At 70.2% G+C, this 54,846-nt stretch carries 56 protein-coding genes and 3 tRNA genes (2 of these 59 running past the window's edge); 35 read left to right on the forward strand and 24 right to left on the reverse strand.

Annotated features, from left to right (window positions below):
- The 3 genes from ACFFIC_RS02195 to ACFFIC_RS02205 all read right to left on the reverse strand — a co-directional run.
- Nucleotides 1-21 carry the start of a hypothetical protein gene (locus ACFFIC_RS02195; RefSeq protein ID WP_377048410.1) on the reverse strand. It extends 153 nt beyond the left edge of the window, so the window shows 21 of its 174 coding nt (coding positions 1-21); the start codon lies at nucleotides 19-21; its stop codon lies beyond the left edge, outside the window.
- On the reverse strand, nucleotides 18-500 hold the full coding sequence (locus ACFFIC_RS02200; RefSeq protein WP_377048411.1) for a phage regulatory CII family protein: 483 nt from the start codon (nucleotides 498-500) through the stop codon (nucleotides 18-20). The genes ACFFIC_RS02195 and ACFFIC_RS02200 overlap by 4 nt, the downstream gene beginning before the upstream one ends.
- Nucleotides 501-797: 297 nt before the next feature.
- A complete protein-coding gene (locus ACFFIC_RS02205) occupies nucleotides 798-1,001 on the reverse strand; it encodes a hypothetical protein (RefSeq protein WP_377048412.1) in 204 nt (67 codons plus the stop codon).
- Between the two features lie 89 nt (nucleotides 1,002-1,090).
- Here ACFFIC_RS02205 and ACFFIC_RS02210 point away from each other — a divergent pair, with 89 nt between their 5' ends.
- From ACFFIC_RS02210 to ACFFIC_RS02265, 12 genes are all read left to right on the forward strand, one after another.
- Nucleotides 1,091-1,369: a hypothetical protein gene (locus ACFFIC_RS02210; RefSeq protein ID WP_377048413.1), complete on the forward strand. Its 279-nt coding sequence runs from the start codon at nucleotides 1,091-1,093 to the stop codon at nucleotides 1,367-1,369.
- 144 nt (nucleotides 1,370-1,513) lie between these two features.
- A complete protein-coding gene (locus ACFFIC_RS02215) occupies nucleotides 1,514-1,966 on the forward strand; it encodes a protease-associated domain-containing protein (protein ID WP_377048414.1) in 453 nt (150 codons plus the stop codon).
- A complete protein-coding gene (locus tag ACFFIC_RS02220) occupies nucleotides 1,963-2,193 on the forward strand; it encodes a hypothetical protein (RefSeq protein ID WP_377048415.1) in 231 nt (76 codons plus the stop codon). The genes ACFFIC_RS02215 and ACFFIC_RS02220 overlap by 4 nt, the downstream gene beginning before the upstream one ends.
- Nucleotides 2,194-2,261: 68 nt before the next feature.
- Nucleotides 2,262-2,687, forward strand: coding sequence for a helix-turn-helix domain-containing protein (locus ACFFIC_RS02225; RefSeq protein WP_377048416.1), 426 nt, complete (start codon nucleotides 2,262-2,264; stop codon nucleotides 2,685-2,687).
- A gap of 223 nt (nucleotides 2,688-2,910) precedes the next feature.
- Nucleotides 2,911-3,057: a hypothetical protein gene (locus tag ACFFIC_RS02230; protein WP_377048417.1), complete on the forward strand. Its 147-nt coding sequence runs from the start codon at nucleotides 2,911-2,913 to the stop codon at nucleotides 3,055-3,057.
- Nucleotides 3,058-3,060: 3 nt separating this feature from the next.
- On the forward strand, nucleotides 3,061-3,576 hold the full coding sequence (locus tag ACFFIC_RS02235) for a hypothetical protein (RefSeq protein WP_377048419.1): 516 nt from the start codon (nucleotides 3,061-3,063) through the stop codon (nucleotides 3,574-3,576).
- The gene (locus ACFFIC_RS02240; protein ID WP_377048421.1) at nucleotides 3,576-3,947 is read left to right on the forward strand and encodes a hypothetical protein; all 372 of its coding nucleotides are present in this window, start codon (nucleotides 3,576-3,578) and stop codon (nucleotides 3,945-3,947) included. Before ACFFIC_RS02235 ends, ACFFIC_RS02240 begins: the two co-directional genes overlap by 1 nt.
- Nucleotides 3,944-4,207, forward strand: a complete 264-nt coding sequence (locus tag ACFFIC_RS02245) for a hypothetical protein (RefSeq protein ID WP_377048422.1) — start codon at nucleotides 3,944-3,946, stop codon at nucleotides 4,205-4,207. Before ACFFIC_RS02240 ends, ACFFIC_RS02245 begins: the two co-directional genes overlap by 4 nt.
- Nucleotides 4,204-4,812 (forward strand): hypothetical protein, encoded by a 609-nt coding sequence (locus ACFFIC_RS02250; protein WP_377048423.1) that lies wholly within the window; start codon nucleotides 4,204-4,206, stop codon nucleotides 4,810-4,812. Before ACFFIC_RS02245 ends, ACFFIC_RS02250 begins: the two co-directional genes overlap by 4 nt.
- A gap of 108 nt (nucleotides 4,813-4,920) precedes the next feature.
- Nucleotides 4,921-5,844: a PD-(D/E)XK nuclease-like domain-containing protein gene (locus tag ACFFIC_RS02255; protein WP_377048425.1), complete on the forward strand. Its 924-nt coding sequence runs from the start codon at nucleotides 4,921-4,923 to the stop codon at nucleotides 5,842-5,844.
- The gene (locus tag ACFFIC_RS02260) at nucleotides 5,841-6,839 is read left to right on the forward strand and encodes a hypothetical protein (RefSeq protein WP_377048427.1); all 999 of its coding nucleotides are present in this window, start codon (nucleotides 5,841-5,843) and stop codon (nucleotides 6,837-6,839) included. The genes ACFFIC_RS02255 and ACFFIC_RS02260 overlap by 4 nt, the downstream gene beginning before the upstream one ends.
- A gap of 177 nt (nucleotides 6,840-7,016) precedes the next feature.
- Nucleotides 7,017-8,054, forward strand: coding sequence for a tyrosine-type recombinase/integrase (locus ACFFIC_RS02265; RefSeq protein ID WP_377048428.1), 1,038 nt, complete (start codon nucleotides 7,017-7,019; stop codon nucleotides 8,052-8,054).
- 42 nt (nucleotides 8,055-8,096) lie between these two features.
- On the opposite strand, the gene ACFFIC_RS02270 is transcribed toward ACFFIC_RS02265, so the two are convergent.
- The 8 genes from ACFFIC_RS02270 to ACFFIC_RS02305 all read right to left on the reverse strand — a co-directional run bounded on the left by ACFFIC_RS02270 (nucleotide 8,097) and on the right by ACFFIC_RS02305 (nucleotide 13,828).
- Nucleotides 8,097-8,537 carry a hypothetical protein gene (locus ACFFIC_RS02270; protein ID WP_377048429.1) on the reverse strand — a complete coding sequence of 147 codons (441 nt, stop codon included), beginning with the start codon at nucleotides 8,535-8,537 and terminating at the stop codon, nucleotides 8,097-8,099.
- Nucleotides 8,538-8,688: 151 nt separating this feature from the next.
- Nucleotides 8,689-8,765: transfer RNA gene (locus ACFFIC_RS02275), tRNA-Met, on the reverse strand.
- Between the two features lie 29 nt (nucleotides 8,766-8,794).
- Nucleotides 8,795-9,907: a tRNA 2-thiouridine(34) synthase MnmA gene (mnmA, locus tag ACFFIC_RS02280; protein ID WP_377048430.1), complete on the reverse strand. Its 1,113-nt coding sequence runs from the start codon at nucleotides 9,905-9,907 to the stop codon at nucleotides 8,795-8,797.
- Complete coding sequence (tenA, locus tag ACFFIC_RS02285) at nucleotides 9,904-10,602, reverse strand: thiaminase II (RefSeq protein WP_377048431.1); 699 nt, start codon at nucleotides 10,600-10,602, stop codon at nucleotides 9,904-9,906. The genes mnmA and tenA overlap by 4 nt, the downstream gene beginning before the upstream one ends.
- Nucleotides 10,599-10,925, reverse strand: a complete 327-nt coding sequence (locus ACFFIC_RS02290) for a ferredoxin family 2Fe-2S iron-sulfur cluster binding protein (protein ID WP_377048432.1) — start codon at nucleotides 10,923-10,925, stop codon at nucleotides 10,599-10,601. The genes tenA and ACFFIC_RS02290 overlap by 4 nt, the downstream gene beginning before the upstream one ends.
- A 35-nt stretch (nucleotides 10,926-10,960) precedes the next feature.
- Nucleotides 10,961-12,145: a cysteine desulfurase family protein gene (locus tag ACFFIC_RS02295; protein ID WP_377048433.1), complete on the reverse strand. Its 1,185-nt coding sequence runs from the start codon at nucleotides 12,143-12,145 to the stop codon at nucleotides 10,961-10,963.
- 52 nt (nucleotides 12,146-12,197) lie between these two features.
- Nucleotides 12,198-13,277: a cysteine desulfurase family protein gene (locus ACFFIC_RS02300; RefSeq protein WP_377048434.1), complete on the reverse strand. Its 1,080-nt coding sequence runs from the start codon at nucleotides 13,275-13,277 to the stop codon at nucleotides 12,198-12,200.
- A complete protein-coding gene (locus ACFFIC_RS02305; protein ID WP_377048435.1) occupies nucleotides 13,277-13,828 on the reverse strand; it encodes an Rrf2 family transcriptional regulator in 552 nt (183 codons plus the stop codon). The genes ACFFIC_RS02300 and ACFFIC_RS02305 overlap by 1 nt, the downstream gene beginning before the upstream one ends.
- A 366-nt stretch (nucleotides 13,829-14,194) precedes the next feature.
- On the opposite strand from ACFFIC_RS02305, the gene ACFFIC_RS02310 reads away from it, so the two are divergent.
- Complete coding sequence (locus ACFFIC_RS02310) at nucleotides 14,195-14,863, forward strand: alpha/beta hydrolase (RefSeq protein WP_377048436.1); 669 nt, start codon at nucleotides 14,195-14,197, stop codon at nucleotides 14,861-14,863.
- A 71-nt stretch (nucleotides 14,864-14,934) separates the two neighbouring features.
- Here the strand turns inward: ACFFIC_RS02310 and ACFFIC_RS02315 are convergent, their stop codons facing one another.
- Complete coding sequence (locus ACFFIC_RS02315) at nucleotides 14,935-16,041, reverse strand: anhydro-N-acetylmuramic acid kinase (protein WP_377049252.1); 1,107 nt, start codon at nucleotides 16,039-16,041, stop codon at nucleotides 14,935-14,937.
- A 56-nt stretch (nucleotides 16,042-16,097) separates the two neighbouring features.
- Between ACFFIC_RS02315 and tyrS the strand changes: the two genes are divergently transcribed.
- Nucleotides 16,098-17,369, forward strand: a complete 1,272-nt coding sequence (tyrS, locus tag ACFFIC_RS02320) for a tyrosine--tRNA ligase (protein WP_377048437.1) — start codon at nucleotides 16,098-16,100, stop codon at nucleotides 17,367-17,369.
- 18 nt (nucleotides 17,370-17,387) lie between these two features.
- Here tyrS and ACFFIC_RS02325 read toward each other — a convergent pair whose 3' ends face one another.
- Together ACFFIC_RS02325 and ACFFIC_RS02330 are read right to left on the reverse strand one after the other, a co-directional pair.
- Entirely contained in the window at nucleotides 17,388-18,410 is a 1,023-nt protein-coding gene (locus ACFFIC_RS02325) for an SAM-dependent methyltransferase (protein WP_377048438.1), read from the reverse strand.
- Between the two features lie 138 nt (nucleotides 18,411-18,548).
- A tRNA-Val gene (locus tag ACFFIC_RS02330) sits at nucleotides 18,549-18,623 on the reverse strand.
- Between the two features lie 202 nt (nucleotides 18,624-18,825).
- On the opposite strand from ACFFIC_RS02330, the gene ACFFIC_RS02335 reads away from it, so the two are divergent.
- From ACFFIC_RS02335 to ACFFIC_RS02360, 6 genes are all read left to right on the forward strand, one after another.
- Entirely contained in the window at nucleotides 18,826-19,692 is an 867-nt protein-coding gene (locus tag ACFFIC_RS02335) for an N-formylglutamate amidohydrolase (protein WP_377048439.1), read from the forward strand.
- Between the two features lie 257 nt (nucleotides 19,693-19,949).
- Entirely contained in the window at nucleotides 19,950-20,723 is a 774-nt protein-coding gene (locus ACFFIC_RS02340) for a lytic transglycosylase domain-containing protein (RefSeq protein WP_377048441.1), read from the forward strand.
- 79 nt (nucleotides 20,724-20,802) lie between these two features.
- Nucleotides 20,803-22,152: a chromate efflux transporter gene (chrA, locus tag ACFFIC_RS02345; RefSeq protein ID WP_377048442.1), complete on the forward strand. Its 1,350-nt coding sequence runs from the start codon at nucleotides 20,803-20,805 to the stop codon at nucleotides 22,150-22,152.
- A 51-nt stretch (nucleotides 22,153-22,203) separates the two neighbouring features.
- On the forward strand, nucleotides 22,204-22,482 hold the full coding sequence (locus ACFFIC_RS02350; protein WP_377048443.1) for a metal/formaldehyde-sensitive transcriptional repressor: 279 nt from the start codon (nucleotides 22,204-22,206) through the stop codon (nucleotides 22,480-22,482).
- Between the two features lie 9 nt (nucleotides 22,483-22,491).
- Entirely contained in the window at nucleotides 22,492-23,682 is a 1,191-nt protein-coding gene (locus tag ACFFIC_RS02355) for a nickel/cobalt efflux transporter (protein WP_377048445.1), read from the forward strand.
- Nucleotides 23,672-24,580 (forward strand): cation diffusion facilitator family transporter, encoded by a 909-nt coding sequence (locus tag ACFFIC_RS02360; RefSeq protein WP_377048446.1) that lies wholly within the window; start codon nucleotides 23,672-23,674, stop codon nucleotides 24,578-24,580. Before ACFFIC_RS02355 ends, ACFFIC_RS02360 begins: the two co-directional genes overlap by 11 nt.
- Nucleotides 24,581-24,588: 8 nt before the next feature.
- Here ACFFIC_RS02360 and ACFFIC_RS02365 read toward each other — a convergent pair whose 3' ends face one another.
- Nucleotides 24,589-26,040, reverse strand: coding sequence for an N-acyl-D-amino-acid deacylase family protein (locus ACFFIC_RS02365; protein ID WP_377048447.1), 1,452 nt, complete (start codon nucleotides 26,038-26,040; stop codon nucleotides 24,589-24,591).
- A gap of 131 nt (nucleotides 26,041-26,171) precedes the next feature.
- Between ACFFIC_RS02365 and ACFFIC_RS02370 the strand changes: the two genes are divergently transcribed.
- Nucleotides 26,172-26,822: an FUSC family protein gene (locus tag ACFFIC_RS02370; RefSeq protein WP_377048448.1), complete on the forward strand. Its 651-nt coding sequence runs from the start codon at nucleotides 26,172-26,174 to the stop codon at nucleotides 26,820-26,822.
- Here ACFFIC_RS02370 and ACFFIC_RS02375 read toward each other — a convergent pair.
- From ACFFIC_RS02375 to ACFFIC_RS02390, 4 genes are read right to left on the reverse strand one after another with little or no spacing between them, the layout of a single operon-like run.
- Nucleotides 26,759-27,256 carry a YaiI/YqxD family protein gene (locus ACFFIC_RS02375; protein WP_456306920.1) on the reverse strand — a complete coding sequence of 166 codons (498 nt, stop codon included), beginning with the start codon at nucleotides 27,254-27,256 and terminating at the stop codon, nucleotides 26,759-26,761. The two genes, ACFFIC_RS02370 and ACFFIC_RS02375, sit on opposite strands and share 64 nt — an antisense overlap.
- Complete coding sequence (locus ACFFIC_RS02380) at nucleotides 27,253-28,872, reverse strand: hydantoinase B/oxoprolinase family protein (RefSeq protein WP_377048450.1); 1,620 nt, start codon at nucleotides 28,870-28,872, stop codon at nucleotides 27,253-27,255. The genes ACFFIC_RS02375 and ACFFIC_RS02380 overlap by 4 nt, the downstream gene beginning before the upstream one ends.
- On the reverse strand, nucleotides 28,869-30,950 hold the full coding sequence (locus ACFFIC_RS02385) for a hydantoinase/oxoprolinase family protein (RefSeq protein ID WP_377048451.1): 2,082 nt from the start codon (nucleotides 30,948-30,950) through the stop codon (nucleotides 28,869-28,871). Before ACFFIC_RS02385 ends, ACFFIC_RS02380 begins: the two co-directional genes overlap by 4 nt.
- Nucleotides 30,951-30,953: 3 nt before the next feature.
- Nucleotides 30,954-31,742, reverse strand: coding sequence for an SDR family oxidoreductase (locus ACFFIC_RS02390; RefSeq protein ID WP_377048452.1), 789 nt, complete (start codon nucleotides 31,740-31,742; stop codon nucleotides 30,954-30,956).
- A 110-nt stretch (nucleotides 31,743-31,852) separates the two neighbouring features.
- Between ACFFIC_RS02390 and ACFFIC_RS02395 the strand changes: the two genes are divergently transcribed.
- From ACFFIC_RS02395 to ACFFIC_RS02435, 9 genes are all read left to right on the forward strand, one after another.
- Nucleotides 31,853-32,821 (forward strand): 2-hydroxyacid dehydrogenase, encoded by a 969-nt coding sequence (locus tag ACFFIC_RS02395; protein WP_377048453.1) that lies wholly within the window; start codon nucleotides 31,853-31,855, stop codon nucleotides 32,819-32,821.
- Between the two features lie 12 nt (nucleotides 32,822-32,833).
- Complete coding sequence (locus ACFFIC_RS02400) at nucleotides 32,834-33,487, forward strand: flavin reductase family protein (RefSeq protein ID WP_377048454.1); 654 nt, start codon at nucleotides 32,834-32,836, stop codon at nucleotides 33,485-33,487.
- Between the two features lie 55 nt (nucleotides 33,488-33,542).
- Complete coding sequence (locus ACFFIC_RS02405) at nucleotides 33,543-34,106, forward strand: nucleoside 2-deoxyribosyltransferase (protein ID WP_377048455.1); 564 nt, start codon at nucleotides 33,543-33,545, stop codon at nucleotides 34,104-34,106.
- Nucleotides 34,107-34,152: 46 nt separating this feature from the next.
- Nucleotides 34,153-34,243, forward strand: a tRNA-Ser gene (locus ACFFIC_RS02410).
- 163 nt (nucleotides 34,244-34,406) lie between these two features.
- Entirely contained in the window at nucleotides 34,407-35,198 is a 792-nt protein-coding gene (locus tag ACFFIC_RS02415; protein WP_377048456.1) for a tyrosine-type recombinase/integrase, read from the forward strand.
- An 18-nt stretch (nucleotides 35,199-35,216) separates the two neighbouring features.
- Nucleotides 35,217-35,615: a tyrosine-type recombinase/integrase gene (locus tag ACFFIC_RS02420; RefSeq protein ID WP_377048457.1), complete on the forward strand. Its 399-nt coding sequence runs from the start codon at nucleotides 35,217-35,219 to the stop codon at nucleotides 35,613-35,615.
- A gap of 252 nt (nucleotides 35,616-35,867) precedes the next feature.
- Complete coding sequence (locus ACFFIC_RS02425; RefSeq protein ID WP_377048458.1) at nucleotides 35,868-37,058, forward strand: hypothetical protein; 1,191 nt, start codon at nucleotides 35,868-35,870, stop codon at nucleotides 37,056-37,058.
- A 307-nt stretch (nucleotides 37,059-37,365) separates the two neighbouring features.
- The gene (locus ACFFIC_RS02430) at nucleotides 37,366-37,638 is read left to right on the forward strand and encodes a hypothetical protein (RefSeq protein ID WP_377048459.1); all 273 of its coding nucleotides are present in this window, start codon (nucleotides 37,366-37,368) and stop codon (nucleotides 37,636-37,638) included.
- Between the two features lie 803 nt (nucleotides 37,639-38,441).
- Nucleotides 38,442-38,609, forward strand: coding sequence for a hypothetical protein (locus tag ACFFIC_RS02435; RefSeq protein WP_377048460.1), 168 nt, complete (start codon nucleotides 38,442-38,444; stop codon nucleotides 38,607-38,609).
- Nucleotides 38,610-39,050: 441 nt separating this feature from the next.
- Here the strand turns inward: ACFFIC_RS02435 and ACFFIC_RS02440 are convergent, their stop codons facing one another.
- A complete protein-coding gene (locus ACFFIC_RS02440; RefSeq protein ID WP_377048461.1) occupies nucleotides 39,051-39,221 on the reverse strand; it encodes a hypothetical protein in 171 nt (56 codons plus the stop codon).
- Between the two features lie 146 nt (nucleotides 39,222-39,367).
- A complete protein-coding gene (locus tag ACFFIC_RS02445; protein WP_377048462.1) occupies nucleotides 39,368-39,637 on the reverse strand; it encodes a putative peptidoglycan-binding domain-containing protein in 270 nt (89 codons plus the stop codon).
- 110 nt (nucleotides 39,638-39,747) lie between these two features.
- On the opposite strand from ACFFIC_RS02445, the gene ACFFIC_RS02450 reads away from it, so the two are divergent.
- The 5 genes from ACFFIC_RS02450 (at nucleotide 39,748) to ACFFIC_RS02470 (ending at nucleotide 52,796) form a co-directional block, all read left to right on the forward strand.
- A complete protein-coding gene (locus ACFFIC_RS02450) occupies nucleotides 39,748-40,524 on the forward strand; it encodes an IclR family transcriptional regulator (protein WP_377048463.1) in 777 nt (258 codons plus the stop codon).
- A gap of 23 nt (nucleotides 40,525-40,547) precedes the next feature.
- A complete protein-coding gene (locus ACFFIC_RS02455; RefSeq protein WP_377048464.1) occupies nucleotides 40,548-41,120 on the forward strand; it encodes a carboxymuconolactone decarboxylase family protein in 573 nt (190 codons plus the stop codon).
- 4 nt (nucleotides 41,121-41,124) lie between these two features.
- A complete protein-coding gene (locus ACFFIC_RS02460) occupies nucleotides 41,125-42,066 on the forward strand; it encodes an SMP-30/gluconolactonase/LRE family protein (protein ID WP_377048465.1) in 942 nt (313 codons plus the stop codon).
- Between the two features lie 29 nt (nucleotides 42,067-42,095).
- A complete protein-coding gene (locus ACFFIC_RS02465; protein WP_377048466.1) occupies nucleotides 42,096-42,896 on the forward strand; it encodes an SDR family NAD(P)-dependent oxidoreductase in 801 nt (266 codons plus the stop codon).
- Nucleotides 42,897-43,142: 246 nt separating this feature from the next.
- Nucleotides 43,143-52,796, forward strand: coding sequence for an SdrD B-like domain-containing protein (locus tag ACFFIC_RS02470; RefSeq protein ID WP_377048467.1), 9,654 nt, complete (start codon nucleotides 43,143-43,145; stop codon nucleotides 52,794-52,796).
- Nucleotides 52,797-52,837: 41 nt separating this feature from the next.
- Here ACFFIC_RS02470 and ACFFIC_RS02475 read toward each other — a convergent pair whose 3' ends face one another.
- The 3 genes from ACFFIC_RS02475 to ACFFIC_RS02485 all read right to left on the reverse strand — a co-directional run.
- The gene (locus tag ACFFIC_RS02475; RefSeq protein ID WP_377048468.1) at nucleotides 52,838-53,227 is read right to left on the reverse strand and encodes a hypothetical protein; all 390 of its coding nucleotides are present in this window, start codon (nucleotides 53,225-53,227) and stop codon (nucleotides 52,838-52,840) included.
- A gap of 198 nt (nucleotides 53,228-53,425) precedes the next feature.
- Complete coding sequence (locus ACFFIC_RS02480) at nucleotides 53,426-54,415, reverse strand: amidohydrolase family protein (protein WP_377048469.1); 990 nt, start codon at nucleotides 54,413-54,415, stop codon at nucleotides 53,426-53,428.
- Between the two features lie 50 nt (nucleotides 54,416-54,465).
- Nucleotides 54,466-54,846, reverse strand: the 3' portion of a protein-coding gene (locus tag ACFFIC_RS02485; RefSeq protein WP_377048470.1) for an ABC transporter ATP-binding protein. 324 nt of this gene lie beyond the right edge of the window; the window shows 381 of its 705 coding nt (coding positions 325-705); its start codon lies beyond the right edge, outside the window; its stop codon occupies nucleotides 54,466-54,468.

A 54,846-nucleotide genomic window follows, 5' to 3' on the forward strand; every position in this document is an offset into this window, starting at 1 on the left:
CGCGCGCGTCTCGCTCGTCATGCCGCACCCCGATCGCCGGCGGGCACCGGTGCCGGGCGCGGATGGCAGTAGCCGAGGGCCGCGTGTGTCACGCGCAGCAGGTCGGAGAGCTTGCGAGCGATCGCCGTGCGCTCGGCCGAGTCCACCTGGCCATCGTTGCCGAGCGCCTGCGCGAACTCCTGGAAGACCGCCCCACTCTCAGCCCCCACCTTGGCCAGGAGCGCCGCCAGCTCGCCCTCGGCCACAGCCTCGACCGGAACGAGGGCGTACCCCTGCAGGCGGGCCATCTCTGCCGTGACGATCGGATCCTTGGTGATGGCCTGCAGCTCGAGGACGACGTCCACCGGCGCGAAGATCTCCGGCATGTTCAGATTGCCGTAGTTCCCGAGCTGGGCGCGCCGGACCCGCGTGCATGCGGCTGCAGCGTCCAAGCCACCCACCCGCTGGCACAACGCCTGGAACAGGGACTTCAGCCCCGCGTATGGATCCGACTTCGTCACGAGTTGGACACCTTCCAAATGACCGGTGCGGCGGAAAGGGAGAGGCTGTCGGCATGCGAAGCGATCGACAGCGGTTGGACGGCGCCGGCCTTCAGACAGGCCAGGGGCGGAAACACGGCCGAGGGATAGCCGGGCGCCCAGGGCTCCATGGCGCCAGGCAGCCGGTCTGGCCGTCGCGTTTCGGCCGCGCTCATTCGGTGAAGACCAGCAAGGTGCTGATGACGAGCCAGATGACGACCCACAGCAGCACGGAGATCGGCAGCCCGTACCGCAACCCCTGGAAGAGTCCCCGCTCGCTCATCGCGGCGCACGCTGCGGAGCCATGGCGCAGAAGGGCCAGTCCTCGGGGAGATTGTAGGCCGCGGCCGCCCGCCGGTGGGTGCTGACCATGAGCAGGCAGCGACGGCGGATGTCGGAGACGACGTCACGGCGGGGATGCCGCGGGCCGATCACCAGTTCCTCGGCCCAGGCCTCCAGGGCGTGCAGGGGGAGAGTGGCCATCTCAGGTCCCCAGCCCGGCGGCCGGAGCGTTGCCGCCCCGACCGCCGTCCCTCACCATGCCAGTCCCCCGACCCGCATGGAGAAGATGGATGGACAAGCCCGAGAGCCTGCGCCGCGACCTGGAGGAGATCAGGGGGCGGGTGGACGCAATCTGCTTCGCCATTGCGAGCTTCGGCAAAAACATCGCCTTGGCCCTAGCGAAGAGCGATCCACAGCTTGCGCTGAAGTACCAGCACGAGCTGGCGAAGACGCTGGAATCCGAGATGCCGGATGTGCTTGCGAGCCTAGAAGCCAAGGGCCAGCACGACCGAGCAGACGGATATGAGATCGCCACGGAGTTCATGGCGTCAGCCATTCGGAACGACTAGGGACGAGCCGCTCACCCATCCATATCTGATCTGGGTATCCGGCGCGCATCAGGCGGCGTCCTGGAGCGACGATATGTTGCCGGACTGGGCGGTGGGCGCCACGCTCCCCAGCCTCGCGGAGTGGTCCGCGGCCGGGAGGAACCGATGCGCCGATCTGCCACCTTTGCGCTTGCAACGCTGCTGCTTGCCACCCCTGCCGCCGGCCAGAGTGGCACCTCTGCCCCCGAGATCTCGCCGGATGTGCTGGAGCGCCAGTTGATGCGGCAGCTCAGTCAGATGGACGACGCTACGCTCATCATCGGAGCCGGTTTCGGCGTCAGCGCACCCCGATGCGGCTGGCGCGATGAGGCCTGGGGTCAGGATGTAACCCGCCTGACCATGAGTGTGCTGACGAACAGCGGCTACAGCACGTCTGACGCCGCCCGGTTCTCCAACGCCGTCGAGCGGCGAACAATGGATGAGGTTGCTCTCGCTGGACGGGAGAAGTTCTGCGCCGATGCGGCCAAGCTGCCCGCCCACGCTGAGAATCTCCGCCTCTGGGACAGCGCGGTAGCGACCCTCCGCGACGTGGATCGTCGCAGGGCGCAGGGGAGATGATGCAGCCATCAAGCGGCCATGCCTTCGCAGCGGCTGCACATCACCGCTTCGATCCGCTCTATTGTGTCTGTGGTGACGTGATCGCCCCGCCGGATACGCCCGATGATCTTCGGGTTTTTCACGGCGACCTCACCAAGCTGTCGCTCCGACAAACCGGCGGCGCGGCAGAATGCCTCGACAGTGCTGAGGAAGTGTTCTCGGGTCGCCATACTGGGCAGTATGGGTAATGATTTACCCGACTACAAGGGAAAACGTTACCCGCGCGTGGCCTCAGCCTTTGGGCGATCAATGCCAGGTGACGAAGACAACGCGACAAGATGAAGAACCGCAGGAGCCCGGGCCGGTCGGTCGGGCTCTTGCACGATTGATTGCCGACGCTGCGAGTATGAGGCAGCTCTCGAAGGATATCGGCCTCAGCGAAAAAGCTGTTCAGCACATCATCAACGGGGTGTCTCAGGACCCGAAGGGCAGCACAGTCCTAGCTTTAGCGAAGCACCTAAAGGTGCCGGTGCAAGCCCTTCTTGATGGCACCGCCAGTCGAGACATGGTCGGCTTTACGTCCGATCCGAACAATCTCAGCCAGGATAGCCTGACACACTTCCTTCTCAGGTCCTGGGAGCAGTTGGCGCAAGAAGACCGTGTCGAAGTCCTCAAGTTTATAAAGTTCCGGCTTTCTCTGGTTCCGAGTGACGAAGCGCCCTCGGGCCGGAAAGAGGTATAGCACCGCACCCTTCGGCTGATTCTCACTCGCCACAACGTCCTCCGATTCCTAGACCCATTGTGAACAAATTGGGAACAGAGTCGCAAGTTGAGAGTTGCCCCCACCGAAGCCGGGTAAACAATTTCCTGAACGGGTAAAGTTTTTCCTTGCCCACACAATCCGTCGGGTAATACTTTACCCCACACCGCAGGGCACCCTGCCCCGGTTGTGAGGGACCAAGCCAGTGCCCCGTCATCCCGCCTGCTACCCGAAAGACGACATTCCAGACGGGGTGCCGATGCCCACGCTGCTGGCCATCCTCTGCGGAGGCGCGCTGATGTTCGCAGTGGCCATGCTCCTTGTGTTCCTGGCTGTCGTGCTGGGGGGCTGAGGCATGCCCTGGATCGACATCCTCCCTACTCCTCGCGGCCTTAGCGGCGGGCGTGATCCCCGCGTAACGGTCGCGCGCCGCAGCTTTAAGAACGGTTCCGCTCGCCTGTGTGTAGGCATAAGCGGCCCTCTACTGGCCGAACTCGGCTGGCCGCAGGTTGGCCAGGCGCGCGTCCAGCATGACCCGGAAACGGGGCGGCTGCGGCTTTCGGCTGACGGCCAGATCAAGATCCGCAAGACAGGCCCGAAGTCCACCGGCGCCTCCATCGACTTCGCTTGGACCGCCAGTCCGGACACGAAGCGCGCCGAGCTGGCGCAGCACACCGTCGAGGATGGCGCGTTGATCGTCACCCTGCCCGATTGGGCTGCCCCGCAGCGCGCGGGCATCGCTGGTGCGCAGGCGGCCGCCGACGCAGCCCGGGCGCGCATGGCCGAACCGCCGGCGAACGGGCGCCCGGCCTACGTCCCAGTGTCAGACCGGGTGAAGGATCCGACGGCGCTGGGCGGGAGGCGCGGCTGATGGTGCTCCGCCTCACCTCCCCCACCCTGCGCGGCGAGGTCATCTCCGGCCCCGATGCCGGTTCGGTCAGCTTCGGCAGCGCTGAGAACTGGCTGCGCTCGCACAGCGCCATGGACACGGTCTGCGCCGCCATCGCCGCAGCGGTGAACGGCCGGCCTTCCAGGTTCAGCGACCGTCGCGGGTCTGTTTGGCGCCTCGACCTCTACGCGCCTGGAAAGCCGGTCGCGCCATTGCCTAAGACGAGCCCGCCGCAGGACCGCTCGAACTACGAGGCCGTGCGCCGAGCTGCCATGGGGATGCCGGGCCTGCCCTTCGCCTCCCACGCAGCGATCAAGGCGGCAGCGGACGCGGTCGAGGGCCGCCGCGCATGAGCGCCCTCCCCCGCTTCCCCGGCGCGACGCTTGCCGAGGACCGCGCCTTCACCGCGGGCGAACTGCCGACCGCCCAGGCCGACGCCAATGCGTCGATCGGCCGCATGCTCGGCCGGATCGCGGACCAGGTGGAGGCCGTCGCATTCGAGCCGACGCACCCGACGCTGAGCTGGGTCGACTACTTCCAGACGGCGCGCGTGGAGAAGGCGCTGCTCGCGGCTGAGCGGGCCTTCAACCAAGCAATGGGGCGCGCGCCATGACCGGCTGCCGTTGGATGTTCGTTCGTGGGTGCCTGCGCTGCATCGACGGAGTCTCGAAGAACGTGCACCGGGACGACTGCCGTGCCGGCAACGTCCCGGTCGCGACGGTGGACCAGCTGATGGGTACCGACTTCACCCAGCCGCTGATCTACGTGCCGCACGGTCCGGCCGGTGGCCCGATCGGCGACCAGTACATCCTGCCTGACATCGTGTGGCTGAACGGGTTCGGCGCGCTGCCCTACTACGACGAGCACACCGGCGAGTGGTTCGGCGGAGACCAGGCACCGATCGTCGGCCCTGTTGCGCTGGCGCCGGAGAAGCCGGTCGAGATCGCGCTGGTGACAGAGAGCGTGTCCACCGAATCGCTGGTGGTCACCCTTCCGCTGCTGCCGCCGCTCGTCTCGGTACCCGAGCCCGGCAGCGCCCTCATCCTGGCCGCAGCACTGCTGTTGCTCACCCCGCTTCAAGCTCGCGGGAAGGGCCGCATGACCTACGCCCAGCGCCTCGGTGTTTACCGAGCCTCGGATGTGGTCGGTGTCGCTGTCCTGGGCGTCGGGCTCGCCGGCCTGCTCGCCATCTGCCTTGCCGCGGTGCTCTGGGGATGAGGGCCGCCGACGTCTTGCGAGCCATCGGCGCGATCCTCGGCGGAGCGGCCGCCTTCGCCAGCGGTACCGCACTGCTGATCGCCACCTTTTACCTGCTGGGAGCCTGAGGTGAGGATCATCGAACCCGGCACGTACCCGGACGTCCCGGCTGCCGCATACCATGCCGACCCCTGCCCCGCCCCCAGCCTGTCCGCCAGCATTGCCCACAAGCTGGAGACCCAGAGCGCCCTGCACGCCTGGGCGGCGCATCCGCGGCTGAACCCGGACCACGACGCCGGCGCGAGCACGGAGGCGCAGGAGGTGGGCACCGCCCTGCACGCCCTCATCATTGAGGGGCGGGACATGATCGACGGGCACCCTTTCCCCGACTGGCGGACAAAGGTCGCACAGGCGGCGCGGGACGCCAGCCGGGCAGCCGGCCGCATCCCTCTCCTGGAGGAGAAGGCAGCCGAGCTGTGGGAGTGCGCCTCATCCGTGCGGAAGAACCTGGCGGTGCACGAGGCCGCGGACGCCTTCACCGACGGCGTGCCGGAGGCGGTGATGGCCTGGCAGGAGGAGACACCCTGGGGCCCGATCTGGTGCCGCTCGAGGGTGGACTGGCTGGGCGCCGCCTTCCTGGATGACCTGAAGACCACCACAGGCAGCGCGCACCCGGACACCTGGTCGAAGAAGCTGCTGCCCGACGGCTACGCCCTGCAGGCGGCCTTCTACCTGCGCGGCGCCCGCGCCCTCGGCCGCCGGCCGCGCGCCTTCCGCTTCATCGTCGCCGAGCAGAAGCCACCCTACGGCGTGACCGTCATGCAGCTCGCGCCCGACCTCATGGCCATCGCCGAGGACGCGGTGGAGCGCGCCATGGAGGCCTGGGCCTGGAGCCTCCGGGAGAACCGGTGGCCGGGGTACCCGACCCGCATCTGCCACGCCGAGGCGCGCAGCTGGGAGCTTGCGGCGCTGGAGGATCGGAAGGTGACCCGCAAGCGCGGCTACATGCACTCGGAAGCCCGGGTGCTCAGAACAGGAGTGCCCTTCGCGTGACGGTATCCTTCCGCCCGGCCCAGACCGGCCAAGCGCCAATCTTCGTTATGATCTCTGGCGGCACCGGCACAGGGAAAAGCTTCTCTGCCTTCCGCTTGGCGCGCGGCATGGTCGGGCCGAATGGCAGGATCTTCGCCCTCGACACTGAGGCAGGCCGGCTCTCAACCCTCGCGAAGTTCCACCGGTTCGACATGCTCCGGATGGAGCCGCCCTTCCGCTGGTCCCGGATCGCGGACTTCGCCGAGGAAGCCGAGGTGCAGGGCGCCGACGCGCTGGTGATCGACAGCGCCTCGATGGGTCACGTCGGCCCGGGCGGTCACCGCGCGTGGGTGGAAGAGGAGGTCGACCGCATGCTCGCGAAAAAGAAGAGGTTCCAGGCGGACCTCGACGTGGAGGACGAGGGCGAGCGGGAGAAGGTGCGCTGGAGCGCGCGGCGAGCGCCGTCCCTTGATCGGCAGGAAGCCCTCTACTCCTTCCTGCAGCGACGGATTCCCATCATCTTCGCCTGCCGCGCGCGGGAGCTGACGGAGAAGCAGGGCGCGGCCATCAAGTCGGTCGGCTGGCAGCCCGTGATTCACGCCGAGCTTCCCTATGAGATGACCACCTCCTTTCTGCTCGACGCGGCAAAGGGTCAGGGGATCATCAGCCACGGCCAGCCCTGCAAGATCGACGCGGACCACCGCGCCATCTTCGGCGAGGGCGCCCAGGTGGACGAGGCCATGGGTGCGGCCTTCATGGAGGTCATGCGCGGCACCGGCGCGGCCCCTGCATTCCAGGCGCTGCGATCCGACGGCATGGCAGTGCCTTTCCGCGACTTTGCTGGCTGGCGCACTTGGTGGGACCGCGCGGTGCGAGAGGCCCCACCCGATGCACTCCGAAAGCTGCGGGAGGCGAATGGCCCGCTGATGGGCGAGTACGCCGGCGAGCACAGCGACGAGGTGATGGCCTTGCAGAAGGCAATCGCGAGCAAGCTGGGGGAGGCTGCAGATGCCTGAACCCTCCCTGCGCACCATGGATGACCTGGCCGCCTCCTTGGGGCTGACCAGCGCTAAGACCGCCCGGCGGCACCTCGTCCGCGCGATGGAGAAGGACCCCAGCTTGCGAGCCGTCCTTCGCGGTCGCACCCTTCTTCTCACTCCCGACATGATGGCGCGGGTTCTAAGGGCTTTGGAATGGCGCTCACCCTCCGCCGACGTGGAGAGACCTGGCACGCGCGCGGCACTGTCCGTGTTGGGAAGGAGACCATCACCGTCCGCGAGTTCAGCACTGGATGCCGGACGCGAGCTGATGCTGAAGCGGTTGGGGCGAACGAAGAAGCCCGAATCCGAGCGGAGCACATCGAAGGGCCAGCCGGTCGGACGCGCAGCCTCACCATAGCCGACTGCATCACGGCTTATAACAAGCGCGAGAAGGGGGTGGCTCTTCTCGATACGGCCAAGCTGCTGGCGATCTATGAGGCGATCGGCAGCTACAGCCTGGACGCCCTGCGGGACGCCTGGGCCGTCTGGAAGGCCGCCCACCCCCAGCACGCCCCTGGCACCATTGTCCGGTCTCGCGCCCTGCTGATGGCGGCCGTCCGGTACGGCTGCGCGGAGAAGGGCATCACCGCGCCAATCCTGCCCGCCGTGAAGGTGGAGAAGGACGAACGGGTGGCCATGCTGACCTCGAAGGAGAGGGCCCGCCTCCTGGCCGCCTACAACCCCCATGCAGCTTGCCCTGCCCTACTGCTGGCCGACCAAGGCATGCGGACCCAGGAGGTGCTTCGCCTAGACTGGCGAGACGTGACCTTTGAGACGGAGACGATTCGCGCGCGGGTGCGACGCGGGGGCAAGAAGACGAAGACCCGCAAGGGCCGTCCGGTGCCGATGACTTGGCGCGTCTTCATGCTGCTCTGGGGTATGTGGCACGCGGCGGGGAAGCCCGAGGCCGGGCCGGTATTCCTCTCCAGCCGAGCCAAACCTTACGAGGACACGACGGACAAGGGCGGGAATCCGCTCCGCTCTGCCCATTACACAGCCTGCCGTGCGGCCAAGATCCAGGACTTCCGGGTTCATGACTGGCGTCATGACTGGGCCGCCCGGATGGTGATGGGCGGGGTGGACCTATTCACCCTGATGAAGCTCGGCGGATGGGCCAGTCTCGCCATGGTAGAGAGGTATGGGGCGGTTAATGCCTCCCATCTTCGAGAAGCAATCCAAAAAATGAAGTAGGTGGATGCTGTCCCAGTCCCAAGGCCACGCTGCATCTACTACTTAGAGAACTGGCCCGACCCAATCGACGTCGCGAAACCCCTCTTCATCCAGAACTTCCAAGACCCACTCAACAAGGGTTTGCTCTGCGGTCGGCGTGACCCTCCAGCCGGGTAGATACTCCGGAGATCCATCACCCAGCATCACCACTGGCACGGCGACAGGTACGAAGGTGGGGCTCCGAAGAAATGCAGAGGAAATGTTGTACATACCACCTCGCGCGAACGAGATGTTTCCTCCTGCCCTCCGCAGCTCTGATGGGCTGATGGAGCAGGTGCCCTTACAAAGATTCGATCCATCGTTCTGTTCTTTGTAGACAAGCGACCATTCCAGCTGGTCGACCACTCGCAGCACAAGGTTTTCGTAGTTCTGCAACTCTGCCTCACGATCAGCAGCACTCGTGATCGGCGGCAGTCCCGGTTGACCTGGCGGCTTACGAGCCAAGGGGAACGCTCCTCCTTGTAAGGGGGCTACTGCCCAATCTGTGCCCAGTTCACTCTCCTGATACGGCACCCGGTCGCGCCAGAGCGCTCCGATCCGTACCGACCTCTGAGGGTGAAAATGCAGCGAAAACCCCGGCAGGTGGCCTTTTTAGTGGTAGCGGGAACCGGACTTGAACCGGTGACCCCGGCATTATGAGTGCCGTGCTCTAACCAGCTGAGCTACCCCGCCAGAGCAAGCCACCTGCCGGGGTCGCGGAACTATGCCGCCGGCAGCGAACTGTCAACCACATCGCGCGCGCGTGCGCCTCGCGGCGCCCGGATGAAGCCGCCGCCCAGAACGCGGTCGCCGTCATAGAGCACGCAGCCCTGGCCGGGCGCGGAAATCACGGGCTGCTCCGGGCGCACCGCCAGCCGCCCCGCGGCGGCATCCCACTCGGCCAGCACGGGCTGCGGCACCTCCCGCGCGCGGAACTTGGCCCAGGCCGCGAAGGGCGCGGCGGGCGGGTCGATGAGCCAGTTAACCTCCCCCACGGTCACTTCCGGCACGGGAATGGAGGCCGCGGGCGCCACGACGATCCGGCGCCGCGCGGCATCCAGCGACGCCACGCGCAGGCCGGCCTCCCCCGGCAGGCCGAGGCCGCGGGCCTGCCCCACGGTATAGCGCGCGAGCCCCTGGTGGCGGCCCAGCACGCGGCCCTCCTTGTCCACGATCTCCCCGCCCTCGGCCGCCTCTGGCCGCAGCCGGGCGACAAGGTCGTGGTAGCGCCCCTCCGGCACGAAGCAGATGTCCTGGCTGTCGGGCTTCTCGGCCACCGCCAGGCCCAGCCGCACGGCCTCCCGCCGCACCGAGGCCTTGTCGGGCATGTCGCCGAGCGGGAAGCGCGCGAAGGCGAGCTGGCCGCGGGTGGTGGCGAACAGGAAATAGGACTGGTCGCGCGCGGGATCGGCGGCACGGTGCAGCTCCGGGCCGCCGGGTCCCTCCACGCGGCGGGCGTAGTGGCCGGTGGCCAGCGCCTCGCAGCCGAGGTCGCGGGCCAGTGCCACGAGGTCCTGGAACTTCACGGTCTGGTTGCAGCGCACGCAGGGGATCGGCGTCTCGCCGCGCGCGTAGCTGTCGGCGAAGTCGCCGATCACGGCCTCGCGGAAGCGGCTCTCGCGGTCCAGCACGTAGTGCGGGATTCCCAGCCGGTCCGCGACGTCGCGGGCGTCGTGGATGTCCTGCCCGGCGCAGCAGGCCCCCTTCTTCTGCACGGCCGCACCGTGGTCGTAGAGCTGCAGGGTGGCGCCGATCACCTCGTGGCCCTGCCCCGCGAGGAGCCCGGCCACGACGCTGCTGTCCACGCCGCCGGACATGGCGACCATGATCCTCATGTGGCGTTCAGCCCCATCTGCCAGAAGTCCGACTCCAGCCGCGATGCTTCCGCGAAGAGCCGGGACAGGGAGGCCAGCCGCGCCTGCCCGCCATGGGTCTCGCCCAGCGCGTCCAGCCGCGCCGCCGCGCCGCGCGCCACTGCCTGGTAGTCGGCACCCGCGTACTGCACGATCCAGTTCTCATAGGGATTGCCGTCTCGCACCCGGCCAGGATGCGCCTCGATCCGCATGGCGACCTCGCCATAGCCGATCGTGCAGGGGGCCAGCGCCACCTCCAGGTCGAGGATGTCGCCGCGCAGGCCCTGGTCCATCACCCAGCGGGTGTACCCCACGGTTTCGGGCGCCTCCGCCTCGGCCAGCACCGCTGCCTCGTCCAGGCCCCATTCGCGGCAATACACGAGGTGAAGCTTGGTTTCGTCCAGGATGGCCTGCACCACGGCACCCTTGGTGCGCATGGCCTCCAGGCTTTCGGCCTTCACCACCGCCAGCGCCTGGGCGCGGGCGAACTGCACGAGGAAGAGGTAGTCCTGCACGAGATAGCGCCGGAAGGCGGCCAGGGGCAGCGTTCCTTCCGCCAGCCCCTGCACGAAGGGGTGCCAGCAATAGGCATCCCATTCCCGCGCCGCCGCCAGGCGCAGCGCGCGGAACAGCCCGCCTTCCCGGCCGTAAGGGACGGAGGCGGGCGCCCCGCTCATCCCGCGTTCCGGCTGCCGGCGGGCAGCTTCACCACCAGCCCGTCCAGCTTGGGGGTCATGATCAGCTGGCAGCCCAGCCGGCTCGTCTCCTGCAGGTCGAAGGCGAGGTCGAGCATGTCCTCCTCGTCCTCGGTCGGGGTCTCCAGCTTGCCGAACCAACTTCCGTCCACGATGACGTGGCAGGTGGAGCAGGCGAGGCTCCCCTCGCAGGCGCCCTCGATGTCCACGCCGTGCTTGTGGGCAATCTCCAGCACCGAGAGCCCGAGTGGGGCCTCCACCTCGCGCCGCTTCCCGTCCCGCTCGACGAAGGTCATCTTCGGCATCGATCTCTCCCTTTCCGCGCGCCGGAAGGCCGCGCCTATTCCGCGGCCAACTGGCGCCGGACACCATCCCAGGCGCGCGAAAGCTCCGCGGCCGCCCGGTCCACCTCGGCGGGCGAGGTAAAGCGGCCGATGCCGATCCGCAAGGTCGCGCGTGCCTCCGCCTCCGGCAGGCCCAGCGCCCGCAGCACATAGGAAGGCTCCACGCTGGCGGAGGAGCAGGCGCTGCCGGTGGAAACGCAGACCCCCGGGGCGGCCGCCATCACCGCCTGGGCGTCCACCCCGCCCGGCAGGGTGATGTTGAGGTTGCCGGCCACCCGACTCGCGCGGTCGCCGTTCACGCGAAACCCCGGTATTCCCGCCTCCAGCGCCGCCAGGAAGCGGTCCCGCTGCCCGGCGATCCGTCCCTCGTCCAGCGCCATTTCCAAACGCGCGATCCGCGCCGCCTCCCCGAAGCCGACCACCAGTGGGGTGGCCATGGTTCCGGAGCGAAGCCCCCTCTCCTGCCCGCCGCCGGAGAAGAGCGGGGCGAGGCGCACACGGGGGCGGCGCCGAACGTAGAGCGCCCCGATCCCCTTGGGACCATAAAGCTTGTGGGCGGAAAGCGAGACAAGATCGAGGCCCATCGCCGCCACGTCCAGCGGGATGCGCCCGGCGGCCTGGGCCGCGTCCGTGTGGAACAGCGCCCCCGCCCCCCGGGCCAGCGCCGCCAGGGCGGCGATGTCCTGCACCACGCCGGTCTCGTTGTTCACGGCCATGACGCTGACCAGCAGGGTCGGCACGGAAAGCGCCCCGCGCAGCGCCTCCGGGTCGAGCAGCCCGTCGGGCCGCACGGGGAGCAGCACCGGCTCGAAGCCCTCGGCCGCAAGGTCGCGCACGCTCTCCAGGACGCATTTGTGCTCGGTGGCCAGGGTGACCACCCGGCGTCGGTCCGTGCCCTGGCCCGCGGCGAAGCGCGCCGCGCCCTTGATCGCCAGGTTGTTCGACTCCGTGGCCCCGGAGGTGAACACCACCTCCCGCGCCTCCGCCCCGATCAGGGCCGCGACATGGCCTCGGGCCGCCTCCACCGCCTGCTCGGCCTCACGGCCCATGGCGTGCTCGATGCTGGCGGGATTGGCGAAGTTCGCCTCCCACCAGGGGCGCATGGCGGCGAGCACGCGCGGGTCGGGCGGCGTGGTGGCGTGGTTGTCGAGATAGGCGGGGCGGTTCGCGGCATCCGTCATTCCCCGAAGATGGGGGATTCATCCCCTCCGAACGAGGCCCCGCACGCGCGGGTCAGCCCTTCGGGCGCAGCCGGGCCCGCACGGCGCGGTGGGCCGCGACGAAGCGCTCGGCCGTGTCCGCGGGCGCGTTCCAGGGGAGGGAGACGCGGATCGCCTCCCCCGCTCCCTCGCCCAGGCCCATGGCCTCCAGCACCGGGCTTCGCGCCACCTTGCCCGAGGAACAGGCCGCGCCGGCCGAGACCCGCACCCCCTCCAGGTCCAGGGCGATCACCTGCGTCTCGGCTGCGGCGCCGGGCAGGCGGAGGCAGGTGGTGTTGGGCAGGCGCGGCGCACCGCTGCCAGCGGCCTCGAGACCGAGCGCCGCCTCGATCGCGTCTCGCAGGGGAGCGAGGCGCGCGGCGGCCGCGGGATCGGCGGCCGCCGCCGCCGCGCCGAGCCCCGCGATGGCCGGCAGTGCCTCCGTGCCGCCGCGCCGCCCGCGCTCCTGTCCACCGCCGGCGATCAGCGGCGCCAGATCCTGGCCGGGGGCCAGCAGAAGAGCCCCCGCCCCCTTGGGTCCGCCGAGCTTGTGCCCGGAAACGGCCATGCTCCGCGCGCCGCTGCCGCCAAAGGAAAGGGAAATGCGGCCCGCGGCCTGCACGGCGTCGAGGTGCAGCCAGGCGCCGTGCCGGGCGCAGAGGGCGGAAGCTTCCTCCAGCGGGTGGAGCACCCCGGTCTCGTTGTTGGCGACCATCAGGCAGACCAGCGCGGGATCGCCGGCCGAGAGCGCGTGCTCCAGCGCCGGCAGGTCCAGCGTGCCGTCGGGCAGCACGGGCAGCACCTCCGCCCCTTCGGCCGCCCGCAGCACCGCCGGGTGCTCCGTCGCTCCGACGAGCACCCGCCGCCCCCTGCGAAGCGAGGCGATGGCCAGGGCGTTCGCCTCCGTGCCACCCGAGGTGAAGACCACGTCCCGCGCCGCGCCTCCGAAGCGCGCGGCCACGCGTGCCCGCGCCTCCTCCAGCACCCGCCGGGCCGCACGGCCCTCGGCGTGGACGGAGGATGGATTGCCCAGGAGTTCCATGGCCGCGATGGCCGCCTCCCGTGCCTCCGGGCGCAGCGGCTCGGTGGCGTTGGCGTCCAGGTATAGTGTCATCAGCCCCCTTGCTTGCCGCTGGGCGAAGCCCTGGATGGATCGTCGGCGCCGGGCACCGGGACGGCGCGGCCCAGCGTGCGTCCGTCCACCACGTCCTGCAGGGTGATGGCCGAGAGGAAGAAGCGCACCTGCTCGCCCAGCTCCCGCCAGAGGTCGCGCTGGTCGGGCGGCATGTCCGGGGTTTCGGCGGCCTCGGCACCGCCGGCGATCGTGTCGTCCACCGCCTCGACGATCTCGGCCACCGTGATCGCGCCGGCCGGGCGGCTCAGCCGGTATCCTCCACCCGGGCCGCGCGCCGAGCGCACCAGCCCGGCGCGCCGCAGCCGCGCGAAAAGCTGCTCCATGTAGGCCACCGACAGCATCTGTGCCTGGGCGATCTCGGCCAGTGCCACGGGCGCGCCCTGGGTCTGCCCCAGGCCGCGCCGCGCCATCTCCGTCAAAGCCATCACGGCATAGCGACCCCTGGTGGAAAGCCGCATCTCAGCCCCGCCGCCCCGGCGCGCACGGGGCGGCTGGACCGACGCGGGCGGCAGCCATGCAGAGCGATTCATGAGGGCATGCCATGTTTTGGTTATGAATCCCGTCCGCCGCTGCCTATATTGCGACTGTCGCTCGCACCGAAAGGTCGCGGGGGGCAGATGGCACCCCCGGAACCCGGTTCGGACGCGCCCCCGTCGTTGCTGGCCACCCCATTCGGTGCGGGATGGCTCCTCGGCGGAACGTTCCGGCCTTGTGTCCATCCGGCGGACCGGGCTCCGCCCGCGGCCTCCCGGTTGGGGCGCGGCTGGAACCCGCTCCGCCGGGGAACCGCCCTGCGGGGCGGTCGGGGTGCCGGTGTAGAGAAAACTGGTGGGGCGGCCCCTTAGCCGGGTCCGGCCTACCCCAGAAGAACGCCCCTTCGGGGGCGGAAGGTGATGATGCCCGAGGTCATGTTCGCTGGCCCTGACGGTCGGCTCGAGGGTCGCTACCACCACGCCAAGCAGCCCAATGCGCCAACCGCCCTGATACTGCACCCCCATCCGCTGCATGGCGGGACCATGAACAACCGGGTGGTGCACGCCCTGTACGAGCGCTTCCGCCTCATGGGCTTCTCGACGCTGCGCTTCAACTTCCGCGGCGTCGGCAAGAGCCAGGGGCGCTATGACGGCGGCATCGGCGAGATCTCCGACGGCACGGCGGCGCTGGACTTCCTGCAGGCGGTGAACCCTGCCGCTTCCATGCTCTGGGTGGCCGGCTATTCCTTTGGCGCCTATGTCGGGATGCAGGTGCTGATGCGCCGGCCCGAGATGGGCGGCTTCGTCTCCATCGCGGCGCCGGCCAGCCATTATGACTTCGGCTTCCTCGCCCCCTGCCCCTGCTCCGGCCTGATCCTGCACGGGGAGGCCGACGAGCTGGTGCCCGAGCCTTCCGTGCGGAAGCTGGTGGACAAGCTGAACACCCAGAAGGGCATCAAGATCGACTACCGGGTGATGGAGGGCGCGACCCACGTCTTCACCCCCGAGCAGACGGCGCGCGTGGCCGATGCCACGCAAGACCATGTGATGACCGTGCTGAACCGCGCGCGGATGTCGATGGCGGCCGACTGAGCCCGCGCATGCCGGCGTAACAGGGGGCGGCGCACCGCAAGGGCGCCGCCCCTTTCCGTTCAGGCCCGCGTTCAGGCGAAGGCCGCGACCCGCCGCCCGCCGGTCATCGGGCGCGGCGCGCCGGTGGTGCCGGGAAAGGTCAGCGGCAGGCCGCGCGCCACACGTGCGGCCAGAACGCCGAAGGCCTGGGCTTCCAGCGCGTCGCCGTCCCACCCCGCCGCCTCGGCGGGCCGGACCGGCGCGTCCAGCACCGCCGCCAGAGCCCGCATCAGCGCCGGGTTCCGCCTCCCGCCTCCGGCCACGAGCCACTGGGACGGCGGTTCCGGGAAGTGACGGGCCGCGGCGGCCACGCAGGCCGCGCAGAAGGCCGCCAGCGTCGCCGCACCATCCCCCGGGGAAAGCGCACCGGCCCCCGATTCGCGGATCGCCCGGTCGAAATCCAGCCGGTCCAGGGACTTCGGCGGCGGCGCGGCCAGGTAGGGGTGAACGGCAAGGCGCGCCAGCACCGACCCGTCCGGCTTCCCCGAAAGCGCCAGCAGCCCGTCCCTGTCGCAGTCCTGGCCGGTTGTCCGCATCGCCCAGTCGTCCAGCGGGCCATTGGCCGGGCCGGTGTCGAAGGCGACCAGGGACCCGTCGCGCCCGATCCAGGTCACGTTTCCCACGCCGCCCAGGTTGAGGATGGCCACCGGCCGGGGCAGCGCCTCCGCCAGCACGCGGTGAAACACCGGCACCAGGGGCGCCCCCTGCCCGCCCGCCGCCACGTCGGCGGAGCGGAAGTCGTGCACCACCTCCACCCCCGTCCGCCGGGCGAGAAGGGCGGCGTCGCCGATCTGCCAGGTGTGGCCGCGCTCCCCCGGGCGCGAGGCCGGACGGTGCAGGATGGTCTGGCCATGGAAGCCGATCAGGTCCGCCGGCAGATTCAGCGCGGCCACCGCCTCGGCATGGTGCTCGGTCAACCGGCGGGCGCAGTCCAGCAGGGCCGGGTGATCGGCGAGGCGTCCCTCCGCGTGCAGCGCGGGGGCGGCGTCCAGCAGGCCCCGGAGATCCCGCCGCAGCCCGGCCGGATAGGGGATGGTCAGCGTGCGGCCAAAGCGCCCGATCCGCTCCCCGTCCGTTTCCACATAGGCGGCGTCCACCCCGTCCAGGGAGGTTCCGCTCATCAGGCCGATGGTTCGCAGCATGGCGGCAGTTGTGCTAGGCGCGGGGCGCTTTGCAAGGTCCGATAAACGCCGCGATGTCCGAAACCACCGCCGAGACTACCTCCGGGAGCCCCCTCGGGAGCACCAGCGAGTTCCTCCACCTGGCGCGCCAGCGCGGCTATATCCATCAGGTGACGGACGAGGCCGGGCTGGCCGCCCGCATGGCTCAAGGCCCGCTGCCCGCCTATGTCGGCTTCGACTGCACGGCCGACAGCCTGCATGTCGGCCACCTTCTGCCCATCATGCTGCTGCGCCTCTGGCAAAGGCTCGGGCACAAGCCCGTGCCGCTGATCGGCGGCGGCACCACCAAGATCGGCGACCCCTCCGGCCGCGACGAGGGCCGCCAGCTCCTGACGGCCGAGAAGATCGAGGAGAACAAGGCCGGCATCCGCCGCTCCTTCGCCTCCTTCCTGCGCTTCGGGGAGGGCCCCACGGACGCGCTGATGCTGGACAACGCCGCCTGGCTGGACGGCCTCGCCTACATCCCCTTCCTGCGCGACGTCGGCCGGCACTTCAGCGTCAACCGCATGCTCACCATGGACAGCGTCCGCCTTCGCCTGGACCGCGACCAGCCGCTGTCCTTCCTCGAATTCAACTACATGCTCCTCCAGTCCTACGACTTCCTGGAGTTGCGCCGGCGTCACGGCGTGGCCCTGCAGATGGGCGGCAGCGACCAGTGGGGAAACATCGTCATGGGCGTGGAGCTCAACCGCCGCATCGACGCCGCCGAGGTCTTCGGCGCGACCACTCCGCTGCTCGCCACCGCATCGGGAGCCAAGATGGGCAAGACCGCGGCGGGCGCCGTCTGGCTGAACCCCGACCGCCTCTCGCCCTATGACTACTGGCAGTTCTGGCGGAACACCGAGGACGCGGATGTCGGCCGCTTCCTGCGCCTGTTCACGGAGATGCCGGTCGGGGAAACGGAGCGCCTGGCAGCGCTTCGGGGTTCCGAGGTGAACGAGGCCAAGAAGATCCTGGCCACCGAGGCCACAGCGCTGCTGCACGGGCGCGAGGCCGCGGAGGCGGCGGCGGGCACCGCCCGGGCCACCTTCGAGCAGGGCGTGGCGGCGGAAAGCCTGCCCTCCATCACGGCCGGCCTGCCCGCCGGCCTGCTGGACCTCGCGGTCGCGGCGGGGCTCGCGGCCAGCAAGGGCGAGGCACGGCGCCTGATCGGCCAATCCGGGCTGCGCCTCAACGACGAGGCGGTGAGCGACCCCGCGCGCGAGGTCACGGCGGAGGACCTGCGGGACGGCGCGGCCAAGCTCTCCGCGGGCCGCAAGCGCCATGTGCTGGTGCGCCCCGCCTGAGAGCGGCGCGCCGGCCGCTCAGCCCGCCCGCTGCACCACGATGCCGATCGAGGTGCTGATCTGCCCGAGCGCCTCGATCTTCATGTGCGGCAGCGCATAGGGCGGCGTATCGATGTAAGCATCGAGCGGGCTGTCGCCGGGATGCAGGTTCAGCGGCCAGACGGCGTGCCCACGCGCGGCGAGGCGTTCCAGCAGGCCTTCGATGTCCCGGCGCCGGAAATAGCTCAGCCCCGGCGTCTCGAGCGTGTGCTCGTTGGAGCCGAGGTTGAACTCGGTGGTGTGCACCGCGACGCCGCCCGGGCGCAGGGTCTCGAGCGAATTCTCCACGAAGTCGAGGCCGGGCGCGATGCCACCCAGGTGCTCGAAGCAGCAGGAGGACCAGCAGGCATCGAAGCCCCGGAGGTCGCGGGGGATGGCGTTCATGTCCACGGGGCGGAAGGTGACCCGCTGCCGGAACTCCGCCTCTTCCAGCAATTCGCTCCGGTGGAGGCGCGTCAGGTCCTCGGAGTGCTGGTGGGTGCTGCCCCAGCCCTGTTCGGCGACGATCTCGGGCGGCGCGTCGGTCGCCACCACCTCCACGCCGTGGGAGGCGAGCATGGCCGGGATCGGTTCGGTGCCCACGCCGAAGCCGAGCGCCCGGGCGCCCGGGCGGATGGCGTCGGCGGCGCGGAGGGCGGCCAGGATCCAGCAGAACTCCCACTGCTTGCGGTGCGGGCGCGGTGCCTCGGCGATGGTCGCGCACCAGGCGGCATAATCGGGCTCGTCGAACTGCGAGGCGGTGCAGAGCTGGCTGGTGGGCCGGGAAAGGCGGGGTGGCTCGAAAATCCAGGGCACCAGCGTGGAGGCCGGCGGGGCGAGGAGCCAGAGCGGCGCGGCATAGGTTTCCGGCACCAGCGCGCGGCGCAGCGCCTCGGGCGAGGCATGACGGCGGTGCCGGTCCAGTTCCTCCTCGCCGGGTTCACGTCCCAGCAGAAGGCGAAAGGCCCAGACCACGGCTTCGGGCGGCAGGAGGGACTCGGACGGGCGCGCGGAGGGCGGCACGGCTCAGGTCCGGTCCGGAACGGAATTTTCGTGCATCGGCCGATCTTAATCGGCCACCCGCGTCAGGTCGAGATATCGTGAGCGCCCTGCGCCACGTCCGGGCATTGTCACCGCGATCCGCGGAGTGGCGAGGGCGGATGGTGGGCGCAACAGGGATTGAACCTGTGACCCCCTCCGTGTCAGGGAGGTGCTCTCCCGCTGAGCTATGCGCCCATCCGTCCGGGAACCGGCGCGCCGCGCCGGTGGCGGCCCTTTAGCGCGGCCTTCCGCCGAGGACAAGCCTCGAGACGCACCGGCGGGGCGCCGCTTCGCCGCACCGGATCTGGCCCGGCCGGGCCGCAGCGCGCGGTGCGTGCGTGAGCGCGCGTGACAGTTGCGCCCGGCTGTGGTGATTCGGATGGAGATGGATCTCCCGATGAAGGCCTCCGCCGAGGCCGATGCCCCACCACCCTTCCTGCTGCACCGACCGGCGCAGCAGGCCGCGCCGCTGATTTTCGCCTCCCCGCATTCCGGCCGCCACTACCCCGCCGCCTTCCTGGCCGACAGCCGTCTCGATCCCGTCTCCCTCCGCCGTTCGGAGGACGGCTTCGTCGAGGAACTCTTCGCCGGCGCCCCAGCGCTTGGCGTTCCCCTGCTCGCCGCGACCTTCCCCCGCGTTTATTGCGACGCGAACCGCGAGCCGTGGGAACTGGATCCCGGCATGTTCGACGGGCCGCTGCCGGATTTCGTGAACAGCGCCTCGCCGCGCGTCGGCGCGGGCCTGGGCACCATCGCCCGGGTGGTGGCGAGCGGGGAGGCCGTTTATCGCCGCCGCCTGTCCTTCGACGAGGCCGCCGACCGCGTGAGGGGCCTGTGGGAGCCCTATCACGCCGCCTTGTCCGGGCTGATCCGGGAAACCACGCGGCGCTTCGGCGGCTGCCTCCTGATCGATTGCCACTCCATGCCCTCCTTCCCCGGCGAAACGGGGCGCGCGACGGACATGATCCTGGGCGACGCGCACGGCACCGCCGCCGCCCCGCGCGCCACCCGCATGCTGGAGGGGGCGCTTTCGGGCCTCGGCTACCGGCTGCGGCGCAACGACCCTTATGCCGGGGGCTATGTCACCCGCCATTACGGGCGCCCGCGGGAGGGGGTGCACGTGATCCAGCTGGAAATCGCCCGGAGCCTCTACATGGATGAACGGCGCATCCAGCGCCTTCCGGGGATGGTGACGCTGCGGGCCGACATGGAGCGGCTGATGGCCACGCTCGTTTCGGCGGACTGGGGCTTCCTGAAGGGCTGACCCGTGCCATCGCGGCCTGGGCGCCATGGCCGGGCACCGGGCGGGACAGCGGGCAAAAAAAGAGGCGGTGCCAGAGGCACCGCCGAGTTTAGGGAGGAAACGTCCAAGAAAGACAACGACGCAAGTAAGGCGTCGCTGCGATGCACAACGTAGGTCCCGCACCAGGGTTTCGCAAGGGAGATTCCGCATCGCACCAACACGCGAATGCGATGGTTTCCCGCTTTGTCCCCTGGCACGCCGCTTGAGCGGGACAGGCCATGCGCCTCCTCGCCTTCCTCCTCACGCTCCTCCCCGGACTGGCCCTCGCCCAGCCCTCCCCCACCGGGCTTTGCCGTGCCGCGATCGGCGCCGCGGAGCGGGAATACGGGCTTCCAGCCGGCCTGCTGGCCGCGATCGGCCGCGTGGAATCCGGCCGGCGCGATCCCGGCACCGGGGAACAAGGACCCTGGCCGTGGACCATGAACGCGGAGGGCCGGGGGCAATTCTTTTCCTCCAGGGCGGAAGCGATTGCCGAGGTGCGGCAGCTTCGCGCCGGCGGCATGCGGCTGATCGACGTGGGCTGCATGCAGATCAACCTGCATCACCACCCCGGCGCCTTCGCCTCGCTGGAGGAAGCCTTCGATCCCCTCGCCAATGCCCGCTACGCCGCGCGTTTCCTGAAGACCCTGCAGGCGAACAGCGGCGACTGGATGACGGCGGCCGGTCACTACCACAGCCAGACGCCGTCACGCGCCGAGGCTTATCGCGCCCAGGTGGCGCTGCGCTGGCCGGAGGAGCAGCGCGCCGGGGCCGCACCGGCGTGGCAGCCCGGCTGGTCCAGCCAGCAGCCCCGCCCGGCAGCCCCCATGGCGGGGATGACCGGGCTGAGCATCCGCGCGGCGCCGCCGCCGGCGGTGCTGCGCCTGGCCGGCGCCGCCGCGCCCGAGGGCGGGCGCGGGCGCGACCTCGATGCCTACCGCGCCATGGCCATCCCGCTCGCCACCCGCGCCGCGCCGATGATGCCGCGCGGCCTGCCGGGAGGCCGCGGGTGACCCCGCCAGCGCTGCAGGTTGACCCCTTCCAGAGGGTTGGCCATCTTCCGCAGCCCAACACCGCTGCGGGCCGCAGACCATGAACTCCGCCGCCGCGGCACCTTCCGCCCGTCCTCCAAGCTTTGCCGAGGCACTGCGCGTATGGCTGCGGATCGGCCTTCTTTCCTTCGGCGGTCCCGCCGGGCAGATCGCCCTTCTCCACCGTGAGGTGGTGGAGCAGCGGCGCTGGATCTCGGACGCGCGCTTCCTGCACGCGCTGAACTTCTGCACCCTGCTTCCGGGACCCGAGGCGCAGCAGCTCGCCACCTATCTCGGATGGCTGCTCCACGGCGTGCGCGGGGGCGTCGCGGCCGGGGCGCTGTTCGTGCTGCCGGGCATGGTGGTGATGCTCGGGCTGTCCCTGCTTTACGCGACCTCGGGCGAAATGCCGCTGGTGGCCGGGCTGTTCTTTGGCCTTCGCTCCGCCGTGATGGTGCTGGTGGTCGAGGCGCTGCTGCGGGTGGCGCGGCGGGCGCTGAAGACCCGGGCCGCCTGGGCCATGGCGGGGCTGGCCTTCGCCGCGCTCTACCTGCTCTCCGTTCCCTTCCCTCTCGTGGTGCTTCTGGCTGCGCTGACCGGCTTCCTGCTCCCGGCTGCCTTTCGCGCCCCGGCGCATGACGTGGCCAGGGACGGCCCGCCCGCCCTGCTCGATGCCGTGCTCGCGGCCGATCCGGGCCGCCCCGCCCGCCTGGCCGCCCAGGCGTGGCGCGCGGGCTGGGTGGCGGTGGCGTGCTGGCTGCTGCCCGTGGCCGCGCTGATCCTCGCCGGGGCGGGGGTCTTCGCCGATATCGCCGTGTTCTTCTCCAAGATGGCGGTGGTGACCGTGGGCGGGGCCTATGCCGTGCTCGCCTATGTGGCGCAGGAGGCCGTTCAGGTGCGCGGCTGGCTGACCCCGGCGCAGATGCTGGTCGGGCTGGGCTTGGCCGAGACCACGCCGGGGCCGCTGATCCTGGTGTTGCAGTTCGTGGGCTTCATGGCCGGGCTGGGCCAGGCAGGGGGGATGGCCGGCGGCATCGCGGCCTCCCTCCTGACGGTCTGGGTCACCTTCGCGCCCTGCTTCGCCTTCATCTTCCTCGGCGCCCCCTTCGTGGAGCGGCTGCACGCGAACCGGGCGCTCACCGGTGCGCTGGCGGCGGTGACGGCTGCGGTGGTCGGGGTGATCGCCAATCTGGCGCTGTGGTTCGGGCTGCGCGTGATCTTCACGGAGGTGCACCGCGCCGGGTTCGGTCCGGCCGGACTGGACCTGCCTGTGCTCGCCAGCCTGGACCCCTGGGCCCTCGCCCTCTCGGTGCTGGCGGCCATGCTGCTGTTCGGCCTGCGCCTGGGCCTGCTGCCGACGCTGGGCGCCACCGCCATCGCCGGGCTGCTGGCGAGGCTCGCGGCCGGCTGAGCGGGCCGGTCGCCGGTTGCATAGGATACCCCCCCACCCTATTTTTCTGCTGTGACCCACACCATCGACGACAAGCAGAAGCTCCTTGCCCGCGTCCGCCGCATCCGCGGGCAGGTCGAGGCGGTGGAGCGCGCGCTGGAAGCCGATGCCGATTGCGGGCGCGTGATGCACCTGCTGGCCAGCACCCGCGCCGCCATGTCCGGCCTGATGGCCGAGGTGGTGGAGGACCATGTCCGGTCGCATCTGGTGGACGCGGAGAAGCACCCCGGCGCACTGGACGAAGAAGCCGTGGAGCAGTTGCTCGGCGTCGTCCGCACCTACATGAAGTGAGGCCCGGCCATGACGTCCTTCAGCGAACTGGTTCAGCAGGGTGCCACCCATGCCTGGCTGTTCATCCCTTCGGCCATTCTGCTCGGCGCGCTGCACGGGCTGGAGCCCGGGCATTCCAAGACCATGATGGCGGCCTTCATCGTGGCGGTGCGCGGCACGGTGCCGCAGGCCGTGCTGCTGGGGCTATCGGCCGCGATCTCGCACACGGCGGTGGTCTGGGCGGTGGCACTGGTCGGGCTGCACTATGCCAGCCGCTTCGATGCGGAAACCTCGGAGCCGTATTTCCAGCTCGCTTCCGCCGCCGTGGTGGTGGGCGTGGCCGCCTGGATGCTCTGGCGAAGCTGGCGGGACCGGCAAGGCGGGCACGACCATCACGGCCATGGCCACAGCCACGGCGCGCACGCGCATGCCGGGCATGAGCACGCGCACGCGCATGGGGGCGACCTGCGCCGCATCGACACCGGCCATGGTGCCGCGACGCTGGACATCTCCGAGGAGGGCGTGCCCCCGCGCTGGCGGCTTCGTCCCGAGAATGGCGGCCACTGGGCGCCCGCCGGGGTGACGCTGGAAACCGTCCGCGGCGATGGCGCGCGCCAGGTCTTCACCTTCACGGAGCGCGGCGGCCAGCTGGAATCCGTCGAGACCATCCCGGAGCCGCACGCCTTCCGCGCCCGGCTCCGGCTGGCCCATGGCGGCCACGCGCATGAGTACGAGTTGGCTTTCCACGAGCATGACCATGACCATGCACACGCTGCGGGCCACGGGCATACGCGGGGCCAGGGTGGGATCGAGGTCGGCGGCGAGGGCTTCCGGGACGCCCATGAGCGCGCCCATGCCGAGGACATCCGCCGCCGCTTCAACGGGCGGACGGTCACCACCTGGCAGATCGTGCTCTTCGGCCTGACGGGCGGGCTGATCCCCTGCCCCGCCGCGATCACGGTGCTGATGCTCTGCCTCCAGCTCCGCCAGTTCAGCCTGGGCGTGGCGCTGGTGCTGTGCTTCTCCGTGGGCCTCGCGGTGGTGATGGTGTCGGTGGGGGCGGGCGCGGCCTGGAGCATGCACAAGGCCGAGCGGCGCTGGTCCGGCCTGTTCGAGACCGTCACGCGGCGCGCGCCCTATGTCTCGGCGGCGCTGATCCTGCTGGTCGGCCTCTACATGGGCTGGCAGGGCTGGACGCATCTTCCCGCCCATGCCGCCTGAGGCCCGCGGCATGGATCGCGCGATGCGGGCCGCCTGGGGAAGCCTGCTGGTCAGCTTCGTCGTCCTGGGGCTCAAGCTCGCCGCCTGGTGGGTCACGGGCAGCGTCGCCCTCTACTCGGACGCGCTGGAGACGATCATCAACGTGGTGGCGGCCGCTGCCGCCCTGGTGGCGCTCCGCATCAGCGCGCGCCCGGCGGATGCCGACCACCCCTATGGCCACCAGAAGGCCGAGTACTTCTCCGCGGTGCTGGAGGGGATGATGGTGCTGGGCGCCGCCGCCGCCATCCTGCACGAGGCCTATGGTGCCTGGGCGCATCCCGCCCTGCCCGAGGCGCCCTTCCTCGGCATGGCGATCAATGGCGCCGCCACCTTGCTCAACGCCTTCTGGGCAGCCTTCCTGATCCGGTCCGGGCGCGCATGGCGCTCACCGGCGATCCTTGCCAGCGGGCGGCACGTCCTGACCGATGTTTGGACCTCCGGCGGCGTGCTGGCGGGCTTCGCCCTGGTGCCGGTGACCGGCTGGGCCTGGCTGGACCCGGCCATGGCCGCGCTGGTGGCGCTGAACATCATCTGGACCGGCATCGCCATGGTGCGAGACTCCGTCGGCGCCCTGATGGACCGCGCGGTGGAGCCCGAGGTGCTCACCGCCATCCGCCGCGTCATCCGCGACGAGGCGGCAGGGGCGCTGGAGGCGCACGACCTCCGCACCCGCGCCTCCGGGCACATGACCTTCGTGGAGTTCCACCTCGTGGTGCCCGAGGCGATGACCGTGGGCGCCGCGCACGCGATCTGCGACCGGCTCGAAGCCGCGCTGCGCGCGGAGCTCGGCGAGGCCGTCATCACCATCCACCTCGAGCCCGAGGCGGAAAGCGAGCGGCGCGGCGTGCCCGTTCTCTGAGCCGCGCCTCAGCGGTAGCGCGTCACCAGCCGCCCCGGCTTCTCCCCCGTTGCGCCGCGGGCCGCGGAATAGGTGGGCACGCCGTTGCACCAGACCTCCTCGATGCCCTCGGAGAGCTGCTTGGGGTCCTCGAAGGTGGCGCGGTCGCGCACGGCATGGGGGTCGAACAGCACCACGTCCGCCACCGCGCCCTCGCGCAGGAAGCCGCGGTCCACCATGCCGAAGATCTCCGCGGCAAGGCCGGTCATCTTGTGGACGGCGACCTCCAGGCTGAACAGCTTCACGTCGCGCACATAGTGGCCGAGCACGCGCGGAAAGGTACCCCAGAGGCGGGGATGGGGATGGGCGTCGTGCGGGATGCCGTCCGAGCCGATGACCGAGAGCGGGTGCGCCAGGATGCGGCGCACGTCCTCCTCGTCCATCTGCCAGGTCACCTGCCCCGCCGGCAGCAGGCGGGCGGCGGCGGTGCGGATGTCGGTGTTCCAGCCGCGCGCGACGTCCTTCAGGTACCTGCCGGCCATCTCGGGGTGCGGGACGGACCAGGTGACCATCACCTCCACGTCGTCGCGCAGCTTGTCCGGCATCAGCACGGTGGAGCCGGCGGGGTACGGGTAGGCATCGAAGGACAGGTCCTGCGTGCGCGCGTATTCCGCCAGCAGCGGCAGCGTCTGGGTGGAGCGGCCGTAGTTCTCGGGCATGGAGCACTTGTGGTGGCTGACATGCACGGCCACCCCGGCGCGCTTGCCGATCTTGGCCGTTTCCTCGATGGAGGCGAGCACGCGGTCCGCCTCGTCGCGCATGTGCGTGCAGTAGAGGCCGCCGAAGGGACGCAGCGCCTCGGCCACCGCGATCACCTCCTCCGTGGTCGCCTGGGCGTTGGGCGGGTAGTAGAGGCCGGTGGAAAAGCCGCTCGCCCCCTCCCCCATCGCCTGGCGCAGGCGGTCGTGCATCCGGGCGATCTCGGCGTCCTTCGCGGGGCGGTAGACGTCGCCGCCCATGGCCTCCACCCGCATGGTCTGGTGGCCGACGAAGGCGTAGGTGTTCACCTCCGAGCCGCGCGTCTTCAGGGCATGGGCGTAGTCGCCGAAGCTGTCGAACTCCCACCAGCTTTCATCGCCCAGAAGGTCCAGCGGCGGGATCGGGCGGGTTTTCAGGCGGAGCGGGGAAAGACTCACGCCGCAATTGCCGACCACCACGGTGGTCACGCCCTGGCTGGTCTTGCAGGTCGTGCAATCGGGCCCGCACAGCACGGCGCGGTCGTCATGGGTGTGGCTGTCGATGAAGCCGGGCGCGAGCGCCTTGCCCGTCGCGATCACCTCGCGGTCCGCCGAGGCGGCGCCGAGGTCGCCGACCCCCACGATCCGGTCGCCCCGCAGCCCCACATCGCCGATCCGGCGCGGGCTGCCCGTGCCGTCGAACAGGGTGGCATCGCGGATGATGGTGTCGCAGCGCAGCGCCATGGGGGAACCTTCCGGAAAGGGGCCGGCATGATGGCCCCGCGAGGCCGCCCGATCCAGGCCCGGGCCCCTGGAGGGGCGCGGCCCTTGCCGCGCCCGGGAACCTTGGGGGCCGCGGGGCCTTCTTTCCGGTGATGCCGAGCGGAACCAGCCCCCACAAGCCCCCGCCGGGGGATCCGCCCAATGGGGCGAAGGCGCGCCTGGCGGGCCGGATCGACCGCCTGCAGGAAAGGGTCTCGGACCTTTCCAAGGCGGTGCCGCTCGCGGACCGCCTGGGGGCCGGGGCGCAGCAGGCCCTCCTCTCCTCCGCCGGAGCACTGATCGCCTATCTGCCCACCCAGGCGCTGGGGCTGCGCGAGGGCTTCTGGGGCGCCATCACGGCCATCGCCGTCATGCAGACGGAGTTCGGCGCAGCCCGCAACACCGGGCGGGACCAGGTGATCGGCTCGGCCGTCGGAGGGGCGATCGCGGTGGCGGTGGCGCTGGCCCTCGGGCAGGGGCTGTTCTTCTACATCCTCGCGGTGGTGCTCTCGGTGCTGGCCTGCGCCGCGCTCAACGTCGCATCGGCCAGCCGGCTGGCCGGGATCACCGCCACGATCATCATCCTGGTTCCGCATTCTGGCTCGCCCCAGCACATGCTGCTCTCCCGCGTGGGCGAGGTCGCCTGGGGCGCGCTGGTCGGGCTCAGCCTGGTCTGGCTGTACCTGCGCCTGCGGGACGCTCAGTCCGAGAAGAAGTCCGGCATGGCGGGCGGCGGCGGTTCGGGGCCGCGCACCGCGCGCTGAACCGTGGTTTCCAGCGCCTGGAGGAAGCGGGAGCGGTTGTCGGCGCTGAAGCTGGAGTTCCGCGTCTGGCCGTTCGTCACCTCCCGCATGTGCCGGGCGATCTCACGCCCGGCGAGGGCCTGGCCGATGTTGGTGGTATCCCAGACCTTGCCGCTGGGTGCCAGCGCGTGGCCCCCGGCCGCGAGGCAGCGGGAGGCGAGCGGGATATCGGCGGTGACGCAGATGTCGCCGGGGCGGATGGAGTCCGCGATCCAGTCATCGGCCACGTCGGGACCATCCGCCACGATCACGCGGCGCACCCAATCGGGCAGCCGCACCCCGCGGGAGCCGTTGGCGACCACCGTGACCGGCAGGCCATGCCGCTCGGCGACGCGGAAGGCCTCGTCCCGGACGGGGCAGGCGTCGCCGTCGACGTAGATGTGCGGCGCGCTCAGAGCAGGCCGTCCGCGAGGTCGCGCGCGGCCAGCGCCGGGTCGCGCTGCGCCGGGTCGCCCATGCCGCCGCCGCCCGGCAGCAGCAGGCGCAGGCGCTTGCCCTTGGGGATCACCTGGTAGCCCTTGGTGCGGAGCGGCGTGCCGTCCGTCAGCCCGACCCAGCCGGGCGCGCCGTCGCCCCCGCCGTCCCGCCCGCGCGGGGCATTGGCCACGCGGTCGAAGATGGCGTTGACGGCGAATTCGGCGTCGTCCCGCGCACCGATCTCCATCACCTGCCCCAGGCCGCCGCGCGTGCGGCCGGGGCCGCCCGAGCCCGCGCGCAGCTCCTTCTTCCAGAACACCACGGGGGCCACGTTCTCCGTCGCCTCCACTGGCATGGTCCGCACGCCCGAGGGGAAGGCGGTGCCGTCCAGCCCGTCCTGCCCGGGCCGGGCGCCGGTCCCGCCGGAGTTGAAGGTGATGACCTCGAAATCGGGCAGCTCGGCCTCCGCCCCGCTCACCTGGCCGCCGCCGCGCAGGGGCGGGTTCCACAGGCAGGAGGAGCCCTCCGCCACCACGCGGTCCGGCACCGCCTGGTGCAGGCAGCCCATCATGAGGTCCGGCAGGAGCTGCCCGACCACATGGCGCACGCTCACGGGAAAGGGCCGCGGGGCATTGAGGATGCAGCCTTCCGGGATCTGCATCCGGAAGGGCAGCAGGGAAGCCCAGTTGTTCGGCACCTCCGGCGCCACAACGCACTTGATGCCGAAGCAGGCATAGGCCCGGCAATAGGCGGCGGGGACGTTGATGCCGCGCCCCGAGAGCCCGGAGGTGCCCGCGTAATCCACGGCGATGTGGTCCTCGGCAACCGTCATGCGGGCGCGCAGCGTGACGGGTGCCTCGTAGCCGTCCGAGCTGATTTGCGCGCGGAACTCGCCGCGCGGCAGCTTCGCGATCTCGGCCAGCGTCGCACGGGACGAGGCCTCGAAGATCGACTCCGCAAGGTCGTCGATCGCCTCCATCCCGTACTCGTCCATCATCTCGACGAGACGGCGCGCGCCGGCGTCGTTGCAGGCGCAGAGGGAATAAACGTCGCCCTCCAGCTCCGCCGGCGTGCGGGTACCGGCGCGCAGGATGTCGAAGAAGGTCTCGTTGGCGCGCCCCTGGTCGAAGCACTTCACGATGGGAATATAGAGCCCTTCCTCGAAGACCGAGCGCCCTTCCGGCCCCATGCCGAGGCCGCCGACGTCGATCACGTGCGCGGTGTTGGCGAAGAGCGCGACGATCGTGCCGTTGCGGAAGGCGGGGGTGACCACGGTCAGGTCATGCAGGTGGCCGGTGCCGAGCCAGGGGTCGTTGGTGATGTAGTGGTCGCCCGGCTTCATCGTGCTGGCCGGAAACTTCGCGAGGAAGTGGCCGACGGATTCCATCATCGAGTTCACATGGCCCGGCGTGCCCGTGACGGCCTGTGCCAGCATCCGGCCGCGCAGGTCGAACACGCCCGCCGACAGGTCGCCCGCCTCGCGCACCGTGGTGCTGAAGGCGGTGCGGATCATGATCTGCGCCTGCTCCTCCACCACGGCGATCAGGCGGTTCCACTGGATCTGGCGCTGAATGGTGGCGAGGGCGTCGCTCATCGGGTCAGCTCCAGGTATCCCAGCCCATCCATCCGGCAGGTCCATCCCGGCCCCACCAGCGTGCTCGTCTCGGCCTCGGCCACGATGCAGGGGCCGGCGACCGCCGCACCGGGCGCGAAGCCCTCGCGGTCATAGACCGGCCAGTCCGACACCGCGCCCCGCGCCGTGTCGCGCACGGCCTGATGACGGACCGGCGCGGGCGCCGGTGCCTCCGACACCTCGGCCACGGGCGGCGGCGCCTCGACCTCCGTCGCGACGGTCACGGCGAAGGAAAGGATTTCCACGTCGCTGCCCGGCACCGGCCGGTCGTAGAAGCCGGCATAGGCGACGTCGTAGGCGGCGCGCACCGCCTCCACGTCCGCCGCCGCCAGCGTCTTCACCGGCAGTTCGACCGCGATCTCGTGCCCCTGGCCGACATAGCGCATGTAGGCGATGCGCCGTTCCACCAGAGGTGCCCCGAAGGAGCCCTGCGCGACCACCCCGCGCGCCTCGGCCGACATTTCCGCCAGCAGCGCGTTCACGGCCGCCGCGTCGAAGGAGCGGAAGCGCTGGTAGAGGCTGCGGACCACCTCGTAGCCCACCGGAGCGCGCAGGAAGCCGATGGCGGAGCCCACGCCGGCGCCGGATGGCACGAGCATCCGGTTCACGCCGATCTTCTCCGCCACGCGATAGCCGTGCACCGGCCCGCCACCGCCGAAGGCGATGATGGCGCGGCCGTCATAGCCCTTGCCGCTCTCGATGGCGTGGACGCGGGCGGCGTTGGCCATGTTCTCGTCCACCACCTCCACCACGCCCAGCGCCGCCATCTCCGGCGGAAGGCCCAGCGCGCCGAGGGAGGCGTCCATCGCCCCGCGCGAGGCCTCCGGGTGCAACGCCATGCTGCCGCCGGCGAAGCTCGCGGGGTCGTAGCGGCCGAGCAGCAGGTTCGCGTCGGTCACCGCGGGCTTCGCACCGCCACGGCCGTAGCAGGCCGGGCCGGGATCGGCGCCCGCGCTTTCCGGCCCCACCTGGATGCGCCCCAGCGCGTCCACCGAGGCGATGGAGCCCCCGCCCGCGCCGATCTCCACCATCTCGATGACGGGGATGCGCAGCGGCAGGCCAGAGCCCTTCTTGAAGCGCCCGATCCGCGCCACCTCGAAGGAGCGGGCGGTCTGCGGCGCGAAGTCGTCGATCAGGCAGACCTTGGCGGTGGTGCCGCCCATGTCGAAGGACAGCACGCGGTTCCACCCCTTCTGCCGCGCCACATGGGCGGAGAAGATGGCGCCGCCCGCGGGCCCGCTCTCCACCAGGCGGATCGGGAAGCGCGCGGCCGTTTCCAGCGTGGTGAGACCGCCGCCCGACAGCATCAGGAACAGCGGGCAGGCGAAGCCCGCTTCCGCCAGCCCGTCCCGAAGGCGGCCGAGATAGGTGGCCATCAGCGGCTGCACATAGGCGTTGGCCGCGGTGGTCGAGAAGCGCTCCCATTCCCGCATCTCCGGCGAAACCTCGGAGGAGAGCGAGACCGGCAGCCCCGGCCATTCCCCGCGCACGATCTCCGCCGCGCGCCGCTCATGCACGGGGTTCACGAAGGCGTGGAGGAAGCCGATCGCGAGGCTCTCGACCCCCTCCCCGCGCAACCGGCCGACGGCCGCGCGCACCGCCGCCTCGTCCAGCGGCAGCAGCACGCGGCCGGTGTTGTCGAGCCGCTCCGGCACGGTCAGGCGCCAGCGCCGGGGCACCAGCGGCTGCGGCAGCGTGATGTTCAGGTCATACTGGTCGTAGCGGCTCTCGTTGCCGAGCGCGAGGACGTCGCGGAAGCCCTCCGTCGTCAGCAGCGCGGTGCGGGCGCCCTTGCGCTCGATCACGGCGTTGGTGGCCAGCGTGGTGCCGTGGATGAACAGTGCCACGTCGGCCGGGCCGAGCCCGGCCTTGGCGAGCACCGCGCGGATGCCCTCCAGCACGCCCCGTTCCGGCGCGGCGGGGGTGGTCAGGACCTTGGCGGTCCAGCGCTCCACCCCGCCCTGCCCATCCGCCCGCTCCAGCGCCAGGTCGGTGAAGGTGCCGCCGATGTCGGCGGCCAGCCGCGCCCCGGTCGTCACCCGTCAGACCACCCGCACCACGCCGCCGTCCACGCGCAGGATCGTGCCGGTGATGTAGGAGCCGGCGTCGGAGGCCAGGAAGGCGGCGGCCTTGCCGAACTCGTCCGGCGAGCCGTAGCGGCGCAGCGGGATGGTCTTCTCGCGGTCCGCGATCACCTTCTCGGGCGTCGAGTTCTGCTTGGCCGCCGCCGCCCCGGCCAGCTCCACGCTGCGGTCGGTCAGGATGGCGCCGGGGGCGATGATGTTCACGGTGACGTTGTCCGGCCCCACCTCGTCGGCCAAGGTCTTGACCCAGCCCACGATGTTGGCGCGAAGCACATTGGAGAGCGCGAGGTTCGCCAGCGGCTGGACCATGCCCGTGCTGCCCACCGCGATGATGCGCCCGTGCTTCTGCTGGCGCATGGCCGGCAGCAGCGCGTTGGCCAGCCGGATCGGCGACAACACGATGCGGCGGAACCAGGTCTCCAGCGCTTCCTCCGTCAGGTCGGCGGCCGTGCCGGCGGGCGGGCCGCCGTGGTTGAGCACCAGGATGTCGATGCCACCCAGCGCCGCCATGGCGCCCTTGGCCAGGGCGTCCATGTCCTCGCCCTTCGCGACATCCGCCGCGAAGGCATGGGCCGCGGTGGCGCCCAGGCCGGTCAGCGCCTGGCAGACCGGGGCCAGGCGTTCGGCGTCGCGCCCGGAGATGGCCAGCGCCGCCCCATCGGCTGCCAGCGCCTCCGCAATGGCGCGGCCGAGACCCTTGGACGCGCCCATCACGAGCGCCCGCTTGCCGCGCAGACCGAGTTCCATCGCAAACCTCCCGTCGAATCAGGGGGCGGACCCTGAACCGGGCCCCTCGCCCTGGCAAGGTCGGGCGGTGTGGTTTGGCAAGCGGCCGAAGGCCGGGCATCCTGCCACGCATGGCCCGTCCGACGCTGCTGCAAACCCGCTCCCTGCCCGAGGCCGTGGAGGCCCGTGCCGCCCGCGACTACGCGATCCGCCGGCCGGAGGGACCGGACCGCGTCCTCGAATCCGCCGCCCTCCTGCGCGCCGCCGAGGGCTGCGACGGCATCCTCTGCGCCGCGGGCGATGGGCTGGACGCCGCCACGGTGGCTGCCCTTCCCGCCTCCGTCCGCATCGTCGCGACCTTCAGCGTGGGCACCGACCACATCGCCCTGGACGCCGCCCGCGCCCGCGGCATCCCCGTGACCAACACGCCGGATGTGCTGAGCGTCGCGACCGCCGAGATCGCCATGCTGCTGATCCTGATGTGCGCCCGCCGCGCCGGGGAGGCGGAGCGGCTGCTGCGCGCCCGGGAGTGGAAGGGCTGGGCGCCCACCCAGCTCATGGGCGTGACGCTGGAGGGCAAGCGGCTGGGCATCCTCGGCATGGGCCGCATCGGGCGGGCGCTGGCCCGCATGGCGCGCGGGATGGGAATGGAGGTCCACTACCGCAACCGCGCCCGCCTTTCCCCGGAGGAGGAAGAGGGCGCCACCTTCCATGGGGAGGACGGTGCCTTCCTCGCGGCCTGCGACGTGCTGTCCATGCACATCCCGGGCGGCGAGGCGACCCGCCACTGGCTTGGCGCGGCGCGCATCGCGCAGCTTCCGCGCGGCGCCATCGTGGTGAATACCGGGCGCGGCACCACCGTGGACGACGCGGCGCTGTGCGAGGCACTCCGCAGCGGGCACCTGCGCGCCGCGGGGCTGGATGTCTTCACCGGGGAGCCCGCGATCTTCGAGGGCTATCACAGCGCGCCCAACGTAACCCTGCTGCCCCATCTCGGCAGCGCCACGGTGGAAACCCGCGACGCCATGGGTTTCCGCTGCCTGGACAACCTGGACGCCCTGCTCATCCACGGCGCCGAGCCCCCCCACCGCGTCGCCTGAGGACCCCACCGCATGTTCTTCGACTTCGAGGCCATCCCCAAGAAGGAGCGCTACAAGCTCGTGGTCTCCACGGTGGTGCCGCGCCCGATCGCCTGGCTGGTGACGCAGGATGCGGAGGGTCGCACCAACGCCGCGCCCTATTCCTTCTTCAACGTGTTCAGCAACGACCCCGTGGTGGTCGGGATTGGCGTCGGCGCGCGCGGCATGGGCGGCGAGGAAGGGCCGGAACTGAAGGACACCTTCGCCAATATCCAGGCCACCGGCGAATTCGCGCTGTGCCTGGTGAACGAGAACACGGCGGAGGCGATGAACGTCACGGGTGCGGACTATCCGCCCGGCGTGGACGAGCTGGCGAAGGCCGGCCTCACCGCCACGCCCTGCAGCAAGATCAGGGTGCCGCGGATCGCGGAAAGCCCGGTCGCGCTGGAGTGCCGGCTCTGGAAGACCATCCCGATCGGCACGCACAACCTCGTGCTGGGCGAGGTGCTGGCGATCAATATCCGCGACGACTGCATGCTCGACCCCGCGCGGCACTACGTCGACACGCCGCGTCTCGGCATGGTCGGGCGCATGCACGGCAGCGGCTGGTATGCCCGCACCACCGACCGCTTCGAGCTTCCCCGCGTGACGCCCGAGCAGGTGGAAGCCCGGCAAAAGGACCGATGATCCGCCACCCCCGCCCGTTGCCGGCGGCAACCCAGCCAGGTGACAGTCTTTTCCCATGCTGATCTATCTCGCCGGACCGGAGGTTTTCCTGCCGGATGCCGATGCCCTGGCCGAAGCCAAGCGCGCCCTCTGCGCCCGCCACGGGGCGACCGGCATCTTCCCGACCGATCCCGTGGAATGCCCGGAGGCCGATGCCGCGACCGAGGAGTGGCTCGCCATCTATCTTCGCAACGAAGCGCATATCCGGCGGGCGGATGCCCTGATCGCCAACCTCACCCCCTTCCGCGGCCCTTCCGCTGATCCCGGCACGGTCTACGAGTTGGGCTTCATGCGGGCGCTTGGCCGCCCGATCGCCGGTTACGCGAACACGGACATCCACTTCGAGGAGCGCACGCGGCAGTTCCTCGGGTCCGGCGCCCGCCGGCGGCCGGAGGGCGGCTGGGCCGATTCCGAGGGGCTGCACCTCGAATCCTTCGGCCTGCACGAGAACCTCATGATCGACGGCGGTCTGCGCGCCGCGGGAGGCCTCCTCGTGACGCGCGCGGTGCCGGCGGCCGCCCGCTGGCGCGACCTGGGCGCCTTCGAGGCGGCCCTGGCCGCTCTGCTGAAATCCGCCTGACCCCGCTTGCCCCCCCGGCCCAGGCCCCCTATACCCCGGCGCCGCGGGACAGGTGGCCGAGCGGTCGAAGGCGCGCGCCTGGAAAGTGCGTATAGGTCAAAAGCCTATCGTGGGTTCGAATCCCACCCTGTCCGCCATTCAGCACACCCGCACAGTCCCGCATTCTCCCGCTACGCTTGATTTTGCTGGCGAAGCGGTCGAACGTCTCTCCCGCATGTTCCCTTCCCGTTCCCCATCATCCCGGCGTAGTCCCGGGCAGCATCCCGGGTATCGCTTCCGCATATCCCGGGTATGGCCCTGATGCTGACCGATCGGCAGGTTCGGGCCGCTGCTCCTAGCGAGAAGCCGTACAAGCTGACCGACGCCCAGGGTTTGCACCTCGCCGTGCAGCCCGGCGGCTCTCGCCTCTGGCGCTACCGATACGAGCTTCCGGGCGGGAAAGAGCGCGTGCTGGCGCTGGGGGCTTACCCCGAAGTGTCTCTGGCTGATGCGCGGGCAGCCAGGGACGATGCGCGGCGCCTGCTGCGCCAGGGCGTGGATCCCTCAACGGAGCGGCGCAAGGCCAAGCTGTTGAGTGCACGGTCGGCCGTCGAAACCTTCGAGGCTGTCTCCCGGGCTTGGCACGATCGGCAGACCCCAGGCTGGACGGCAACGCACGCCGCTCACGTGATGGCCAGCATGGAGGCCGATCTGTTTCCAGCCCTCGGCCCGATACCGCTGCGGGAGATCACCCCTCCCCTGCTCCTGACGGCCCTGCACAAGGTAGAGGCGCGCGGTGCCAATGACCGCGCGCACCGTCTGCGCCAGCGGGCGGAGGCGGTGTTCGCCTATGGCATCGCGTCCGGCCTCTGCGACGCCAACCCGGCCGCGCTGGTTGGCGCTGCTCTGGCTCCGGTCAGGCACGGACAGCGACCGGCGGTGACGACGCTGGACGGCGCCCGGCGGCTGCTGCGTGAAGTAGAGGCAGTGCCCGCCCACCCCGTGACGCGCCTTGCGAATCGCCTGCTGGCGCTGACTGCGCTCCGACCCGGGGAGGTGCGGCAGGCTGAGTGGACGGAGTTCGCAGCTCTGGACCCGGCGAACCCCGTGTAGACCGTGCCTGCGCCGCGGATGAAGATGAAGCGCCCGCACCCGGTGCCGCTGTCGCGCCAGGCCATGGAGATCATCGAGGCTCTGCGTCCCCTCACTGGCCGCGCCCCTCTGCTCTTTCCGAACGTTCGCCGGGCCCACGAGCCGATTAGCGACAATACCCTCTCACGCTATGTGAACCGATCCGGACACCAGGGCGCGCATGTGCCGCACGGCTGGCGGTCCAGCTTCTCCACCATCATGAACGAGCTGCACCACAACGAGAAAGACCGCGCGGTCATCGACCTGATGCTAGCTCACCTGCCGAAGAACGCGATCGAGGCCGCCTACAATCGCGCAGCTTACATGCCGCGGCGGCGTGAGATTGCCCAGCAATGGGCGGACATGCTGATGGACGGGATGGAGCCCGCCTCCGCTTAGCTCACTGGGCCGCGGCGCTGACCCATGTCCTTCAACCGGTTCTTTGGCGCCCATCCCGTTCAGGTGCCTTGCTCATGCGGAACGGCGAGCAGGTTTTATACAACAACTCCCGAACCGACTGTGCCGCACGTACCTACCCACTCGGCCTTGAGCGCAGTAAGCTAATTGCAAGGACGACGCCTGGATGGCGCGTCAGGAGCGAGATGGGGCGGGGACTTGCATAGAATTGCGTGTCACTTTCGTAACCTCGCCATGAACAACGCAGGTTCGCATCGGGTAAGAACTGGCTGGACCATATCAGCAGCTCTCCTGGCAGCGCTGCTAGTTCTCCGCTACGCGATCTATGCTGCTGCAGCTCAACCTTTCGGGGGCCTCGTTGACGCGCTCTGCAAGTGGGACTGCGGGTGGTACGCCTACGTCGCTGCTCAGGGCTATGAGCTGAGTCCGCAGCTGGAGGCCAATGATCAGGCCAACTGGGCCTTCTTTCCCGCCTTTCCGGCGCTGGCCCGGGTGGTGGCCGGTTTGGTCGGGATACGCCCAGCTGCGGCGGGGGTCATGCTTAACGTCGCCCTGCTAGCCGCCTTCGTGATGCTCGCCGTTCTCTGGTTCGAGAAGACGTGGCCGCAACAGCCCGGCAGCGCTGGAAGAACGGGACTGATCTTCTTCCTCCTGGTCTGGCCGGCTGGATTCTACCTATCTGCCCCTTTGACGGAGGCGTTGTTTAACACTCTGCTGCTGGCCATGGTGCTGCTTCTCCGGGCCGGGCTCTGGATGCCGGCCGGGCTAGCCGCTGCCGGCCTCTCGGCGACGCGCCCAAACGGGATCATCGTGGTGGTTCTCGCCTCCTTAGCCGTGGCGGTTCCGCCTCTGCTCCAGCTCGCTGCCTCCCGCACGGCAGAGGCGCGATCGGGGGCAGCGCTGGCGCTGCTCCGTGCCGCGGCGTTCAGCGCCTTGGGTGGACTGGGGATCGCGAGCTTCATGATCTTTCTCCATCTCCACATGGGCGATGCCCTCGCCTTCTTCCATGTGCAGGTGGCTTGGGGGCATGGGTTCGGAAGCCCGCTCTCGACGCTGCTGCAGGGTTTGCAGGCTGCGGACCTTGCCAACTTGACTGGAGACGTGACGCGGGTACGGAGCGAGACCTTCCTGTCCCTTGCCGCGCTGGCCTCCCTTGTTGTCGCAATATGGCTGGGTTGGCGCCGCCGATGGCTGGAGGCTACAGTCCTCATCGCTACGCCGATCGTCCCGCTCAGCACGGGATATCCCATCGGGCTGATCGGGCTCCAGCGCTACGTGCTGACCAATCCTTTTCTGATCCTCGCAATCTGGGATTTCGTGCGCCGGTTACCGCCCATCTGGCGTGGGGCCGTGGTGGCGGTCCTGGCTGCCGCGCAGGGATGGAGTCTCTGGATGTTCTACCGTGGTGCCCTGGTCTTGGTCTGATCGCCGCAGGTGGGCAGCGGGGTTGGTGCTGGCCGCAGGGTCGGTGATTCACCTCGCTGCGATCCTGCTGGCGCTTCACCCACAAGTCAGCGAGGCTTACACCGAGCGCTATATAGCGCGGACAAGCCGGTGCCTGCGTCAGCCCCCGCCGCCTGTTGTAGCGTCGCTACCAGCCCGTCTCGGTACCTTCGACGGGCAACACTGCCCCAGGCTACTACGGGCTGGGTGGCATCTCTCCGAGCCTAACTTAGCTTGGTCAACGAGCGAGCGGCCCTCGATCGTCTTTACTCTCGCTCCAGAGCTGTCGGTGAGACGGCTCACCTTGTACTTCGCGCAGATGCTCGGTGCCGCGGCTCACCCCCGAACCCTGCAGGTGCTGCTGGACGGAGTGCCAGTGGCGGCGTCGAGAATTGACCAAGGGGGCCCGTTTGAGATCTCAATTTCAGGGGAAAGCCTGAAGCCTGGCACGACGTACCGGATGGAGTTGCTGCTGAAGCGGCTCTACACCCCAGAGGGTTTAGGATTGGGGTCGGATCAACGGCGCATTGGGGTGGCGCTCGCCACGATCGGCTTTGAGTGAGGAGTTATACTAAGCGCCTTGGTGAATGACCGCTTTGAGTGGTTTGCAGACCTAGGGTCAGGACCCGTTAGTTGAGGCTGGCGCTTGCATCAGGCGTAGGGTCGGAGGCCTTCGATCCCGGCGTGGCGCAGTTTCGACAACTGCATTCTCGACCGAAAAGCAGCCGCTCTCTGGCAAGACGCTAACCTTGGCTCGCGGTAGGAAAACGAAGCCCGCCCGACTTGGTGCAGCGAAGCCCAGTGCATACTGACCGTCTTCGGTGCTCGGGCCGCCCTTTTGTGGCAGTTGAAGGCTCGGCAGCCTCCAATTTAGGCTGGCGTAACCGTCAATGTACTCATGGATGATGCAGACGTACGAGAAGTGGTCGTCATTGTACTCCGCAAGTCGGATTACTCTCGGCTCGCTGGCGTTCAGAGCGCTGAGCACAGAAGTTTGGAGCCGCTGAAGCGCTTCGGTATCGGCGGGCCGAAGGGGCTTGTCGCGCGTGAGATTATCAAGAAGCAGCGCTACGAAGACGCAGATGCCCAAGATTGTGCCTGCCCGACGCAAGAGCAAAGCTGGGCCAGGTGGCTGATCAGAGCTTGCTCGATCGTTGTTCATTCAGGACAAAAATATCACCCGCCGGTGGCCCACGTCATAGCTAGGGTCAGGACTAGTGCTCAGACGCATTCGGATGGTGCAGCCAATGATTGCGGACTTACGGCTAGAGGCGACATACTCAATGAGGGAGAACCGCCATAGCCCGTGAACCTGACGATCTAGGTGACGCCCGAAGCCGGGATGAGAACCGCAAGTTCCGTGGAATGGCCGAGAGAACCAAGTCGGCCGACCCGGTGTTCGCCTACGCTCCTCGCTGGGTGCCGACAGGCGACTGGCGCATGTCCGGGTTCGACGTTCTCACCATCGTTTTCGGCGTTGCGCTGATCCTTATGATTCTGGGCATGCGCCTGTTCGGCGTCATCGGCGGCTAATAGCGCAAGGCTCAAAATCTGCACCATCCGAATGTGTCTGAGCACTAGCGCGCGTCCCTCATGGGGGCTCGGAATGCAATGGTGTGAAACGAGCGCTGAGCTGGGCCTACGTTGGCCGGGCACTCATCGTTGGTAGCTTTCTTGCTTTCTGCATCGGTGTCGGCTTTGCATACTCAGCGCTGAAGGCGCTGCCGAAAGGATAGCTTGCGCTCATCTGCCGGGGTCTCTCGCGCGTGCCCACGGAGGCCAATACCCAACTTGGATCACCGCAGCGCCGGCAAATCGGCCGCGTAGTCGCCTTTCGCTCCGTCAGTCGGTTGCGCGGGTCCACACCTCCGCTTTCCCCTCCACTTGCAGCGTGTCACCCACGCCGCGCGCGGGCACGTTCCGCAGGGTCAAGGTCGGATCAGAACCTGCGAGTCTGCACAAGCGTGAAGTGCTCTAGAAAGCCTTGAGGACGCCTCCTAGCATTAACATCCCGAGGCCGAGCAACCACCACTTCAGACCTTCCCTATTGCTACCAGGCGCCTTCTCCGCAGCGGTTCGGTTGGCTTCAGCCAGCGCGGCGTAAAGCGCTGGATTGCGGCGGACGGGATCGAGGCGATCGAACATCGTCTTGGTTCTCCGGTGGGCTTCGCCGCAGCCTACAAGAGGAACCGCGCAGCCCAGCGGCGACTTCGATGAACCTTGGAAGACAGTATCCACGGGTAGCAGGGAGTGCCCGGCGCCAGTAGGGGTCGGTAGGGCGGCCGGACATCTCAGCCTCCAGCCATTGCGAGCGCCTTGGCCCTCACACGCTCGGTCCGCGCCGTCCACCCACGGCCGGAGTTCTTCCACCCGTCGAGGCTGCGGTAGAACGTCATTTGCCGCTCCGCGAAGCGAGTGATCAGGTCGGCAGGCTGCTGACCCCGAACGGCCGCAAGGGTGAGCGGACCGATGCGCCGCCCGTCCACCGCTGCACCGGCAACCTCCTGCAGGATGCGGGTGGCCTTGCCCTGCCCCGCGTTGACGCAGAGGTTGAACGCCATCCCGTCATCGTTATTCCCCCTGTTCTTCTGCCTCCCCGCACCCTTACCACCGCGCTTTCACAGCGTGCAACTTGCTTCCGTCTTACGGAATGTGCTGAAAGGAAGCTGAAATGGCCAAGCCAGCAGAACGGACAGGCGGCGGGCGGGAAACGGGGCAGGACACCCCCCTGCACGCCGTGCCGCCCCCCGAACACGTGGCCTCCCTGCCGGGCGATGGCGTGCGCGCCGTGGACCGCGCCCTCGTCCTGCTGCGCAGCTTCCGCGAGGAGGACGGCCCACTCTCCCTGACCGAGCTGTCCCGGCGCGCGGGGCTGAACATGACCACGGCCCTTCGCCTGCTCGGCACGCTGGAGGCGCACGGCTTCATCAAGCGCCTGCCCGCGGGCGGCTACCTGCTGGGCCCATCGCTGCTCCTGCTGGGGGACCTGTTTCGGCGCTCGCTCCGGCTGGAGCACCATGTGATGCCCGCGCTGGAGCGCCTGCGCGCCGCGAGCCACGAGAGCGCTGCCTTTTTCGTGCGCGAAGGCGACCAGCGCCGCTGCGTCTTCCGCCTGGACTCCCCGCAGATGGTGCGGGACGTGGCCCATGTCGGGGAGGCGCAGCCACTCGGGCGCGGCGCGCACGGGCGTTCCCTGATCGCGCTGGAAACGGGCGAGCGCCTGCCGGTGGTGAGCCGCGGCGAGCGCCTCGCGGAAATCGCGGCCGTTGCCTGCCCCGTGCTGGACTCGCGCGGCTCGGTCGCCGGCTCCATCGGCCTCTCCCTGCCTCTCTACCGCTTCACGGCCGGGAGCGAGGCCACCTGCGTGCCGCTGGTGCTGCAGGAGGCAATGGCCATGACCCGTGACCTCGGTGGCGACCCCGCGCCGCTGGAACGCGCCGCCCACTGATCGCGGCAGGGAGGAACAAAGGAATGGCCCGGATCGAACTGACGCCCGAGGCGGAACGCACGCCCGAGGAAAAGGCGGTGTGCGAGGAAGCCGTTTCCGGCCTGCGCGGCCGCGTGCCCGCTCCCATGATCGCCTGGCTGAAGAACCCGGAGCTTGCACGCCGCGGGCAGCGGCTGGGCGAGCTGCTGCGCTACCAGACGGTGCTGGAGCCGCGCCTCTCCGAACTCGCCATCCTCGTGACCGCCCGCCACTGGACAGCGCATTACGAGTGGATGGTGCACAAGCGTGAGGGGCTCAAGGCCGGCATGGACCCGGAGGTGGTCGCCGCCATCGCCGCGCGCCGCGAGCCCAGCCTGCGGGACGAGCGGGAGAAGGTCGTCTTTGACGTCTCCACCACCCTCCTCTCCACGCGTCGCGTCCCGGATGCGCTCTACCGCCGCGGCGTCGAGGCGCTCGGCGAACGCGGCATGGTCGAACTGGTGGGCATCCTCGGCTACTACGCGCTGGTCGCGATGACCCTGAACGTCTTCGAGATCGGCCTTCCCGAAGCCTTCGCGCCGGAACTGGGCGCGGAACCCGGCGACGCCGGAGCCTGACGCCATGTGGGAGCCGAGCCTGCGCTACCCCGATCCGGCGATCCGTGCGCTCGACCCGAGCTTCGAGCGCTACCACCTCGCCCTTGCCGGGGTGGAGCGCCTCCACACCGGCTGCCGCTGGGCGGAAGGGCCTGTCTGGTTCGGCGCCTGGCGCAACCTGCTGTTCAGCGACGTGCCGAACGACCGCATCCTGTGCTGGAGCGAGGCAACGGGCGGCGTCGCAACCTTCCGCGCGCCATCGAACCACGCCAACGGCAACACGCGTGACCGCGAGGGCAGGCTGGTCACCTGCGAGCACGGCGGCGAGCAGGGCGGCCGCCGCGTGACGCGCACCGAGCATGACGGGGCCATCACCGTCCTCCTCGATGCCTTCGAGGGCCGCCGCCTGAACTCGCCCAATGACGTGGTGGTGAAGTCGGACGGCTCCATATGGTTCACCGACCCACCCTTCGGCATCCTCGGCCACTACCAGGGCCTGAAGGCGGAGCAGGAGCTTCCGGAACGGATCTACCGGATCGACGGCGCCACGGGCCGCGCGACGGTGGTGGCGGAGGAGGTGAGCGGGCCCAACGGGCTGGCCTTCAGCCCCGACGAAGCGAAGCTCTACGTGATCGAGAGCCGCTCGCGCCCGCGCACCATCCGCGTCTTCGACGTCGATGGCGACAGGCTTCGCAACAGCCGCGTGCTCGTGGACGCCGGCACCGGCACGCCCGACGGCTTTTGCGTGGACATCGACGGCAATCTCTGGTGCGGCTGGGGCATGGACCCGGAGCAGGACGGCGTGCGCGTCTTCAACCCCGCCGGCGCGCCGATCGGCCACATCCACCTGCCCGAGCGCTGCGCCAATCTTTGCTTCGGTGGCATCCGCCGCAACCGCCTTTTCATGGCGGCCAGCCACTCGCTTTACGCCCTTCACGTCAACACGCAGGGGACGCCCGGCGGCTAGCCGGGGCGGCCACGAGAAAGGACAGCGGCATGGCAGGACGGCTCGAGGGCAAGGTCGCGATCATCACGGGCGCCGGCTCCGTCGGGCCGGGCTGGGGCAACGGCCGCGCCGCGGCCGTGCTCTTCGCCCGCGAGGGCGCGAGGGTGTTCGGCGTCGACAGGGACCCTGCCGCCATGGAGGAGACGGCCGCCCGCATCCGCGAGGAGGGCGGCAGCTTCACGCCCGGCACCTGCGACGTGATGAGCGCCAGGTCCATCGCCGCCATGGTGCAGGAGGCGCACGACGCCTTCGGCCGGATCGACATCCTCGTGAACAATGTCGGCGGCTCCGCCAAGGGTGGGCCGGTGGAAATGAGCGAGGAGGTCTGGGACACCCAGATCGACTACAACCTGAAGAGCGTCTTTCTCGCCTGCAAGCACGTGCTGCCGATCATGGAGGCGCAGGGCGGCGGCGCGATCGTCAACACCGCCTCCACCTCCGGCATCCGCTGGACCGGCGCGGCGCAGGTCGCCTATGCGGCCTCCAAGGCCGGCATCATCCAGTTCTCGCGGGTGGTCGCCGTGCAGTATGCCGCCCGCAACATCCGCGTGAACACGGTGGTGCCCGGCCAGATGCACACGCCCATGGTCGAGGTGCGCCTCGCCGGCCAGCGCGCGGATGGCGACACCCAGGCCCTCCTGGCGCAACGGATGAAACGCATCCCGCTGGGCTTCGCCGGGGACGGCCGCGATACCGCCAATGCCGCGCTGTTCCTCGCATCCGACGAGGCGCGCTTCGTCACCGGAACCGAAATCGTGGTGGATGGCGGCATGTCCGTCCGCTGCGACTGAGCGCTGCGAGGGTGCTGGACCGGCGGTCAGCCCGGCCATTGGATTGGCACCTTGCGCGTCCCGCAGGGAGGACCGTGCGCTGCATGGCCCTCGCGCCCGCGCAGTCAGGATGATCGTTTCGACCATTAACCGTCTTTAGGTTTGTTTACAAAACCCTACCGAGGGCGTGATCAACATAGAGGTATGAGCCTGCCGGTCGTGATTCACTTAGTCGCTTCACTGCGGCCGGAATAAAGGTTGTCTGCAATGGCCGCAAATCCGGTGGTGAAGCTGGCGATCAGCAACCAGACCGCGGGATCGGGAAATTCGTTCGACACACTGATCGGCCGGGAACAGGTTGTTCTTCTCACCTTTGACAACCAGTCGAATGCGGCTGCCGGTTCCAGCGTCGGCTTCGCGCCCTACATCGACATTCTCCTGCCGCGGAACGGGGCGGACGGCGCCGGCCCGGGCAATCTCCCCGTCAATGACGGACTGGCTTTCCGTTCGGCCACCTATCTCGGCCAGGCCGTCTCGGCACAGGTCCTGGAGTTCGACGCGACCGGCAAGATCACGCATCCCTTCGCGCGCCAGGCAGGCGGCGCGCCGCTCGTCATCACCGGCACGCCCGGCGACGCGCTGGTCGTCCTCAGCCTTCCCTTCGGCAGCTTCACAGACGCGCAGACACCGACGGATATCGAGCTGCGGCTTGGCGTATCCTCCGGTGCGGACCTCGGCACGCCTCTCTCGCTCTCAGCGACGGGTGGCTTCGCATTCGGGCGCGACGCGCTCGACAACCCGGCGGCCGATTCGCCCGTTCGCGGCGCCTCCGCCTCGCTCAGCCTGACGCCGCAGGTCGCGCAGGTCGATGTCGTCTATGTCGGGCCGGAACAGGAAACGGCCACGGGGCCGTCCTATCCCCGTTCATGGCTGGTGCAGGGGCTGATCGCGCCCGGCCAGAGCCTCACGAACTTCACGCTGACGGACACCCTGCCCGACGGGGTGGTGCTGCGCGGCGCCAGCATCGTGAACGGCACCGGCACGGTGACGATCAGCCCCGACGGGCGCCAGGTGACCGCGGCGTTCAACGGCGCGGTCACCGGCGGCGGGGCGCCGCCGACGCTGAAGATCGACTACTACATCGGCGAGACCCTGTCCGACGGCACGCCGGTCCTGGACCCGGCCACGGGGGCCTTCCGGCTGATGCGCGACCAGGCGCAGCTTTCCGGCAACTGGACTCCGACCGACACCCGTGACGCGTTGACCGTCGTCGCGCTGGATCCGGCCGGGCCGGAGGACGTGATCACCGGCAAGTCCATCGCGGTCCAGAAATACGTCTCCGTGGTGGACGCGGCCGAGCCGGGCGGGCACCTGCTTTGGCGGCTGGAGGGGCAGGTCTCCAACTACTTCGAGGTCGACCACCTCCTCCTCACCGACAGCCTCGGCGACGGCCAGCGCTTCGACAGCGGCTTCCAGCCGGTGCTGACCGTGCAGGAAGGCGGGCGGACTATCTTCACCGGCGCCATGTCGCAGTACACCGTCGTGCGGGATGCCGTGACCGGCCTCTCCACCCTTCGCTTCGACGTCTCGGCAGAACTGCGCGCGCGCGGGATCGACGACGCGCTGCAGGGCGGCGGCGCGGGCAGCCCCAACCCCGCGACGGCAACCGTCAGCTTCCGCTCGGTGATCGAGCGCGGCTGGGCCGGCCCCGTCCCGGCGGACGGTCTCGTGGACCAGGGCGACCGGCTGGACAATGGCGTGGTCTTCTCCGGCGAGGTGGCCGCCACGGACCGCGCCATCGCCGACAACAGCGCGGCGGGCGTGACGCTGCCGGTCAGCAACGTCGAGAAGTCGATCTACGCGATCAACGGCGTGCTGGCCCCGGCGGGCAGCGCCGTGGTGGCCGGCGACGAGATCACCTTCCGGCTCAAGCTCGACCTGCCGCTCACCAGCGCGCACCAGGTCCGCCTGACGGACTACCTGCCGCTGCCCGTGCTGCTGGCCGCCGATCCCGACGGCAACCCGGCGACCCCCACGGGCTTCACCTTCACCGGCGCTGTTTCCGCAACGCCCCCCACCGTGGGGCAGGCGAGCTTCGGCCCCGGCGACAGCTTCCACAACAGCGGAGACCGCTCCGTCACGCCCACGCTGCGCTGGGACGCCACGGCGAACAGCCTGGTCTTCGACTTCGGCGACGTGGATGCGGGCAACTACGACGCCTCCACCATCGACCTGCTCTTCACCGTCCGCGTGGTGGACGCCCCCTTCGGCGACGGCCTGCTGCTGACCAACCAGGTTACGTCCACCGAGACGAACTCCCAGGGCCAGGTGGCCGAAGACAACGCGATCATCCAGTTCACGCTGACCGAGCCGAAGCTCTCGATCACCAAGTCCGTCATCGCCGGCAGCAACGCGCGCGCCGTGATCGCCGACGCCGATGGCGGCGCCTGGAGCCCGGCGGGCATCGCCTGGACCGCGCCCGGCACGGCCGGCAACCGCTTCAGCGGCACGGTCAGCAGTGCGGCACTGGCGGCGCAGCCGCTCGACGCCAACGTGACCGGCCTCGATGCCGGCGACGTGGTGAGCTTCGCCCTGGTGGTCGAAAACCTCGGCACCGGGCTGAACGGCGCCTTCGACCTGCTCCTGCGCGACCTTCTGCCCACCGGCCTTTCGGTTCCCGCCACAGGCCTGAACCTCCGGGCGACGGACGGCGCCGGCCGTGCCCTTTCCTATACGCTGGAAGGCGGCGGGCTGTTCGGCACGAGCGGCGGCCTACGCCTGACCGATCCCGGGCTCCGCGATGGCGCGGTGGACGCCTATGACGCCACCAGCGGCCGCAACATCGTCGTCGTCACCTACGACCTGCTGCTGTCGTCCAATCCGGACGGCACCGCCGTGCAGCCCGGCAGCGCCTATCTCAACACCGCCAGCATCGTGAACTACGCGGCGCTGGAGGGCGGCACCAACCGCGTGCCCAGCAGCGCGGCCGCGGACATGGCCGACGGCGCCGGCATCGCGACCGCCGGCCCCGCGATCACCAAGGCGGTGATCAGCACCTCCGCCGCTCACACCGCCAGCACGCGGGGCGATGCCGCCGTCACGGATCTCGCGATCGGCGAAACCGTTACCTACACCTTGACCGTCCGCCTCTCGGAGGGGCTGAACCGCGACCTTCGCATCCAGGACCTGCTGCCCAACAGCAACGGGGACCTGGAATTCGTCTCCGCCCGCATCACCTCCGTCGGCGCCCAGCTGTCCGGCGTGAACGCCCAGGCGACGCCGGTCATCACCGACCGCGACAATGACGGGGTGCGCGACACCGTCAGCTTCGTTCTCGGCGATATCCTCAACGCCGCCGACAACCTGGAAACCGCGGGCGACCTGCTGACCATCGAGGTGGTGGCGCGCGCCAAGAACCTCCCCGGCAACACCGCGGGCGACCTGCTAATCAACACCGGAACCGTCAGCGTCGCGGACGGCGACGAGACCGGCACAACCGTCACCGCCAGCGCCACAGCCAGCTTGGAACTCGTGGAGCCCGCGCTCAGCATCACCAAGTCGATCAACAAGACAACGGCGGATGCGGGGGACCTCCTTACCTATACGGTGAAGGTCGCGAACGGCAACGGCACCTACGGTGCCGCCGCCTTCGACCTGACGCTCACGGATCTGCTGGCCACCCTGCCCCCCAATGCCGCCTTCCGGCCGGGCACCGTGACCGTGGCAGGTGCCGCCGCCGGGGCGACCGTGGTGACCGGCAACGGCAACGCCGACACCGGCCTGCGGGTCGATCTTTCGCGCCTGGACCCCGGCGAGACGCTGACGGTCACCTTCCAGGCGGCCGTGGACACCCACATCGCGGCGGGCACGGTGGTGTCGGGCAGTGCCAGCGTCACCGGCACGACCCTGCCCGGCACGGATTCCACGGAGCGGAGCTACACCGCCTCCGCCGGCGCGAGCTTCACCGTTCCCCGCCCCACCACCGTCAAGACGATATCAGCCACCGATGCCGCCGATACCGGCACCGGGCGCTACACCAGCCTAACCGACCTCAAGATCGGCGAGACCGCCACCTTCGAGATCACCGTCACCCTGCCGGAGGGCGACAGCCCCGGCTTCCGCATCACCGACCTCCTGCCCGACACGCTGGTGACCGGAATGGGCGGGCGCCTGGCCTATGTGGATGGCTCGGCGAGCGTGGTTGCCGTCGGCAGCGGCATTCGCGCCCTGTCGGGCGCCGCCGTCGGCGCGCCGCTCGTCACGACGGGCGACAGCAACGGCAACGGCACCGCGGACCGGGTGATCCTGAGCTTCGGCGATCTCACGAACCTTCCCGACGACCTCGCGGGTGCGAGCGACCGCATCACCATACGCCTGCAGGCCCGGCTGCTGGATGCCGTCTCCAACGAGAACGGCGACACCATCACCAACATCGCCTATGCGGAAGCGAATGGCCTCGCGGGCGGCAGCGCGACGGTGCGCGCCGAGGTGGTGGAGCCCCGCCTCGCCATCGACAAGGCTTCGTCGGTCGCGGCGGGAACCGCACTCGATGCCGGGGCGGAGATCACCTACACGCTGACGGTCAGCCACGCCTCGACCAGCCAGCTCAATGCCTATGACCTGCTGGTGCAGGATTTGCTGCCCGTCGGACTGGAGCTTGTTGCGGGCAGCCTTGCCGCGAGCGCCGGAACCGCCACCGCTTCGGGCGGCGCGATCTCCGTCTCGGTGGGGCAGCTCGCGCTGGGCGGCACGCCGCTCACGGTGACCTACCGGGCCCGCGCGGCGGATGCCGTCACGCCCGGCCAGGTTCTCTCCAACACGGCCAGCGTCGCCTATGACAACCTCGCGGGCACCGGCGGCCGCGCGGGTCCCATGGCGCAGGACACCGAGACACGGGTGGTCGCCCTTTCGCCGGGGGTCACGAAGACCGTCCTTTCCACCGGCGATGCCGGAACGGGCAGCGCCTTCTTCAACGCGGGCGTGACGGACCTCGCGATCGGCGAAACCGTGACGTTCCGCCTGCTCGCAACGCTCGGCGAGGGGACGCAGCGCCTGGTGCTGAGCGACACGCTGCCCACGGGCATGACCCTGCTCGGCACAGCGCTCGAGACCGTGGGCGTCAACCTCCAGGGCCTCGCGGCGCCAGTGGTGTCGACCACCGGGCAGCTCACCCGCATGGACTTCGGCACCGTCACCAACCTCGGCGACAACTTGCGCGACGCGCGGGACCAGTTCTCGGTGCTGGTCACGGCCCGCGTGACGGACCCCGGCCTTGCCGCCGGCACCCCGCTGACCAACACGGCGCTGGTGGAAACCTCCGCGCCCAATGGCGGCGGCCTGGCGACGGCCAGCGCCAGCGCGCCGGTGGAGGTGGTGCGGCCGCTCCTGCTGGTGGACAAGTCCACGCCGGCCACCACCGGCGACGGCGCCGACCTCGTCACCTATTCCGTCGCCATCCGGCACGCGCCGGGCAGCACGGCGCCCGCCTACAACCTGCAGCTCGACGATCTCCTGGCGCCCGGCCTGACCCTTGTGGCGGGCTCGGCCACCACCACGGCCGGCACCCTGGGCGGCGGCGGCGGCGCGCTGCGCCTGACCCTGGACAGCCTCGCCCAGGGCGCGGCACCCGTGGTGGTCACCTATCAGGCCCGTCTGGCCGATGGCGTGGTCAACGGGCAGGTGATCAGCAACACGGCCGGGCTGCGCTACGACACCGCGCCCTCCTCCGGGACGGGCCTGACCGCCAGCGATCCCGCGACGGTCACCGTCAGCCTCGCCAACGCGGTGGACAAGGCCCTCTACGCCACCGACAACGCCGCCACCGCCGGCAGCGACGTTGCGCCGGGTGAGCTGGTGACGTGGCGGATCACCGCGACGCTTGCCGAAGGATCGCAGGCGATCAGCCTGAGCGACCTGCTGCCGACCGGGCTGGACTACGTCGCCTCCCGCGTGGTGTCGCTCGGCGCGCTCACCGGCTCCAGCCTGGCGGTGGGCGCCAGCGGAACCTGGAACGCCGTGGCGCGGACGGTCGGCTTCAACTTCGGCACCCTGCTGAACGCGGGCGACAACCAGACCACCACCGCCGACGCGCTGGTGGTTGAGGTGCAGGCCCGCGTGAGCACGGCACCGGCCAGCGGCACCCTGCTGACCAATGCCGCGACCCTGACGGCCGCGACCCCCGCCAATGCCTACGGCGTCGCGGCCGGCGTCGCCTACGGCGGCGTCTCCGACACCGACACGGTGCGCGACGTGGAGGCGAGGCTCGGCGGCAACGTTTTCCTGGACATGAACGGCAACGGCCTGCAGGACCCGGGAGAGGGCGGCATCGCCGGCGTCACCGTGCGGCTGCTCGACGTCGCGGGCAACGACACCGGGCGCAGCACGGCTTCGGACGCGACCGGTCAGTACCTGTTCTCCGACCTTGTGCCCGGCAGCTACGCGGTCAGCTTCGCGCGTCCCGCCGCGCAGGCCTTCACGCTGGCCAATGTCGGAGCAAACGACGCGATCGACAGCGATGCCGACCGCGCCACCGGCCGCACCGCCAGCATCGCCCTGCCCGCCGGTGCGGATGACCGCAGCCTGGATGCCGGGCTCTATGTTCCGGCCTCTCTGGGCGACCGCGTGTTCCACGACCTGAACGCCAACGGCCTCCAGGATGCGGGGGAGTCCGGCCTCGCGGGGATCGCGCTGCGCTTGCTCGACGCGGCGGGCGCCACGCTCGCCACCACCACCACGGATGCGAGCGGCGCCTACCTGTTCAGCGGCCTGATCCCCGCCACCTACCGCATCGCCGCGGAGGCGGCGAACTGGTCGGTCTCCCCCTCCAACCGCGGCGGCGAGGCAACGGACAGTGACCTCGATCCCGGCGCGCGGGCGTCCGACAGCTTCGTGCTCTCCTCCGGCACGCAGGAAACGCGGCTGGATGTCGGGCTCTGGCAGCCGGCCTCGCTGGGCGACCGGGTCTTCCTCGACCGCAACGCCAACGGCGTGCAGGACGCCGGCGACACCGGCATCGGCGGGGTGCGCGTCGCGCTGCTGAATGCGGACGGGAGTTCGGCCAACCGGTCCGTCACCACGGACGCGCAGGGCAACTACCTCTTCTCCGGCCTCGTGCCGGGCAGCTACCGCGTCCGCTTCGACACACCCGCCCAGGCCCGACCGTCGCCCCAGGATGTCGGCGACGACGCGACCGACAGCGACATTGACGGAACCGGCACCACCGGCGTCGTCACGCTCACCTCCGGCGAGGTGGCGCGACAGGCCGACGCCGGCTTCTCGTACAACACACGGATCGGCGACCGTGTCTGGGAGGACCTCAACGGCAACGGGCTGCAGGATGCCGGCGAGCCCGGCATCGCCAACGTCACGGTGCGCCTGCTGGACGCCGCGGGCGCCGAGGTGGCGCAGACCGCCACGGCGCCCGATGGAACCTACCTCTTCGCGGGGCATCCCAGCGGCACCTACAGCCTGCAGTTCGTGGCCCCGGCCGGCTATGCCGTCACCCGCCGCGACGTCGGCGCCGACGACGCCATCGACAGCGACGCCCGCGCCGATGGCAGCACGGCCGCCTTCGCGAGCACCGCGCCCGACCTCGGCCAGGACGCGGGCCTCTACCGCCCGGTGACGGTGGGCGGCACGGTCTGGTTCGACACCGATGGCGACGGCCTGCGGGGCACGGGCGAGCAGGGCCTGCCGGGCGTGCCGGTGCGGCTGCTCGACCCCCAGGGCAACCCGCTGGGGCCGGTGACAGCAACGGATGCCGCGGGCGCCTACAGCTTCGCAGGCCTGATCCCCGGCAGCTACCGCGTCGGCTTCGCGCCCCTGATCGGCACGGCCTTCACCGCGCAGGACCGCGGCGGGTCCGAAGCCGCCGACAGCGACGCCACTCCGGCGAACGGCATCTCCAGCCTGCTGGTGACGCTGTCCTCCGGGGGATCGAACCTGCTCAGCACGGCGGGGCTCGCCCTCAAGCTGATCGGCACGCCCTCCCTCGTCCCGGGCCTCGCGCTTGGCGGCGGCGGCAACGGCTACCCAGGAACGGACAGCCCGGAGCTGGTCTATGGCGAGGGCGGCAACGACAACCTGCACGGCCTCGGCGGCAACGACACCCTGTTCGGCGGCGAAGGCGACGACGCACTGAACGGCCATGACGGCAACGACACGCTCTCGGGCGGCAACGGCAACGACAACGTCCAGGGGCAGGTCGGCGACGACCTGATCCTGGGCGGGGCGGGCGACGACATCGGCGAGGGCGGCAACGGCAACGACACGCTGATGGCGGGCGCCGGCGCCGACAACATGCAGGGCGAGGGCGGCGACGACAGCCTTTTCGGCGGCGCGGGCGGCGACCTGCTGACCGGCAACGAGGGCAACGACGTGGTGGCGGGCGGCAGCGGCAACGACAGCCTGGTCGGCGCCGACGGCACGGACCTGATCATCGGCGGGCGCGATGGCGGCCGCATGGCCCTGGACGCCGAGGGCAACCTGGCCGGCATCGTGTTCGGCGACGAGCTGCAAGGCAATGGCGGGGCCGATGCCTTCGTCTGGCAGGCGGGCGACGGCGTGGACATGATCTTCGACCTGAACCCGGCGGAAGGCGACACGCTCACCATCTACGGCTACAGCGGCTTCTCGGCCATCCAGCGCACGCCCGACGGGCGGATGTCCCTTTACCTCGGCCCGGACTCCGGCTTCGTCCTGAACAACAACATGTTCCAGGGCGCCCTGCCCGGCGACACGCTGCCCGGCGTGCGCTTCGTGCCCTCGCTGTCCGGCGCGCCCGGCGAGCTGTTCGGCGCGGACCTGGTGGTGCCGGTGCTGGCGCAGAACTGGGCGTCGGGCTTCCGCGGCACCGGCAGCATCACGGTGGCCGGGTCCTTCCCCCCGGCCGACGCGCCGCCCGCCGCGCCCGACCTGTCCGGCGTCGCCTTCGACCGCCTCCTGGCGGGAACCGGCACGAACGACCGGCTGGTGCTCGGTGCCGGCAACGATTGGGTGGAGGCAGGAGCCGGCTTCGACATCGCCGTGTCCCAGGGCGGCTTCCGGGGCACCGGAACCACGTTGCTGGGGGATGGCAGCCTCCGGCTCGACATGGGCGCGCGCACCGTGCTGCTGCGGGGGGTCGAGGAGGTGGACTTCGCGGATGGCCGGCTGCACCTGTCGAGCGACAGCGCGGCGGCCCGGGTCAACCGGCTCTACGAAACCGCCCTTGGCCGCGGCGCGGACCAGTCGGGGCTGAACGTCTGGACCGGGCAGGTGGAGAAGGGGCAGCCCCTGCTGCAACTGGCGGAAGCCTTTCTGGGCAGCCCCGAGTTCGCGGCGCGCTACGGCAACCAGAGCAACCAGGACTACATCGGGCAACTCTACCAGAACGTCCTCGGCCGCGCGCCGGACCCGGGCGGCGCGGCCGTGTGGAATGCGGCGCTGGCGGCCGGCACCAGCCGCGCCTCCGTGCTGCTGGGCTTCAGCGAGAGCGCCGAGAACAGGCAGGCCCATGCGGCCGAGGACGCCCGGGGCATCTGGGACGTCTCGGAGAACGCCGCCTCCGTGGCACGCCTCTACGACACCACCCTCGGCCGCCTGCCCGACCTCGCCGGGCTGACCGCCTGGCGCGGGCTGCTGGACTCGGGCGCGCAGACCCTCGCCAGCATGGCCGCCGGCTTCACCGCCAGCACCGAGTTCGTTGCGCGCTACGGTGCCAACAGCTCGACCGCCGACTTCGTGGAACTGCTTTACACGAACGCGCTCCACCGCGGCTCCGACCCGGCGGGCAAGGCGGAGTGGGTCAGCGGCATCGACAGCGGCGCCTTCACCCGCACCGACGCCGTGCTCACCTTCTCGGAAAGCGCGGAGCACCAGGCGCTCACCGCCGGCAACATCATGAGCGCCGCCCCGGCACAGTTCGGCATCCTCTTTGCGTGACCGCCCGGCGGCGGGCTGCCCGGCCGTTCAGGTGGCCGCGGTCAGGACTCGCGCGCCTCCAGGATGGCCGCCTGCCTGACCTGCTTCAGCCGGTTCAGCTCCGCCTCGAGCGTATCCAGGACATCCTGGGCCGCTCCGGCCGCGCGGGCCCGCTTGAACGCCACCAGCGCCGCCTTGATGGGATCATCGTAGCGAGGACAGTGGAACAGCCACCAGGGATCCGCCTTCGCCACCGCGAACGCAGGCGACCGGTCCGGGGATGCCTCGCCCAGCTGGCGGCGCGCCACTTCCGCCGCCAGCGCGTCACGGCGGACGAGAAGGGTCGCCAGATTCACGGGCGGGATGGTCCGGGCTTGCTCCGCCCTGACCGCCGCCGCCGCGTCGCTGGCGGCTTGAAGCAACTGGGTGTCGGAAAGGGCGCGCAGGTTCATGGGGGCATTATGCCCCTCCTGACGGGATCATGGGATGCCGCCTTCGCACGCGAGTGCGGAACCAGGTCATTCGCGGTGTTTGGCGCGGGTCCCAGCCTCGCGGGCGGCCGTGCCGATGGCAATGGTGCCGGAGCGTGAACCCGTCAGCGGCCTGTCCCGATCGGGCGGCGGCCGGCGTGGGGCCCCGCCGGCCATGCCTCACCCCATCCGGAACAGGCGGCGGGCATTGCCGCCGGCAATCGCCTCCCGGTCCGCCGCCTCCAGCCCCTCGCAGGCCTCGAGCGTGCCGAGCGGATCAAGATCGCCCATGTCGAAGGGATAGTCGGAGCCGAGCATCACACGCTCCGCCCCCGCGAGGCGCACTAGGTTGCCGATCAGGTCGGGCCGGAACACGCAGGTGTCGAACCAGAAGCGCGGCAAATAGGCGGAAGGCGGCCGTGCCGTGAGGCGGCGGAGTTCCGGCCGGTGCTCCCAGGCATGGTCCAGCCGCCCGACATAGGAGGGCACGTAGCCGCCGCCGTGGCAGATCAGCACCTGCAGACCCGGATGCCGGTCCATCACCCCGCCGAGCACGAGGTGGTGGAAGGCGATCGTTTCCTCCAGCGGCTGCCCGACCGTGTTGACCATGAAGAAAGGACCGAGCCGCGCGCCCTCCGAAAACCCGAGCGGATGGATCACGAGCAGCGCGCCGAGCGTGGAAAGCCGGTCCCACAACGGGTCGAAGGCACGGTCGGACAGCTCGCGTTCGTTCACGCGGGAATCGATCTGGAAACCACGGAGGCCCAGCTCCTCCACCCCACGCCTCGCCTCGGCCATGGCGGCCGGCACATCGGCCATGGGAAGGGTGCCGAGCCCGGCGAAGGCCGCCCGGTCCTGCGCCACCAGCCCCGCCACATGGTCGTTCTGCATGGCCGAGATCCGCGCCAGCAGCCCTGCCTCCGCCCAGTAGTGCTGCTGCCCCGGCGCGGGGGCGATCACCTGCGCGTCCACCCGCATCCGCGCCATGTCGGTCCGCCGGCGCCCCAGGTCGTTGAAGGGCTCGCGCAGCTTCGCCCCCTGCTCCACGTCCGTCGCCGCGCTCTCGGGCGACATGTCGCGCTTGTAGGGGATGGTGCCGTAGCCGGGCTGGTCCCGCACCAGCGGCTCCACCGCCGGGCAGAAGGTATGGGTGTGCATGTCGACGATCATGGCGATGCCTGTCCGGATCGGGGTGGGCGCCAGTCGACGCCGGGGAGGCGTCAGTGGACGCCGAGGAAGCGGGTGAGGGTCGCGTGGTCGTGACCGGCCTCGCTCGCCGCGGCCTCGTGCACCACGCGCCCGGTTTCCAGCACGCAGACACGGTCCGCCAGCGCCAGGGCGCTGTAGAGGTTCTGCTCGACGAGCAGGATCGCGAGCCCGGCCCGCTTCAGCTCCAGGACGATGCTCTCCACGTGCTGGACCATCACGGGGGCCAGCCCTTCGGAGGGCTCGTCCATCAGGACCAGCTCGGGATCGGTCATCAGGGCGCGGGCGATGGCCAGCATCTGCCGCTCCCCGCCCGAAAGCTCGTGGCCGCGGTTGGACTTCCGCTCGGCCAGGCGCGGAAAGAACTCGAAGGCCTTGGCGACCGTCCAGCCATG

The sequence above is a fragment of the Muricoccus vinaceus genome (assembly GCF_042433125.1).
GTDB lineage: Bacteria > Pseudomonadota > Alphaproteobacteria > Acetobacterales > Acetobacteraceae > Roseomonas > Roseomonas vinacea.

Coding starts and splice junctions, on each gene's coding strand:
- ACFFIC_RS02205 (WP_377048412.1), bottom strand. CDS start 1,001: ATGGCCACTCTCCCCCTGCACGCCCTGGAGGCCTGGGCCGAGGAACTG.
- ACFFIC_RS02210 (WP_377048413.1), top strand. CDS start 1,091: ATGGACAAGCCCGAGAGCCTGCGCCGCGACCTGGAGGAGATCAGGGGG.
- ACFFIC_RS02215 (WP_377048414.1), top strand. CDS start 1,514: ATGCGCCGATCTGCCACCTTTGCGCTTGCAACGCTGCTGCTTGCCACC.
- ACFFIC_RS02220 (WP_377048415.1), top strand. CDS start 1,963: ATGATGCAGCCATCAAGCGGCCATGCCTTCGCAGCGGCTGCACATCAC.
- ACFFIC_RS02235 (WP_377048419.1), top strand. CDS start 3,061: ATGCCCTGGATCGACATCCTCCCTACTCCTCGCGGCCTTAGCGGCGGG.
- ACFFIC_RS02240 (WP_377048421.1), top strand. CDS start 3,576: ATGGTGCTCCGCCTCACCTCCCCCACCCTGCGCGGCGAGGTCATCTCC.
- ACFFIC_RS02245 (WP_377048422.1), top strand. CDS start 3,944: ATGAGCGCCCTCCCCCGCTTCCCCGGCGCGACGCTTGCCGAGGACCGC.
- ACFFIC_RS02250 (WP_377048423.1), top strand. CDS start 4,204: ATGACCGGCTGCCGTTGGATGTTCGTTCGTGGGTGCCTGCGCTGCATC.
- ACFFIC_RS02265 (WP_377048428.1), top strand. CDS start 7,017: ATGGCGCTCACCCTCCGCCGACGTGGAGAGACCTGGCACGCGCGCGGC.
- mnmA (WP_377048430.1), bottom strand. CDS start 9,907: ATGAGGATCATGGTCGCCATGTCCGGCGGCGTGGACAGCAGCGTCGTG.
- tenA (WP_377048431.1), bottom strand. CDS start 10,602: ATGAGCGGGGCGCCCGCCTCCGTCCCTTACGGCCGGGAAGGCGGGCTG.
- ACFFIC_RS02290 (WP_377048432.1), bottom strand. CDS start 10,925: ATGCCGAAGATGACCTTCGTCGAGCGGGACGGGAAGCGGCGCGAGGTG.
- ACFFIC_RS02295 (WP_377048433.1), bottom strand. CDS start 12,145: ATGACGGATGCCGCGAACCGCCCCGCCTATCTCGACAACCACGCCACC.
- ACFFIC_RS02300 (WP_377048434.1), bottom strand. CDS start 13,277: ATGACACTATACCTGGACGCCAACGCCACCGAGCCGCTGCGCCCGGAG.
- ACFFIC_RS02305 (WP_377048435.1), bottom strand. CDS start 13,828: ATGAATCGCTCTGCATGGCTGCCGCCCGCGTCGGTCCAGCCGCCCCGT.
- ACFFIC_RS02310 (WP_377048436.1), top strand. CDS start 14,195: ATGCCCGAGGTCATGTTCGCTGGCCCTGACGGTCGGCTCGAGGGTCGC.
- tyrS (WP_377048437.1), top strand. CDS start 16,098: ATGTCCGAAACCACCGCCGAGACTACCTCCGGGAGCCCCCTCGGGAGC.
- ACFFIC_RS02335 (WP_377048439.1), top strand. CDS start 18,826: ATGAAGGCCTCCGCCGAGGCCGATGCCCCACCACCCTTCCTGCTGCAC.
- ACFFIC_RS02340 (WP_377048441.1), top strand. CDS start 19,950: ATGCGCCTCCTCGCCTTCCTCCTCACGCTCCTCCCCGGACTGGCCCTC.
- chrA (WP_377048442.1), top strand. CDS start 20,803: ATGAACTCCGCCGCCGCGGCACCTTCCGCCCGTCCTCCAAGCTTTGCC.
- ACFFIC_RS02355 (WP_377048445.1), top strand. CDS start 22,492: ATGACGTCCTTCAGCGAACTGGTTCAGCAGGGTGCCACCCATGCCTGG.
- ACFFIC_RS02360 (WP_377048446.1), top strand. CDS start 23,672: ATGCCGCCTGAGGCCCGCGGCATGGATCGCGCGATGCGGGCCGCCTGG.
- ACFFIC_RS02365 (WP_377048447.1), bottom strand. CDS start 26,040: ATGGCGCTGCGCTGCGACACCATCATCCGCGATGCCACCCTGTTCGAC.
- ACFFIC_RS02370 (WP_377048448.1), top strand. CDS start 26,172: ATGCCGAGCGGAACCAGCCCCCACAAGCCCCCGCCGGGGGATCCGCCC.
- ACFFIC_RS02380 (WP_377048450.1), bottom strand. CDS start 28,872: ATGAGCGACGCCCTCGCCACCATTCAGCGCCAGATCCAGTGGAACCGC.
- ACFFIC_RS02390 (WP_377048452.1), bottom strand. CDS start 31,742: ATGGAACTCGGTCTGCGCGGCAAGCGGGCGCTCGTGATGGGCGCGTCC.
- ACFFIC_RS02395 (WP_377048453.1), top strand. CDS start 31,853: ATGGCCCGTCCGACGCTGCTGCAAACCCGCTCCCTGCCCGAGGCCGTG.
- ACFFIC_RS02400 (WP_377048454.1), top strand. CDS start 32,834: ATGTTCTTCGACTTCGAGGCCATCCCCAAGAAGGAGCGCTACAAGCTC.
- ACFFIC_RS02405 (WP_377048455.1), top strand. CDS start 33,543: ATGCTGATCTATCTCGCCGGACCGGAGGTTTTCCTGCCGGATGCCGAT.
- ACFFIC_RS02415 (WP_377048456.1), top strand. CDS start 34,407: ATGCTGACCGATCGGCAGGTTCGGGCCGCTGCTCCTAGCGAGAAGCCG.
- ACFFIC_RS02420 (WP_377048457.1), top strand. CDS start 35,217: ATGAAGATGAAGCGCCCGCACCCGGTGCCGCTGTCGCGCCAGGCCATG.
- ACFFIC_RS02425 (WP_377048458.1), top strand. CDS start 35,868: ATGAACAACGCAGGTTCGCATCGGGTAAGAACTGGCTGGACCATATCA.
- ACFFIC_RS02435 (WP_377048460.1), top strand. CDS start 38,442: ATGGCCGAGAGAACCAAGTCGGCCGACCCGGTGTTCGCCTACGCTCCT.
- ACFFIC_RS02440 (WP_377048461.1), bottom strand. CDS start 39,221: ATGTTCGATCGCCTCGATCCCGTCCGCCGCAATCCAGCGCTTTACGCC.
- ACFFIC_RS02445 (WP_377048462.1), bottom strand. CDS start 39,637: ATGGCGTTCAACCTCTGCGTCAACGCGGGGCAGGGCAAGGCCACCCGC.
- ACFFIC_RS02450 (WP_377048463.1), top strand. CDS start 39,748: ATGGCCAAGCCAGCAGAACGGACAGGCGGCGGGCGGGAAACGGGGCAG.
- ACFFIC_RS02455 (WP_377048464.1), top strand. CDS start 40,548: ATGGCCCGGATCGAACTGACGCCCGAGGCGGAACGCACGCCCGAGGAA.
- ACFFIC_RS02460 (WP_377048465.1), top strand. CDS start 41,125: ATGTGGGAGCCGAGCCTGCGCTACCCCGATCCGGCGATCCGTGCGCTC.
- ACFFIC_RS02465 (WP_377048466.1), top strand. CDS start 42,096: ATGGCAGGACGGCTCGAGGGCAAGGTCGCGATCATCACGGGCGCCGGC.
- ACFFIC_RS02470 (WP_377048467.1), top strand. CDS start 43,143: ATGGCCGCAAATCCGGTGGTGAAGCTGGCGATCAGCAACCAGACCGCG.
- ACFFIC_RS02475 (WP_377048468.1), bottom strand. CDS start 53,227: ATGAACCTGCGCGCCCTTTCCGACACCCAGTTGCTTCAAGCCGCCAGC.
- ACFFIC_RS02480 (WP_377048469.1), bottom strand. CDS start 54,415: ATGATCGTCGACATGCACACCCATACCTTCTGCCCGGCGGTGGAGCCG.